Genomic DNA, 47,266 nt, shown 5'->3' with positions numbered 1-47,266 from the left:
TTGACCGATGCGCTGGCGACCGTGCCGGCGGCGCCGCGCCCGGGCACGCAGGCGCTGGCGTTTCGCGTGCTGCGCGGCCTCGGCCTCGCCCCGGGCGCTGCGATGCCAACTCGTACCGAAGGCACCGCCGGCCTGGGTCGATGCACTGCTGCTCAGTGTGCTCGCCCTGTCGCACCAGGATGCGGAGAGCGCCGACACCCCACCCTACGCGCCGCACACGCTGGTGAGCCAGGCGGTGGAGGCGGCCAAGCAGCGCGCACGGGCACAGGCCGGCTTCGTCAACGCGGTGCTGCGGCGCCATCTGCGGGAGCAGGCAACGCAGGCCGCGGCCGCGGCGAAGGATCCTGTCGCCGTGTGGAACCATCCGCGCTGGTGGATCGAGACACTGCAGCGCGACTGGCCAGGGCAGTGGGCCGAGCTGTTGCGTGCCAACGACCGGCGTGCGCCGATGACGTTGCGCGTCAATCAACGGCAGCAGGACAGAGCCAGCTACCTGCTGCGCCTGGAGCAGGCGGGCATCGCTGCCCATGCCGTGACCCGGCCCGGCGCGATCGATGCCCAGGCCATCGAGCTCGCGACGCCCTGCGCGGTGTCCGCACTGCCGGGCTTTGCCGACGGCGCGGTGTCGGTGCAGGACCTCGCGGCCCAGGTGGCGGCCCCTCTGCTGCTGGGCGCCGGCCTGGCGCCTGGCGCCCGGGTGCTTGACGCCTGTGCGGCGCCCGGCGGCAAGGCGGCTCACCTGCTCGAGCTGGCCGAGCTCGACCTGCTGGCCCTGGACGCCGACCCGCAGCGGCTGGTGAAGGTGAGCGAGACGTTGCAGCGCCTCGGCCTGAGGCACGCACCCAGGCCGCAGATGCACGCCACGTTGCCGCCTGGTGGGACGGCCGGCCCTACGATGCCATCCTGCTCGACGCGCCCTGCAGCGCCTCGGGCATCGTGCGACGCCACCCCGATGTGCGCTGGCTGCGCCGCGCCTCGGACCTCGATGCGCTGGCGTCGACCCAGGCTGCGCTGCTCGATGCGTTGTGGCCGCTGTTGCGGCCCGGCGGGCGGCTGCTCTACGCCACCTGCTCGGTCTTCAAGGCCGAAGGCGCGCATCAGATCGACGCTTTTTGCAACGCGCACCCGATGCCATCGCGCAGCCTTCACCCGGCTACCTGCTGCCGGTGGTCGACAATCCCGGACAGGTGAGCGAGGGGCCGCTGCGGCCTTCGACGGACGGTTTCTATTACGCGCTGCTCGAAAAGCGTTCGTCCTGAGCCGCACCGCAACGACCCATCATCCAAACGCCTACCGCCACCGTGTTCACCGCCTCGGTTCGACGCTGGTTTCAGCCTGCCGCAGGACGGTCGGCCGGGTGGCTGCCCGCGGCCTGGCTGGCGCTGGTGATCTGGCTGGCGGTCGGCGCGTCGGCGGCACATGCCGATGGCATCGAACTCAGCGCGCTGGACCTCACGCGCGGCGACGAGGGCCTGTTGCTCGGCTACACCGCCAGTGTCGTGCTGCCCCATGCAGTCGAGGACGCGCTGCAGAAGGGTGTGCCGCTGCATTTCGTGGCCGAGGCCGAGGTGTTCCGTTCGCGCTGGTATTGGCGCGACAAGCGGGTGGCACGGGCCACCCGCACCTGGCGCCTCACCTGGCAGCCGCTCACGCGGCGCTACCGCGTCAATTTCGGCAGCCTGAGCCAGAACTACGACTCGCTGTCCGATGCGCTGTGGGTGGTGCAGCGTGCCACCCGCTGGAAGCTCGCCGAGGCCGGCGACCTGGACGACGGCGACGGCCAGTACATCGAGTTCAGCCTGCGGCTCGACACCTCGCAGCTGCCGCGCCCGCTACAGATCAGCTTCGGCGGCCAGGCCGAATGGGCGCTCGAGGTCGAGCGACGGCTGGTCGTGCCCGCCGCGCGCTGACCCCGGAACGCGCACGGCAGCGGCCATGACCCCGGAACGCCTGCGCCGCCGCTTGGCGCTGCTGCTCACGCGGCACTCGGACCGCCGAATCTCGCGCGGCGTCTGGGTCGTCGCGTTGGCCGCGACCACGGCGGCGGCGCTGGTGCTCACCTTCCTGCTGGCCATCGCCACCAACAACCGGGAGTTCTACGAGCGGTACTACAACGGTCTCCTGTGGGCCAACGTCGTGATCGCGACCGTGCTGGTCGGTGTGATCGTGGTCGGTGCGGTGCGGCTCGCTGCGCGGGTGCTGCGCGGACGCTTCGGTTCGCGGCTGCTGCTGCGGCTCGCGGCGATCTTCGGCGTGGTGGCGGTGGTGCCCGGGGCGCTGGTCTACACGGTGAGCTACCAGTTCGTGTCTCGCAGCATCGAGAGCTGGTTCGACGTGCGCGTCGAGGGTGCGCTGGAGGCCGGCCTGAACCTCGGGCGCGGCACGCTCGACACACTGGTCAATGATCTCGCCGGCAAGACGCGCGTGGCCGCCGAGCGGCTCGGCGAGGCCCCCGAGCGACAGCAGCCGCTGGCCCTGGAGCGCTTGCGGGAGCAACTCACGGCGCAGGACGTGGCGGTGCTCGGCGCGGCCGGCCAGGTGCTGTCGAGCGCCGGCGCCGCCGCGGTGCTGGCGCCCGAGCGACCGGGTCTGGCTCTGCTGCGGCAGGCACGCACGGCGCGCGTGACCACGCAGATCGAGGGGCTCGACGACGACGGCGCTGCCACGCGCATCCCCGGCGTCTCGGTTGCCGACCAGCCTCCGAGCCAGCCGCGCGTACGCGTCATTGCCCTGATCCCGGCCACCGGCTTCTCGCTCAGCCGCGAGGACCGCTACCTGGTGGTGAGCCAGCTGTTGCCGGCCACGCTGGCAGCCAACGCGCTCGCGGTGCAGAGCGCCTACCGCGAGTACCAGCAACGCTCGCTGGCGCGCGAGGGCCTGCGCAAGATGTACATCGGCACGCTGACGCTGACACTGATCCTTGCCGTGTTCGGCGCGATGCTGCTGGCGGTGACCTTCGGCAACCGGCTGGCACGTCCTCTGCTGCTGCTCGCCGACGGCGTGCGCGAGGTGGCCCGCGGAGACCTGAGCCCGAAGCCGGTGTTCGCGTCGGGCGACGAACTCGGCGGCCTGACGCGCTCGTTCGCCGACATGACCCAGCAACTCGCCGACGCCCGCGGCCTGGTCGAGCAGAGCGTGGCCGAGCTCGAGACGGCGCGTGGCAAGCTGCAGGCCATCCTCGACAACATGAGCGCCGGGGTGATCGTGTTCGATCGCGACCGTCGCATCGACAGCGTGAACGCCGGTGCGACCCGCATCCTGCGCGTGCCCTTGTCGGCCCATCTCGGCCGCGGGCTCGCCGAAGTGCCCGGCCTCGAGGGCTTCGACGCGGCGCTGACCCGACGCTTCGACCAGATCGAGAGCGGCTCCGAACTCGGCGACCGAGACCACTGGCAGGATTCCTTCGAACTCACGACAGCCCCCGACCGCGATCCGCTGACCCTGCTGGTGCGCGGCGCGCCGCTGCCGGCCGGCGGCCAGGGCAGTACCGCGCGGCTGGTGGTGTTCGACGACATCACCGAGCTCGTCTCGGCGCAGCGCGCCGAGGCCTGGGGCGAGGTGGCGCGCCGGCTCGCGCACGAGATCAAGAACCCGCTCACGCCGATCCAGCTGTCGGCCGAGCGCATCCAGCACCGGCTCGAAGCCAAGCTGGAGGTACCGGACCAGCAGATGCTGGCCAAGTCTGTGAGCACCATCGTCACCCAGGTGCAGGCGATGAAGCAGCTGGTCAACGAGTTCCGCGATTACGCCCGCCTGCCGGCGGCCCAGCTGGCGCCGCTGGACCTCAACGCGCTGGTGTCCGAGGTGCTGGGCCTGTACGCGGAGGTGCAGGAGTCGGGCCGCCTGCGCGTCGAGCTGGCCGAGGGTCTGCCGCGGATCCAGGGCGACGCCACACAGTTGCGGCAGGTGGTGCACAACCTGGTGCAGAACGCGCTGGACGCGGTGGCCGAGCGGCCCGACGGCCAGGTCCGGCTGCGCACCGAGGGGCACTCAACGAGCGCGGCGAGTGGCGCGCTGTGCGACTGGTCGTCGCCGACAACGGCCCCGGCTTCAGCGAACGCATGCTCAAGCGTGCGTTCGAGCCCTATGTGACCACCAAGACCAAGGGCACAGGGCTCGGGCTTGCCGTGGTCAAGAAGATCGCCGACGAGCATGGCGCGCGCATCCGCCTGGCCAACCTCGCGGGCGACGCGGTGGCCAGGGGCGACGCGCCGTCTGTCGGGGGGCACAAGTTTCGCTATCATTTTCGAAATGGCTGCCCCCCGGGGTCAGCCTTGAGGCCACGCCGACACGGCATGTGCCACGCACCGGGACCCCATGGCGACCATCCTTGTTGTAGACGACGAACTCGGCATCCGCGCACTGCTGTCGGACATCCTGAGCGACGAGGGCCATAGCGTCGAACTGGCCGAGAACGCCGCCGAGGCCCGGGCGTCGAGAGAGCGTGCGCGGCCCGATCTGGTGCTGCTCGACATCTGGATGCCGGACGTCGATGGCGTCACGCTGCTCAAGGAATGGGGCAGCTGCAACCTGCTCACGATGCCGGTGATCATGATGTCGGGCCACGGCACGATCGACACGGCCGTCGAGGCGATCAAGTTCGGCGCGATGGCCTTCCTCGAGAAGCCGATCACGCTGCAGAAGCTGCTGCGGGCCGTCGAGCAGGGCCTGGCCAAGCCGGCCTCGCGGCCGGTGGCCACCGTGACGCCGCTGCGTCCCGGCGAGCGCGGTGACGCGCTCGCCATCGATTCGCAGCACGGCGGGCTGCCCGGCGCCCAGCCGACCGCCCTCGGCCTGCAACCCGAGCAGAGCTTCGAACTCGACCGGCCGCTGCGTGAAGCGCGCGACGCCTTCGAGAAGGCCTACTTCGAGTTCCACCTCGCACGCGAGAACGGCAGCATGACGCGCGTGGCCGAGAAGACCGGGCTGGAGCGCACCCACCTGTACCGCAAGCTCAAGCAGCTCGGCGTGGACCTCAGCCGGGGCAAGAAGGGCGCGGCCGCCTGAACGGCCGGCGGTGCTGCTACACTGCGGCCCCTTGGCTCGGTAGCTCAGTTGGTAGAGCAGCGGATTGAAAATCCGCGTGTCGGTGGTTCGATTCCGCCCCGAGCCACCAAATCCGAAACGGCCCCCTGTGTGGGGCCGTTTGCAATTCCAGGTGCCGGCGAGCCGGCACCTCGAAGCCACCGGTCGACGAGTCCGGCCTGCCCCGGATATCACCCGCCATCGAACCTTCTGCGCGGCGCCTGCTCCAACCGGCCCGGGAGGGAGCGCGCACTACAATGCGCGCTGTCGCTGGTGCAACCAATTCAAGGACGAGACAGTGTTCATTTCCGAAGCTTTTGCCCAGGCCGCTCCGGCCGCCGCCGCCGGTGGGGAGTCGAGCCTGCTCACGATGCTGCCGCTCGTGCTGATGTTCGTGGTGCTGTATTTCGTGATGATCCGCCCGCAGATGAAGCGCCAGAAGGAGCACAAGGCGATGGTCGATGCGCTGGCCAAGGGCGACGAGGTCGTCACCGCCGGTGGCGTGCTCGGCAAGGTGGCGAAGATCGGTGACACCTACCTGCATGTCGAGGTCGCCAGCGGCGTGGAACTGCAGGTGCAGCGTTCCGCCGTGGTGCAGGTGCTGCCCAAGGGCACGCTGAAGTAAGCGCAGGCGATCGTGCCGCCTGTGCGGCGCGAGGCCCGAAGGCCGCGGTCACCGCTGGGTGTCGCGGCCTTTCGTGCAAACAAGGGCGCCGTGTGGCACGGTGCCAGGACGGGGGGTCGCCCCCGAGGATGCTGCAATGAACCGCTACCCATGGTGGAAGTACGCGATCCTGGCGATCGCGCTGCTGGTCGGGCTGGTCTATACCTTGCCCAATTTCTTCGGTGAGGCACCTGCCGTGCAGGTGTCGAGTGGCAAGGCCACGCTGAAGGTCGACGCGACGGTGGTGCCGCGCGTCGAGCAGGCCTTGCAGGCGGCCGGACTGCAGGCCGATTTCGTGCAACTCGATGGTGCGTCGATCAAGGCACGCTTTCGCGACACCGATGCGCAGATCAAGGCCAAGGACGCCATTGCCAAGGCCTTGAACCCTGACCCGGCCGATCCGGGCTACATCGTCGCGCTGAACCTGCTGTCGCGTTCACCGACCTGGCTGCGATCGCTGCATGCGCTGCCGATGTACCTGGGCCTCGACCTGCGCGGCGGGGTGCATTTCCTGATGCAGGTCGACATGAAGGCGGCGCTCACCAAGCGCGCCGATGTGCTGACCGGCGACATCCGCAGCCTGCTGCGCGACAAGAGCATCCGCCACGCCGGCATCGCGCGTGAAGGCAACACGGTCACGATCGCCTTCCGCGACGCGGCGACGCGCACCGCCGCGCGGGCGGTGCTGACCGAGCCGCTGCCCGACCTGCAGTGGTCCGAGGCGGCCCGTGACAGTGAATTCACGCTGACCGGCAGCCTGAAGGCCGAGGCGGCGCGCCGCGTGCAGGATCAGGCCATCAAGCAGAACATCACCACGCTGCACAACCGGATCAACGAACTCGGCGTGGCCGAGCCGGTGATCCAGCAGCAGGGCGCGGACCGCGTGGTGGTGCAGTTGCCGGGCGTGCAGGACACGGCGAAGGCGAAGGACATCATCGGCCGGACCGCGACGCTCGAACTGCGCATGGTGGACGACAGCGCCGAGGCGGCCGCCGCCGCGACCGGCAGCGGGCCGGTGCCGTTCGGGGCCGAGCGCTACGTGGAGCGCGGCGGTGCCGCGCTGATCGTCAAGCGCCAGGTCATCCTCACCGGTGACAGCCTGACCGACGCGCAACCCGGTTTCGACGGCCAGACGCAGGAACCGGCCGTGCACCTGACCGTGGACGCCAAGGGCGCACGCATCATGCGCGACGTCTCGCGCGACAACGTCGGCAAGCGCATGGCGATCCTGCTGTTCGAGAAGGGCAAGGGCGAGGTCGTGACGGCGCCGGTGATTCGCGGTGAACTCGGCTCGCGCTTCCAGATCTCGGGCCGCATGACGACGCAGGAGGCGAGCGATACGGCGCTGCTGCTGCGTGCCGGTTCGCTGGCGGCGCCGATGGAGATCGTCGAGGAGCGGACCATCGGTCCGAGCCTTGGCGCCGAGAACATCGACAAGGGCTTCAACAGCGTGATCTACGGCTTTGCCGCGATTGCCGCGTTCATGTGCGCCTACTACCTGCTGTTCGGCGTGTTCTCGACCATTGCGCTGGCGGTGAACCTGCTGCTGCTGGTGGCGGTGCTGTCGATGCTGCAGGCCACGCTCACATTGCCCGGCATCGCGGCGATCGCGCTGACGCTGGGGATGGCGATCGACGCCAACGTGCTGATCAACGAACGGGTGCGCGAGGAACTGCGCGCCGGCGCTTCGCCGCAGGCCGCGATCCACACCGGCTACGAGCGCGCCTGGGCCACGATCTTCGATTCGAACATCACCACGCTGATTGCGGGCGTTGCGCTGCTGGCCTTCGGCTCAGGTCCTGTCCGCGGCTTCGCGGTTGTGCACTGTCTCGGCATCCTGACCTCGATGTTCTCCGCGGTGCTGTTCTCGCGTGGTCTGGTGAATCTCTGGTACGGGCGGCGCAAGAAGCTCAAGGGCGTGTCGATCGGTCAGGTATGGCGTCCGGACGGCGCTGTGCCGCCGGCGGCCCAGGCCTGAGTAGAAGGAGACGGTTCCATGGAGTTCTTCCGCATCAAGCGCGACATCCCGTTCATGAAACACGCGTTGATCTTCAACGTCGTGTCCTTCGTGACCTTTGCCGCCGCCGTGTTCTTCCTCGTGACGCGCGGTCTGCACCTGTCGATCGAGTTCACCGGCGGCACGGTGCTCGAGGTCGAGTACGCCAAGACGGCCGACGTGCCCAAGGTGCGCAGTGCGGTCGAGGCGCTCGGTTTCGGTGAGGTGCAGGTGCAGAACTTCGGCACCTCGCGCGACGTACTGGTCCGGCTGCCGTTGCGGGGCGACGTCAAGCAGCAGGAGGTGGTGGGCCGTGTGTTCAGCGCGCTGTGCGCGGCCGAAGGCGGTCAGGTCACGCAGTCGCAATCGGTCAGCGACAAGGGCGAGTCGGTCAGCGCGCAGGTCTGCGACGCCGGCGGCGCGCAACCGGTGATGCTCAAGCGCAGCGAGTTCGTCGGGCCGCAGGTCGGCAAGGAACTGGCGACCGACGGTGCGATGGCGCTGGGCTTCGTCGTCATCGGCATCATGATCTATCTTGCGATCCGCTTCGAATGGAAGTTCGCGGTCGCGGCGATCGTCGCCAACCTGCATGACGTGATCATCATCCTGGGCTTCTTCGCCTTCTTCCAGTGGGAATTCTCTCTGTCGGTGCTGGCGGCCGTGCTGGCGGTGCTGGGCTATTCGGTCAACGAGTCGGTGGTCATCTTCGACCGGATTCGCGAGGCCTTCCGCCGCTATCGCAAGATGAACACGCACCAGGTGATCGACCATGCGATCACCTCGACCATGAGCCGCACCATCATCACGCACGGGTCGACGCAGATGATGGTGTTGTCGATGCTGGTGTTCGGCGGTGCGACGCTGCACTACTTCGCAGTCGCACTGACGATCGGCATCTTGTTCGGCATCTACTCTTCGGTGTTCGTCGCCGCGGCCATTGCGATGTGGCTGGGCGTCAAGCGGGAGGATCTGATGAAGGCGGGCAGCGTCAAGGGCGGCGATCCCGACGACCCGAATGCCGGGGCCGTGGTGTAGAGTTGAAACAGTCTGTCTAATCACCGTCCGCCCCTATCCTCCATGGCCACCCCAGCCGCCCCATCCGCCCTGGCCGCTCAAGCGCGGCGGGTGTATATGGAGTCGCTGCTGCTCGCGGTGCCGACCGCGGTGCAAGGGGTGCTCGACGGTGCCCACCGACTGGCGAACGAGAAGGCCGAACCGCAGCTGGCGCACAAGCGCATGAACGCGGCCATCGACCTGACCCGACCCGCACCGCAGTGGCAGCAGGCGCTGATCGACAGCCTCGGTGCCATGCCGCGCATCAGCACCTCGGGCGGCAGGACGTCGCTCGGCGCAGCTGCGGCGTCCAGCATGGGCAGTGGGCGCGACACGCTGCAACTGGTCGACGACGACACCATCGAGGTGGAAATCCTCAGCTCTCGCCTGGCGCTGGCCATGATGGACAAGGCTTCGTGGGAGTTCACGGACCTGCGCGCCCGCATGTCCAGCCTGGAGCGTCGCGAGGAACTCGACAGTGGCGACGCGCTGCGACCGCATGTGGTGGCACGTATCGTGATCGACAGCTGGCGGTCGGCCGGCCTGTCGCTGGAGCACTGGCGGACCGTGCAGAAGGTGATCCACGCGGCCTTCGGCGAGATGGTCGAGGAGTCCTACCACGAGACCAACCGCTGGCTGCTCGGTGAGGGCGTGCGTCCCGAAATCGACCTGCGGCCCCTGATCCGCCGTTCGACCGGCGCACATGTCGCGTCGATCCCGGTGACGACGGGCTTCGGCGACATGGCGGAGGCGCAGGGCGGCCTGCGGCGCGCGAATGTCGTCATTGCCGGCACGACGACGTCGACCCGCGGGGCCGGTGTCGGCGAGGAAACCCGGTTGATGACGCGCATGAGCAATCTGGCTCGTACGGCCGGGCATGCGGAAGCGGTGCTGGGTCGACTCAACAAGCTGGTGGGCCGGCAGGTGCCATCGTTCGCCGACACGGCGGAGATGCAGCCCTCAACTGGTTTCAAGCGGGCGATCGCGGAAGCGCAGAGCGGCATCCAGCGCCAACTGGCCACCACCGGACGCGACGAGCGCGCCGCGATCAGCACCCCGGCGCTGCTGCAGGAGTTGCAGCAGCGCAAGCAGGCACTCAAGGAAGCCGCCAGCACGCCGGTCGAGCGCGCCACCATCGAGATCGTGGCGTTGCTGTTCCAGAGTATCCTGACTGAAGAGAAGATCCCGGCGGTTGTTCGCGTGTGGTTCGCTCGCCTGCAGATGCCGGTGCTGCGCGTGGCGGTCAGCGAGCCCGATTTCTTCGCCACCACCGACCATCCGGCGCGCAAGCTGATCGACCGCATGGGCGCCTGCGTGATGGGCTTCGACATCAGCTCGCGGGCCGCGGGCGATGCGCTCGACAAGGAAATCAAGCGCGTGGTGCAGGTCGTGGAGGCCTACCCCGACACCGGTCGTCGGGTGTTCCAGACCGTCCTGACCGAGTTCGAGCGCTTCCTCGAGCATTATTTCAAGACCGAGAACGAGGCGACGCGCAAGGGCGTGTCGCTCGCGCAGCAGGTCGAGCAGCGCGAGACGATGGCGATCCAGTACACGATCGAGCTGCGCAAGATGCTCAACGAGGTGCCGGTGCAGGAAGGCGTGCGCAACTTCCTGTTCCATGTCTGGGCCGATGTGCTGGCCACGATGGCGCTGAAGACGGGAGCCGCCAGCGATGCCACCAAGATCATGAAGCGCGCTGCCGCCGATCTCATCTGGTCGGCGGGTGCAAAGGTGTCGCGTGAAGAACGCGCCGACGTGATTCGCCGCCTCCCGCCGCTGCTGAAGACGCTGCGCGAAGGCATGGCGGAGGCTGGCCTCGCTCCCGAGAAGCAGGACGAGCACATCCAGGCGCTGAACGACTCGCTGGCGGCGGCCTTCACTGCCAAGGCGGCAGCGATTCCCGCCGAGCGTCTCGAGGAGTTGATGGCGCGACTCGAGGACCTCGAGGAAATGCTGCCCGATGCCGACGAGATGCAGATCGACGAGTCCATCGTGATGGACCTGTCAGGGCATGAAAGCACCGAACTGCAGATCGTGACTGAGGGGGGATCGATGCCGACGCCAGCCATGATCGCCTGGGCGCGCGAACTGCAGGTCGGCGGTTGGTACATGCTCGAGCACCGGGGTCGCATCGAGTCGGTGCAACTGGCCTGGCATGGCATGCGGAAACAACTCAGCCTGTTCGTCTCGCAGCAGGGCCGCGGCACGCTGTTCCAGCAGCACCGGCTGGCGTCCTATCTGCAGGCCGGCCTGCTGGTTCCGGCGCAAGATGAGGCCCTCACGGTGCGCGCGACCCGCAGCGCGCTGGCCAAGCTAGACGCTGACCCGCAGCGCTTGCTGAACTGAATGGACGAGGGGCGCGGCAACCGCGCCGGTTCGTCAGTGGATCAGACGATCCTCGTCATCGACGAACAACTCGTCGAGGATCAGTGCGTCGGGCTCTTCACCCAGGCTCCAGAACACCATCAGAACGATGATCTTCAGGTCTTCGACGGCCAGCGGACCAGCGGGAATCGCCATCGCGCGATCGATCACCATCTCGCGCATCGGTGCGCGCAACACACCGGCCGATTCGAGAAAGCTGACGAAGCCGATCGAGGCCTCGCCCAGGTGTTCCTGCTCCATCGGCGAATAAACGCGCAGCGCATGCGCACTCTGCTCGCCGCTGTGTGACTCGGCGGCCGTCGCCAAACCGTCCAGCCAGCTCAGCGCGTCCTCGATCTCCTCGTTCTCGAAGCCCACCGCAGAGAGCTTGCGAGACAGCTGCCGGTGATCGGGGCACGCGTCGGGCTGCCAGTAGTTTTCGTAGAGATACACGAGCACGTCGAACATGCGACAAGATACCACAGGGGGTGTCAGGCGAAGGGCGCCGCCGGCATTCGCCGGCACGGATGCGGGGCGTTCAGCGTGCAGGGTCTCAGGCCTGTACGAGGCGCTGGAACAACTGGCCTGGCAAACGAACCACGTCGCCACTCAGTTCAAGTGCCAGTAAGCGAGCGCTCAATTCGGCTGGGGGCCACCCGATCCGGGCGCTCAGTGCGTCAAGAGTGACGGGATCGTGGCCGAGGGCGGCCAGTACCGGGTCTTCTACGGACGGGCTTGACGTGGTGGGCGAGGGCCTGTCTGGCGCGTCGAACCACCGCAGTTCCTCAAGGATGTCCGCCGCGCTGTCGACCAGTTTGGCGCCCTGCTTGATCAGCGCGTGACAGCCGCGTGACTGGGGCGCGTGAATCGAGCCCGGAATCGCGAAGACCTCCCGACCGGCTTCGAGCGCCAGCCGTGCGGTGATCAGCGAGCCCGACTGCAACGCGGCCTCGACCACCAGCGTACCTCGGGTCAGGCCGGCGATCAGGCGGTTGCGCAGTGGGAAGTGTGCGGCAATCGGGGGCGTTCCCAGCGCGTACTCGCTCACCATCAGGCCATCGCGGGCAATCCGGTGAGCCAACTTCAGATGCCGCTTCGGATAGACGCGATCGAGCCCGGTGCCGACGACCGCGATCGTCGACCCCTCGCCTGCCAGTGCACCGTCGTGGGCGGCGCCATCGATGCCGAGCGCCAGCCCGGATACAACGGTCAGGCCGGCGTGGCTCAGGGCGGTGGCGAAGGCGCGGGCGTTCTCGGCGCCCTGCGGCGTCGGATTGCGGCTGCCAACCACGGCCACGCTCGGTGCATTCAGCAACGCCAAGCGGCCCACGGCATGGATCAGCAGGGGTGGGTCGGCGGTCTCGAGCAAAGCGCGGGGGTAGGCCGGGTCGCCGAGCGCCACCACGTGGCGCTCCTCCCCTGCGTCAAGCCACTGCCAAGTCGCTTCGATCAGTACGTCGAGCGAGGGGGGCGGCGACCGCAACGCCGCGGCCTTTTCCGCCGTCAGCAGCTCTCTCAGGGCGACGGGCGGAGCGTCAAAGACGGCCTGAGGGGAACCGAAAGCCGCCAGCAGGCGGCGCGCGGTATCCCTCCCGATCGACGGAGTTTCGAGCAAGCGCAGCCACGCTGCGAGATCGTCACGCTCGATCATGGCCGGCGGCGCAATGGCTCAGTGAGCGCCGGGACCCGGAGGGCGAACTCAGGGCTCGGTAAAGCGATCCCCGCGGGTGACCGGGTCGTTGACGTTCAGGATGAGCGCATACGACATGCGGTCGAACACGCGGAACACGAACAACAGTCCGTGGCGTTCATCGGGCAGGCGGATCTTCTGAGCCGGGCCCGCCTGTGTGAGATCGCGCTCCAGCGTCCCAGCCCGCCATAGCGCCAGGACGTGACCACGCTCCACGCCGTCGCGCGCGCCTTTGTTCAGCGAGACGATCTGGTTCTGGCCCGCGTTCAGGGCTTCGCCGTAGACCGACACGATGCGACCGCTGATGGGCGCTGCGGGTGGCCGCGGCACATAAGGCGTGTAATCCTTGGCCTGCGCCGGGGCCAAGCGGTTTGCCACGTTGGCCTCCAGCTTGGCGGACGTGATGCGGAACGTGGCCGGGACGACCTCGCCCTGGCTGTTGGTGCCGCCTTCCTTCTCGTATTCGGCCGTGGCGACGTAGGTGCCTTCGTAACCGAGGATGGCGTTCGTGTCGGGGTCGCGCAGTGCCTTGGGCTGCTGGAAAACGCGCCATTCCCGCACATTGGTCAGGTCGCCCCGCACGTAGGCGGCGTCGCCCTTGCCGAGCAGTACACGCCCTTCCTGGGCCGCGACGATGCGCGGCGCACGATCGAGTTCGTCGCTGTCGAAGATCACCGCATCGTTGAGGAAACCTTCGATGAACTTCAGCGGGACGGAGGCAATCGGGCCGTCCGAGGCCCCAGCATCGCGGACCCTCGGCGACAGCTTCAGCGTACCGTTCGGACCGCCCGCCATGCGCAGGCGGGCGCGGTCGCCATCCCTTTCAAGCAGCAGTTGCTGCCCGGGGTAGATCAGGTGCGGGTTGCGGATCTGGTCGAGATTCATGCCCCACAGCTCGGGCCAGCGCCACTGCCGCTTCAGGAACACGCCGGAGATGTCCCACAACGTGTCGCCGCGCTTGACGGTGTAGGTGTCGGGGGCGTTGGGCGCGAGTTCGGAGAGCGGCACGCCGGCCTGCGCGACTTGCTGGGCAGTACTCCGCTGTTGGGCGGTGATGGGGAAATTGGGCTCCGCCGCGGCGGCGGTCATCGAGACGCCGGCCGTCAGGGCGGACAAGAGAGCAGTGGCAACCACACCGAGGGGTCGGCGTGCAGCGGGGGCAATTCGTGTCATCGAGCTCTCTCCGTGGACGGCCGGCTCCAAGCTCCCCGGCGCCCTGTGGTCTTTGTGAGGCTTGTACCCGACCCTGCCGGTTGGGCGAAAATCCTCACTTCGTTTCGAAGATTCTGCCCATAAACCTTGATGCCGCAATGAAACCGCCGGGCGCGCGGGTGCAGCCATCGGTAGCCCTTCACGCCCGCTCGTTGCTTGTGGCCCACACCGTCCCGAAGCATTTCGTTACTCTGCCATGCCGTTGCTCGACATCCTGCGTTATCCCGATCCCCGCCTTCACACCGTGGCCAAACCGGTAAAGGAAGTCGACGAGCGCGTGCGCCAACTTGTCGACGACATGCTGGAGACCATGTACGACGCCCAGGGCGTCGGACTGGCGGCGACCCAGGTCGACGTGCACGAGCGCGTGATCGTCATCGACGTTTCCGACGATCGCGACGAGCCCCGGGTGCTGATCAACCCCGAGTTGCTGCAGGTCAGCGACGAGATGGTCGTGGGGGACGAGGGCTGCCTGTCGGTGCCGCAGATCTACGACAAGGTCCCTCGCCACGCGAAGGTCACGGTCCGGGCGTTGGGGCGGGACGGGCAGGCCTACCAGTTCGATGCCGAGGAACTGCTGTCGGTGTGCGTTCAGCACGAGATGGATCACCTGATGGGCAAGGTCTTCGTCGAGTACCTGTCCCCGCTCAAGCGCAACCGCATCAAGAGCAAGATGCTCAAAAAAACGCGCGACGAGGCGCGAGACTGAGGCGGACTGCGTGCGCATCGCATTTGCCGGCACGCCCGAGTTCGCGCGTGTTGCGCTGAGACAGTTGCTGGACGCCGGGTTCGACGTTCCGCTGGTGCTGACGCAGCCCGATCGACCGGCGGGGCGCGGGCTCAAGTTGCAGGCCTCGGCCGTCAAGGCGCTGGCCGTGGAGCGCGGCCTGGCCGTGACGCAGCCGCGCAGCCTGCGGCTGGACGGCAAGTACCCGGATGACGCAAGCGCGGCGCGCGAAGCGCTCGAGGCGGCGCAGCTCGATGCGATGGTGGTGGCTGCCTATGGCCTGATCCTGCCGGCCTGGGTGCTGAAGCTGCCGGCGCGTGGGTGCCTGAACATCCATGCCTCCTTGCTGCCGCGCTGGCGCGGGGCAGCACCGATCCACCGGGCGATCGAGGCCGGCGATACGGAGACCGGTATCACCATCATGCAGATGGACGAAGGCCTGGATACCGGTGACATGCTGCTCTCCGAGCGCGAGTCCATCCGATCCGACGACAGCACGGCGACGCTCCACGACCGCCTGGCGGCGCTCGGCGGTCGGCTGATCGTCGAAGCGCTCGAGGCCGCCGCCTGCGGAGGCCTGGTGCGGCGTCCGCAACCGGCGGAGGGCGTGACCTATGCCCACAAGATCGACAAGGCGGAGGCGGCGATCGACTGGTCGCGGCCGGCCGAGGAGATCGAGCGCCGTGTGCGCGCCTTCGATCCCTTTCCCGGGGCCAGTTTCCAGCAGGCCGGCGAGACAGTGAAGCTGTGGCGAGCCGCGGTGGCCCCGCAGCGAGGCGCGCCCGGCACGGTGCTGAGCGCTGCCGAGGGCGTGCTGCGGGTTGCCTGCGGTGACCTGTCGCTGGACCTGCTGCAGCTGCAGCGTCCCGGCGGCCGGCGCGTCGGGGCGCGGGATTTCCTGGCGGTTCGGTCGACACTGCAGGTCGGTGCAACACTGTGATGGTGCGGTGCGGGGATTGAACTCCCCGAGTTGTCCCGCATCTATGCCTGGGCGCCAGCGTGGCGCAGGAGCTGGAAACATGTTCAATCTGATGAAGACCGCCGTGCTGATGGCCGCCATCACGGCGCTGTTCATGGCCATCGGCTCGGTGCTGGGCGGGCAGCAGGGCATGGCGATCGCGCTGGTGGTCGCGCTCGGCATGAACTTCTTCAGCTACTGGTTCAGCGACAAGATGGTGCTGAAGATGTACAACGCGCAGGAGGTCGATGCGTCCTCCGCGCCGCAGTTCTACGGCATGGTGCGAGAGCTCGCCGCGAAGGCGGAGTTGCCGATGCCCAAGGTCTACCTGATCAACGAGGACGCGCCGAACGCGTTCGCGACCGGCCGCAATCCCCAGAACGCTGCGGTGGCGGCCACCACCGGCATCCTGCGTGTGCTGTCCGAGCGTGAACTGCGCGGCGTCATGGCACACGAGCTCGCGCACGTGAAGCATCGCGATATCCTGATCAGCACCATCAGCGCGACGATGGCCGGCGCCATCTCGATGCTGGCCAATTTCGCGATGTTCTTCGGCGGCCGTGGAAGCGACGGTCGGCCAGCCAACCCGATCGCCGGCATCCTGGTGATGCTGCTGGCGCCGCTGGCAGCCAGCCTGATCCAGATGGCGATCAGCCGGGCCCGCGAGTTCGAGGCCGACCGGGGCGGCGCCGAGATCTCCGGCGATCCGCAGGCCCTGGCCAGCGCGCTGCAGAAGATCCAGCGCTATGCCCAGGGGATCCCGCTGGAGGCGGCCGAGCGTCATCCGGAGACGGCGCAGATGATGATCATGAATCCGCTGTCCGGCGGTGGGCTGCGCGGCCTGTTCAGCACCCACCCGGCCACCGAGGAGCGCGTGGCCAAGCTGATGGCCATGGTTCCCCAACGGGTCTGACACCGGCGCGACGTGAGGGGGCCGCTTCCGCAGGGCCCTTTTTGTCGGCGGGCTCAAGTGACGGGCGGCGTGACCGATAAGCCTGCGAAGCCTGTCCGCATCCATCATGTCGCCCCTCCGTATCCTTCCCCTGATCGCCCTGGCGCTGCTCGCCGGTTGCGACCTGCTCGGCACCGAGGCCGCCGAGAAGACGGCGGCTCTGAAAGAAGCCGACGGCAAGGCCATTGGCAGCGCCTGTCGGCATGCCGGGCGGGCCATCGAGGATTGCTACGCGCTCAATGCCAAGGCGCAGCGCGCTGCCGTCTTTGCCGGTTGGCGCGAGATGGACGAGTACATGCGCGAGAACAAGCTCGACGCTGTGGCGCCGCAGATACAGCGGCCGGGCAGCAAGCCGGTCGAATCGGAGGTCGCGAAGACCGATGCAGCGGCGCCGATCCCGGCTGAACCCAAGGCAGACAAGCGCAAGTCACATACGTCCTGAAGCGCCAGCGGCGTTTTGCGTCACGCAAGTGGTGGCCGCTGCAGGGCGGTGAGACCGCCCGACCGGTGGGACAATCGAGCGCATGTCGATGCCCTCCCTGCGCTCCGTGCTGCGTCACCCGGCCTACCGCACCGGACTGGGCGAAATGGCCGGGGTTTCGCTGGGCATCGCCGCCTGGGGATTGGTGACGGGCGTCGCGATGGTCAAGGGCGGTCTGTCGGTACCGCTCGCCCTGTTGATGACCTTCACGGTGTTCGCCGGCAGCGCGCAGCTCGCCACCATCCCGCTGATCGCCCTGAGCGCGCCGGTCTGGGTGATCTGGGCCACGGCCTTCTGCGTCAACCTGCGTTTCGTGATCTTCAGCGCGCAGTGGCGCCCCTATTTCATGCGCTTTCCCTTGAAGCAGCGCCTGATGCTGGGCTACTTCTCGGGTGACCTCAACTATGTGCTGTTCATGCGGCGCTATGCGGTGCCTCCGACGGACGGCGATGTGCCGGAGGGGCAGATCGAGTACTTCTGGGGATCTGTCAGCGCGAACTACCTCGCCTGGCAGATTCCTCGGTGATCGGCATTCTGCTGGCGGACGTGGTGCCTACCCACTGGGGGCTTGGCTTCGCCGGTACGCTGGCCCTGCTCGGCCTGACCTATTCGCTGGTGTCGGACCGTGCCACGCTGCTGGCGGCGGTCGTGGCCGGGGCCGCAGCTGTCGCGGCCTTCGCGCTGCCGTTCAAGCTCTACATCGTCGTGGCGATCGCCGCGGCCGTGTGCATCGGGCTGATGATCGATGGCGGTGACGACGCCGGCCGTCGGCTTCGTGCCTGGCTGGATCGCACCGGCGCGCGCCGTCTCGACGCCCACGCGCGCGACAAGGAGTGCGTCGCTTGAGCACGGGTGAGTTCCTGCTCACGATTGCCGGGCTCACGGTCATCACCGTGGTCACCCGCTCGTTCTTCTTCCTGTCCGACCGCGAGCTGGCGCTGCCCGACTGGGTAAAGCGCGGCCTGCGCTACGCGCCGCTCGCCGCGCTGGCCGCGGTCGTGGTGCCGGAGATCGCCATGAGCCAGGGACAACTGATCGCCGAGCCCTGGCATGACGCCAGGGTCTATGCGGCCGCGGCTGCGACGGCCTACTTCTTCTGGCGCCGCGGCATTCTGGGCACCATCATCACCGGCATGGCCGTGCTGCTGCCCCTGCGCTTGGTGCTGGGCTGGTAGTCCACGGCGGCCGGAACGCGCGCCACTCGCCATTCCCTTCGTTTTCCCCACCATCCGAGGAGTCAGTCTTTGAAGGTTCTGCGGTTCTCCGATCTCATCCAGCAAGGTCGCGTCGCCGGCCAACGTGTCTTCATCCGGGCCGATCTGAACGTGCCGCAGGACGACGCCGGGCGCATCACCGAGGACACCCGCATCCGCGCCTCGATCCCCTGCATCGAGATGGCGCTGGCGGCCGGTGCGGCCGTGATGGTGACCTCGCACCTGGGCCGTCCGACCGAGGGCGAGTTCAAGGCCGAGGACTCCCTGGCGCCGGTCGCGCGCCGTCTGGCCGAGTTGCTGGGCCGCAAGGTGCCGCTGCTGCAGGACTGGACCGGCGGTGTCGAAGTCGCGCCGGGTGAACTGGTGCTGCTCGAGAACTGCCGCGTCAACAAGGGCGAGAAGAAGAACGACGAAACGCTGGCCCGGAAGATGGCCGCGCTCTGCGACATCTTCGTGCACGACGCCTTCGGCACCGCGCACCGCGCCGAGGCCTCGACCTATGGCATTGCGCAGTTCGCCAAGGTGGCCTGTGCCGGCCCGCTGCTGGCGGCCGAGATCGACGCCATCACCAAGGCCCTGAAGAGCCCGAAGCGCCCGCTGGTGGCCATCGTGGCGGGCTCCAAGGTCAGCACCAAGCTGTCGATCCTGAAGTCGCTGGCGGCCAACGTCGACCAGCTGATCGTCGGCGGCGGCATCGCCAACACGTTCATGCTGGCGGTCGGTCTGTCCATCGGCAAGTCGCTGGCCGAGCCCGATCTGGTGGATGAGGCGCGCGCCATCATCGACATGATGAAGCGCGTGGCGCCGCGGTGCCGATCCCGATCGACGTGGTCGTGGCCGACGAGTTCTCTGCCATCGCACGCGCCAACAAGGTGACCGCCACCGAGGTGCGGCCCGATGACCTGATCCTCGACATCGGCCCGCGCACCGCGGCCGAGCTGGCCGGCATCATCGCGCGCGCCGGCACGGTGGTCTGGAACGGGCCGATGGGCGTGTTCGAATACGACCAGTTCGCCGGCGGAACGCGCACGCTGGCTGCGGCCATCGCCCATTCGCCGGCTTTCAGCATCGCCGGCGGCGGCGACACACTGGCGGCGATCGCAAAGTACGGCATCGAGAAGGACATCGGCTACATCTCCACCGGTGGCGGCGCCTTCCTCGAGGTGCTGGAGGGCAAGACCCTGCCGGCCTTCGAGATCCTCGAGCAGCGGGCCGCCGGCTGAGCGGCATGACGACACGGGGCGCTGCGGCGCCCCTCGCTTCATCGGAATCTTCTTCACATGACCATGCACCGCGCCACCAAGATCGTCGCCACCCTCGGCCCCGCCTCGTCCACGCCCGACGTGCTTGAACGCATGATCACCGCCGGCGTCGACGTCGTCCGGCTGAACTTCTCGCACGGCAGCGCGCAGGACCACATCGCACGTGCCGCCCTGGTGCGCGAGGTGGCGCAGCGCGCCGGCAAGGAGGTCGCGATCATGGCCGATCTGCAAGGGCCGAAGATCCGTGTCGGCAAGTTCGCGCAGGGCAAGGTGATGCTGGAGCCTGGCGCGGCGTTCGTACTGGACGCCGCCCGCAGCGAGCCGGGCGACCTGCAGGCGGTCGGCCTGGACTACAAGTCGCTGCCGCGCGACGTGAAGCCGGGCGACACGCTGCTGCTCAACGACGGACTGATCGTGCTGACCGTCGACAAGGTGATCGGCGAGGCGGTGCACACCGTCGTGAAGATCGGCGGCGAGCTGTCCAACAACAAGGGCATCAACAAGCAGGGCGGCGGCCTCACGGCGCCGGCGCTGACCGCGAAGGACATGGAGGACATCAAGACCGCGATGAGCTTCCAGTGCGAGTACCTCGCGGTCAGCTTCCCCAAGAGCGCGACCGACATGGAGATGGCCCGGCAGCTGGCCAACGTGGCCGGTGAGCCGTGGCGTCACAAGCCGGCGCTGATCGCGAAGATCGAGCGCAGCGAGGCCATCCCCGTGCTTGAGCAGATCCTCAAGGCCAGCGACGGCATCATGGTGGCGCGCGGTGACCTCGCGGTCGAGGTCGGCAACGCCGCGGTGCCGGCGTTGCAGAAGAAGATGATCAAGCTCGCCCGGGAGCTCGACAAGGTGGTGATCACCGCGACCCAGATGATGGAGTCGATGATCGTCAACCCGGTGCCGACGCGCGCCGAGGTGAGCGACGTCGCGAATGCCGTGCTCGACGGCACCGATGCGGTGATGCTCAGCGCCGAGACAGCGGCCGGCAAGTACCCGGTCGAGACCATCGAACAGATGGCCGCCATCGCACTGGCAGCCGAACGGGCCGAGGACGTGGCGCTGGACGCCGACTTCACCAACAAGCGCTTCGGCCGCATCGACCAGAGCATCGCGATGGGTGCGCTGTTTACCGCCCACCACCTGGGCTGCAAGGCGATCGTCGCGCTGACGGAATCGGGCTCGACGGCGCTGTGGATGAGCCGCCACAAGATCCACGTGCCGATCTTCGCGCTGACTTCGCAGCAGACCAGCCAGCGCAAGATGACGCTGTATCGCAACGTGCGTCCGCTGCTGATGCCGTCGTACACCGACCGCGACGAGGCCCTCGCGAAGGCGGAGGCGCTGCTGGTGGACGGTGGCGTGCTCAAGCCGGGAGACACCTACGCCATCACGTGCGGCGAGCCGATGGGCTACCCGGGCGGTACCAACATGCTCAAGGTTTGCCGAGTCGCCTGAGCAAGGGGGTCACGGACGGTCTCCGGCGCCGATCGGACGCCTAAAATCAGGGTTTCGCGGGCTCGCCGTCCGGCCTGCCGCTCCTTTCGCTGTCGACTTTCGGAGATCCCCATGCCCCTCGTTTCCATGCGCCAGCTGCTCGATCATGCCGCCGAGCAGGGCTATGGCATCCCGGCCTTCAACGTCAACAACCTCGAACAGGTGCAGGCCGTGATGAGTGCCGCCCACGAAGTCGGCGCGCCGGTGATCCTGCAGGCCAGCGCCGGTGCGCGCAAGTACGCCGGCGAGAACTTCATCAAGCACCTGATCCAGGCGGCGATCGAGACCTGGCCGCACATCCCGCTGGTCATGCACCAGGACCACGGCCAGAGCCCCGACGTGTGCCAGGGCGCCATCGACCTGGGCTTCAGCTCGGTGATGATGGACGGCTCGCTGCAGGCCGACGGCAAGACGATCGCCAGCTACGACTACAACGTCGAGGTGACCCGCAAGGTTGTCGACATGGCGCACAAGCTCGGCGTGACGGTCGAAGGCGAACTCGGTTGCCTCGGCTCGCTCGAGACGATGAAGGGTGACAAGGAAGACGGTCACGGCACCGACGCCACGATGACCGTGGAGCAGTTGCTCACCGACCCTGAAGAGGCGGCCGACTTCGTCAAGCGCACCCAGCTCGACGCGCTGGCCATTGCCATTGGCACCAGCCACGGCGCCTACAAGTTCACGCGCAAGCCCACCGGCGACATCCTGGCGATCAAGCGCATCAAGGAGATCAATGCGCGGATCCCCAACACTCACCTGGTGATGCACGGCAGCTCCAGCGTGCCGCAGGATCTGCTGGCCGAGATCCGAAAGTACGGCGGCGACATGAAGGAAACCTACGGCGTGCCAGTGTCGGAGATCCAGGAAGCATCAAGTTCGGCGTACGCAAGATCAACATCGACACCGACATCCGTCTTGCGATGACTGCGGCGATCCGCAAGTTCTTCGTCGAGAACCCCGGCAAGTTCGATCCGCGCGAGTACCTGAAGCCGGCAACGGCCGCGGCCAAGTCCATCTGCAAGCAGCGCTACGTTGAGTTCGGCTGTGAGGGTCAGGCACCCAAGATCAAGGGCGAGACGCTCTCCGTGGTGGCTGCCAAGTACGCCAAGGGAGAACTCGCCCAGGTCGTTCAGTAAGTCTTCACAGTCTCCTCGTCACCGCGCCCCGCCTCCAATGTCCGCCACCACTCCGCTGCTCGAAAGCCGTCTGCAATCGCTGCCTCTGCTGGCGCGCGGCAAGGTGCGCGACAACTATGCGGTCGGCAGCGACCGCCTGCTGATGGTCGCGAGCGACCGGCTCAGCGCCTTCGACGTGGTGATGGGCGAGCCCATTCCGGGCAAGGGCGAGTTGCTCACGCGCATGGCGCTGTTCTGGTTCGCGCGGCTCGGCCACATCGTGCCCAACCATCTGACCGGGGACGCTCCGGAAAGTGTGGTCAGCGCGGCGGAGCGGTCCCAGGTCACGGGCCGCTCGATGCTCGTCAAGCGCCTGAAGCCGCTGCCGGTGGAAGCCGTGGTGCGCGGCTACCTGGCGGGCTCGGGCTGGAAGGAATACCAGCACAACGGCCAGGTCTGCGGCGTGAAGCTGCCACCCGGCCTGAAGAACGCCAGCAAGCTGCCGTCGCCCATCTTCACCCCGGCCACCAAGGCCGAGATGGGTGAGCACGACGAGAACATCCCGTTCGAGCGCATGGTCGAGATCATCGGTGCCCCGCTGGCCGAGCAGGTGCGGCGCGTGGCGATCGCGCTCTACGAGACGGCGGCGGCCTTCGCCCTCGGCAAGGGCATCATCATCGCCGACACGAAGTTCGAGTTCGGCCTCGACGAAGCCGGCACCCTGACGCTGATGGACGAGGTACTGACGCCCGATTCCTCGCGCTTCTGGCCGGTGGAAGGCTATGCCGAGGGCATCAACCCGCCGAGCTACGACAAACAGTTCGTGCGTGACTGGCTTGAACAGGCCGTGGTCGACGGCCGACCGTGGAACAAGCAGGCGCCGGCCCCGGCGTTGCCGGCCGACGTGGTGGCGCGGACGGCAGCAAAGTACCGCGAAGCCCTCGAACGCCTAACGGCCTGAACGGCACTTGGCTCCGAGCCGGCCCTGCATGAACTCGCGCTTGCTAGCCCAACTAGACGCTGCGATCGCGCAGACGGCGAATCCGGTCGAAGCCGATGTGCTGCGTGCCGAGCGGGTCGGATTGCTGGCGCGCGAAGGCCGCGTCGACGAGGCGCGCAGTGCCTTGACGACGTTGCAACGGCGGCACCAGTCGCGGCCCGATGCGGCCACCGCGGCCGCCCTCTGTCTGGCCGATGCGATGGTCGATTACTTCAGCGACCTGAGCGGTCAGGCGCGCGTCAAGCTGCAGCAGGCGCGGGCACTGAGCCTGTCGGCCAACCGCATGCCGCTGCAGGCCGTGAGTCTGGCCTGGATGGCGCATCTCGATTACGTGCACTCCGACATCGACGGCATCGCCCGCAACGCTTCGCAGGCGCTGCGACTCGCCGCGCCCGACCATCACTCGGCCCGCTCGCGGGCCTGCCTGGTGGTCGCGATGGCCTATCACTACGGTGGCCGCATCGACAGGGCGCAGGGCTGGTACGCGAAGGCGCGCCAGCACGCCAGCGCGGAAGGCGACGCGGCGACCATCAGCGCGCTGATGCACAACATGGCCGCCCTGCGCAGCGACCAGGCTCGCATGGCCGCCGTGTTCGCCGACGACGCGAAGCAGAGCGACGTGGCGCTGCAAGCGCTGACGGCGGCCGAATCCTCCAGTCACTTCGACGATCGCATGGGCGGCACCGCGCTGGCCGTGTTGCGGCCGATCCTGCGCGCCCAGACGCTGGTGACGCAGTCGCGCTATGCCGAGGCACTGGTGCTGTTCGAGGCGCATTTCGGCGATGCGCTGGCCACCGGCCTGGGCCGCCTGGAGTGCAGCCTGCGCGCGGATGTCGCCTGGTGCCGTGCCAAGCTGGCGCAGCCCGCGCACGCGCGCGAGCAGGCCAAGGCGGCGGTGGCCGCGCTTCGGCCGGAGTGCGATCTGGACGACGTGGCATTGACGCACGGGCGGCTGGCGCAGGTCCACGAACTGCTGGGCGAGCCCGAGGCCGCTGAGCGGCACGGCCGCCTGGCCCAGGAGCACTGGCAGCGCCATGTCGCCGAGAAGGCGCGCATCGTCACCGTGCTGGACGCCACCTTCGGCACGTCCGCAAGCCCCGGCTGAGGGCAGCGGCCGCCCGGCGGCGGGGTCAGGTAAAAATCAGAACAGCACCATGCTGAGCTTGCGGCGGTAGCCGTCGACCACCGGGTCGCTGGCCACGGCGGCGGCCTTGCCGGCGATCTCCAGTGTCCCCTTGGCCTCGGCGGGTGAGGCGACCTTCGGCGGAGGCTTGCTCAGCAGCTCGAGGATGGCGACATAGAGCTTGCGCGCACGCTCGTCGGACCAGGCCTTGTCGCGCATCAGGATCTCGAGCAGTTCGTCCATCGCTTCGGTCGGCCGCTGGGCGGCGAGCAGCGTCTGCGCCAGCTCGAAGCGCGCCGCGAAGTCGCGCCTGTCGGCACCGATCGCCGCGGCCAGCGCCTCCGGCGACGGGCCCGCTCGGCTGCCTCGCAGGCGTCGAGCCACAGGCCCAGCGCGCTGGCGCGTGCGTCGACGATCGCCTTCGGCGCCAGCGGCTCGTACACGCGGCGCGCGTCGGCGGTGCGGCCGGCCTCCAGCAGGCGTTTCACGTAGTCAGCGCGGATCGCGTCGTCGCCCGGCGCGATCGCCAGGGCGTCGGACAGCTTGGCGAGCGCGGCATCGTTGTCGCCCTCGGCGGCCAGTTGCTCGGCCTCCAGGGCCTCCTCTTCCGCCGCCAGTGCGTCTTCGCTCGGCACATGCTTGTCGAGGAAACTGCGGATCTGCGCCTCCGGCAGCGCGCCCACGAAGCCGTCGACCGGCTGGCCGCCGACGAACATCACGCAGAACGGGATCGAGCGCACGCCGAAAGCCTGGCTCAACTGGCCTGCGATGTCGGGCTGGTCGTCGCTGTTGAGCTTGGCCAGCGCGAAGCGACCCGCGTAATCCGCTTCCAGCTTCTCCAGCACCGGGCCGAGCGACTTGCACGGTCCGCACCACGGCGCCCAGATGTCGAGCAGCACGGGGGTCTGCATCGACGCTTGGATCAGCTCGGCTTCGAAGTTCTGGAGGGTGATGTCGATCATCTGAGTCAGTTGGGGTCGCCGGCCGCAAAGCCAAGCGCCGCCTACAATTTGGGGTTTTCCGGAACCGGAGCGGCTGTGAACGCAGCGATTCCCCTGATCGGCGTGGTGATGGGCTCCAGCAGCGACTGGGACGTCATGCACCATGCGGCCGATATTCTGACCGAGTTCGGCGTGCCCTTCGAAGCGCAGGTCGTCTCGGCGCACCGCATGCCCGACGAGATGTTCGCGTACGCCGAGGCGGCGCGCGGTCGCGGGTTGCGCGCCATCATCGCCGGCGCCGGCGGTGCGGCCCACCTGCCCGGCATGCTGGCGGCCAAGACGCCAGTGCCGGTGCTCGGCGTGCCGGTGCCCAGCAAGCACCTGCAGGGCGTCGATTCGCTGCATTCGATCGTCCAGATGCCCAAGGGCGTGCCGGTCGCCACCTTCGCGATCGGCGTGGCCGGCGCGGCCAACGCGGCGCTGTTCGCGGTGGCCCTGCTGGCGCACGATGATCCGAGCCTGCGCGAACAGCTCGATGCCTGGCGCGCCCGCCAGACCGAGGCAGCGCGTGCGCAAAGCGCCGCCTTGTCGAAGCACTCACCCTCCTGACGTCTTGGCCGGCCCGCGACGGTCGGTCCCGCTGAAAGCTCCGCCGATGTCGAGCCACCACAAGACCCTTCTGCCCGCGGCCGTCGCCGCCGGTGCCCAGGCCAGCACACTCGGCGTGATGGGCGGCGGCCAACTGGGCCGCATGTTCGTGCACGCCGCGCAGCGCCTGGGTTACTTCACCGCCGTGCTCGACCCGGACGTGGCGAGCCCGGCCGGCCTCGTGTCGCACGTGCATGTGCAGACCGACTACCTCGACGAGCAGGGCCTGGCGCAGATGCTGCAGCGCTGCGCCGCGATCACCACCGAGTTCGAGAACGTGCCGGCCGGCGCGCTCTACACGCTGGGGGCGCACCTGCCGGCGGCGCCGGGCGCCGAGGCGGTGGCGGTGTGCCAGGACCGCGCGCGCGAGAAGCGGCATTTCGAGCAGTGCGGCGTGCCATGTGCGCCGCATGCGCTCATCGAGACGCCCGAGCAGCTGGTCGGGGTCGATGCGGTGTTGTTGCCGGGCATCCTGAAGACCGCTCGCCTGGGCTATGACGGCAAGGGCCAGCGCCGCGTGGCGACCCGCGCCGAGCTCGCACTCGCCTGGGACGAACTCAAGCGCGCGCCCTGCGTGCTCGAGAGGCTGCTGCCGCTGGCCTTCGAGATCAGCGTGATCCTGGCCCGCAATGCCGACGGCGAGCTGGTCTCCTTGCCGGTGCAGCAGAACTTGCACCGCGACGGCATCCTGGCGGTGACGCAAGTCCCGGCGCCGAATGTCCCCGCGGCGCTGTCCGCAGCGGCGCGCGATGCGGCCGGCCGCATCGCCGAAGGTCTGGGCTACGTCGGTGTGTTGTGCGTCGAGTTCTTCGTGCTCCATGACGGCACGCTGGTGGTCAATGAGATGGCGCCGCGGCCGCACAACTCAGGCCACTACAGCATCGATGCCTGCGACGTGTCGCAGTTCGAACTGCAGGTGCGCTGCATGACCGGGCTGCCGCTGGTCGCGCCGCGCCTGCATTCGCCGGCGGTCATGCTCAACCTGCTCGGCGACCTGTGGTTCGATGCCGACGGCCGCGAGCGCACGCCCGACTGGGCCGCCGTGCTGGCGCTGCCGGGCGCGCACCTGCACCTGTACGGCAAGAGCAGCGCCCAGCGCGGTCGCAAGATGGGTCACCTGACGCTGACTGCCGACACGCCCGAGGCGGCGCGCGCGACCGCGCTGCGGGCGGCGGAGCGGCTCGGCCTGCCGGCGTTCTGAAGAACATGCCGCGGCTCGACGGTCATGCCCCCGAGGCGGTCGCCGAAGCCGCCCGGCTGCTCGCGGCCGGACAACTCGTCGCCTTTCCCACCGAAACGGTCTACGGCCTCGGCGCGCGAGCCGACGACGATGCGGCCGTCGCGAAGATCTTCGCCGCCAAGGGCCGGCCGGCCGACCATCCGCTGATCGTGCACGTGGCCGATGCCGCCGGAGCGCAGGCCTTTGCGGCCGAACTGCCGCCGCTGGCGCAGCGGCTGATCGCCGCCTTCTGGCCCGGGCCGCTGACCGTGATCGTGTCGCGCCGCGCCGGCGTGGCTGCTGCCGCTTCTGGTGGGCAGCCCAGCATCGGCCTGCGCTGCCCCGCGCATCCGGTGGCCCAGGCGCTGCTGCGCTCGGCTGCAGCGCTCGGCGTGCCGGGCGTCGCCGGCCCCAGCGCCAACCGCTATGGCCGCGTCAGCCCCACGCGCGCGGCGCACGTCGAGGGCGAGTTCGATGCGGCGCTCGTGGTGCTCGACGGTGGCGATTGCGAGGTCGGCATCGAGTCCACCATCGTCGACTGCACGCGCGACCATCCGGTGCTGCTGCGCCCCGGCGTGCTGCCGCGCGAGCGCATCGAGGCGGCAGCCGGCGAGCGATTGCTCGATGCCGCCGACGCGCTGGCCGGCAGCGCGCCGCGCGCGCCCGGCACGCTGGCCTCGCACTACGCCCCGCGCGCTACGCTGCGCCTGATGCCGGCCACCGCGCTGCGCACGGCGCTCGAGGTGCTGCCGACCGATGCCCTGCCGAAGCGGGGTGGCAGCAGGCTGGCGGTATATTCGCGCAGCGTGTCACCGCCATCGCGCCTCACGGCGCGGCGGATGCCGGACGATCCGGCAGCGGCGGCGCACGAGTTGTTTTCCGTGCTGCGCGAACTCGACGACGAGGGCGTGCAGTTGATCTGGGTCGAAGAGCCGCCCGCCGGTCCCGCCTGGGAGGCGTCCGGGACCGCCTGCAACGCGCGGCCGCGCCCTGAGCGCGCCGACCCTCACCCCCTGGCCTGTGGAGTTGGAGTGAGCATGACTGTTGGGAAAGCTTGCGTACGCGGACTGTCGCGCGCGCTGCGGGTGTCGATGCTGGTCGGCCTGGGCGCCGTGCTGTCCGCGTGCGGCGGGGGTGATCGCGTCAGCAACTTCTCGCCGCAGCGTCTGATCGTGTTCGGGGATTCATCCAGCGTCGTCGCCGGCGGCAACCTGACCGACGTCAATGGCGGCACGGTCACCGCAGCGGCCGGGGCGAAGTTCTCGGTGAATGCCCAGGCCGTGGACTCGACCGGGGCGGCCACCGGCGCGCTCGACTGCAACAGCTACCCGATCTGGGTGCAGGCCCTGGGCTTCCATTACGGCATCGGCTTTGCCGAATGCAATACCTTCACGGAGACGACGCCGCGGGGCAAGATCTACGCGCAGGTCGGTGCGGCAGTGGCCGATCTGTCAGCGCAGGTGGCGCTGGCCCGCGCCGATGCGGGAGGCTTCCGGTCCACCGATCTGGCGACGGTGATGATCGGCCAGCAGGACATCCTCGACGCCTACGCGCAGTACCCGACCAAGACCGGCGCGGAAGTGATCGCGCTCGCCGAGGCCGCGGGCGAAACCCTGGGGCGCAACATCAATGCGCTGGCTCAGGAGGGGGCCCGGGTGCTGGTGACGACACTGCCGTTCCAGGGCAGCACTCCCTTCGGCGTGGCCCAGGACCTCATCAGCGGCGAGCGTTCCACGCTGCTGACCGACATGACCAAGCGCTTCAACGCCGGCATGCGCGCCACGCTGCTCAACGACGGTCGGTTGATCGGTCTCGTGCAGGCCGACGCGCAGATCAACCTGCTGGTCAACAACCCCAGCAACTACGGCTACGTCAGCGTCTCGGCCGCGGCCTGCAGCACGCCGACGGCGATCTCCTGCACCGCACCCACGGCCGGCACGACCACCGTGCCGTCCGTGCCCGGCACGCTGGTGACCGGCGCCACGGTATCCAATTACCTGTGGGCCGACGATCGCCACCTGGGCGCCAACGGCCAGTCCATCATTGGCAGCCTCGCGATCGATCGGGCGGTGAACAACCCGTTCTGATCCGTCCATCCCGAGGCCGGTGGGGCCCGGTCGCCTGCCACGGCCGGGTTTCTCCGCTGGGGCCCGACATCGCCTGCACTTACAGTCTGCCGTCAAATAGAACGGTCGTTCTATTTCTGGCGAACGGGCGCACGGCGTCCGCGGGGAGGCTGTGATGAGAAGCTTGCGAATCCGTGCGGGAGCCTGGCTGCTGCCGCTGCTGCTCGTGGCATGCGGCGGCGGCGGCGACGATGCACCGAGTTATTCGAGCGTGGTCACGTTCGGCGACAGCCTCAGCGATGTCGGCACCTACCGCACCGCCGGCATGGCGGCGCTCGGTGGCGGCAAGTTCACCGTCAACGATGGGGATATCTGGGTGGAGCTGGTCGCCAAGGACCGCGGCCTGACGCCACCCTGCGCGGCGGAGATCGGTCTGGAGTCATCGGGCGCGGTCGCCAGTCTGGCCCAGGCCAGCAGCTTCCAGGACGCCTGCTTCGGTTATGCGCAGGGCGGTGCGCGGGTCACCAACCCGATCGGACCGAACAACAAGGCCTTGCTGCTGCTCGGCAGCCCGGACGGGCAGTACGGGCAGCTCACCGTGCCGGTGGCCACCCAGGTGGCGCGCCACCTCGCCAAGGTCGGAGGGCGCTTCAGCGGCGGCGAACTGGTCTTGGTGCTGGCCGGCGGCAATGACGTGTTCATGAACCTCGCGGCGGTCGGTGCGGCGCAGATCACGCCGACCGATGCCGTGGTCGCGATGGCCACGGCCGGCGGCGAACTGGCGGCTTACGTGCGGTCGCAGCTGGTCGGCAACGGCGCGCGCCACGTGGTGGTCGTCAACCTGCCCGACGTGAGCCAGACGCCGTTCGCGTACTCGCTGGCCGCCCCGACCCAGGGATTGATTGCGCAGATGTCGATCGCCTTCAACGTGTCGCTCGCCAACGGCCTGAACGACGCGTCGGGCGTGCTGCTGGTCGACGCCTACTCACGGGGTCGCGAGCAGGTCGCCAACCCGGGCACCTTCGGCGTCACCAACGTCACGACACCGGCCTGCGATCTGGCGGCGACGGCGCTCAACGGCTTCGTGCTCGGTTCGCTGGGCTGCAGCGAGACGACCTTGATCGCCGGCGACGTGTCGCACTACCAGTTCGCCGACGGCGTGCACCCCACGCCCTACGGCCACCAGCTCCTCGCGAACTACGTGCTCGACCGCATGAGCGCCGTCGGCTGGCGCTGAGCGCCGCCACGGCCGCGCCGGGGTGGCGCTCAGCGCCCGTTGTCCTCGGCCGCCCATTGCACCAGCGCGTCGAGCACCGGCCGCGCCGCGCCGGCGCTGGGATGGTTGACGATGGCGACGAAGGCGTAGCGCCGCCCCGACTGCCCGAGCACGTAGCCGGCCAGGCCCATCGCATCGCGCAGCGAACCGGTCTTCAGGTGGGCGCGGCCGAGCGCGGCGCCCCAGTTGCGGCCCGGCCGGCGCGCCGTGCCGTCGATCCCGGTCAGCGGCAGCGAACTCATCAGCTCGGGCATCACCGGGCTGGCCCACAGCGCCTGCAGCCAGGCGCCCAGGCAACGGGCGCTGCTGCGGGACTGGCGCGACAGGCCCGAGCCGTTGTCGATCGAGAACTCGCCGTCTGTGCAGCCGGCACGGCTGCGCACCTGAGCGCGCACCATCTCGCGCGCGGCATCGGCCGTGTTGCCTGCGGGCGTTTGTGGCGTCGACACCTCCCCCGTCGCGACCGTGGTCGTCGAAGCCGGCAGCGGCAGCGTGCCGGCGGGGATCAGTCCGAGGCTCAGGAACAGCTGCTGCGCCATCACGTTGTTGCTGAACTTGTTGATGTCTCGCACCACCGCCGCCAGCGGCGGTGACGTGGCCTCGAACAGCGGCTGTGCCGCGACGGGCGCGGGGCCGTTGCGCACGCTGCCGGCCAGCTGCCCGCCGACCTCATGCCAGGCTTCGGCGATCAGCCGCACGTTGTAGCTGCCCGGCTCGGCGTAGGCGACAGGCCAGGTCTTCTCGCCGCAGCTCACAGGGTAGAGGCCGGTCAACCGGATGCGTCCCGGGTCGTCGAAGGCCGGCTTCAGGCTGCCGCGCCAGTCGCCGCAGGGGCCGGACACCATGGGCACCGCGCTGTCGATCTGCACGCCGGCCAGGTTGACGTCGGTGCTGACGCGGGCCACGCCGCGCGACGGCTCGGGAACGAAGCGCAGCGTGACCGACTTGTGGTTCAGCAGCAGCGCATCGGGCCGCACGTTGTAGGGCCGGAAACGTTCGCCGTCGAAGTCGGCCGGATCGCCGGCGTCGGCGCCGTTCAACATGAAGGCACTTCCGTCGAGCACGATGTCGCCGAGGATCTCGTGGATGCCGCGTTGCCGCACTTCGCGCAGCAGCAGCCACAGCCGTTCGATCACCAGCGTCGGGTCCCCGCGGCCCTGGAGGATCAGGTCGCCCTGCAGCACGCCGTCCACCACCTGTCCGGTGGTCAGCACCGGCGTGGGCCAGGTCCACGCCGGCCCCAGCAGCTCCAGCGCCACGCCGGTCGTGTAAAGCTTCATCAGCGAGGCCGGGTTGACCGGCTGTTGGGCGCGGTGCGTCAGTCGCGGCAGCCCGCTGGGCGGGCCTGGCGGCCCGAGCTCGATGATGTACGCGACCAGCGCATCGGCGGGCAACTGCGCTCGCTTCAGCGCGGTCTGCACGGCGGCCGGCAGGTCGTCCGGGGGCAGGGCGTTCGGCGCTGCCATCGCCGTGCCGCCGACCAGGGCCGACACCCCCACGACGCAGCGCCACAGGAGATTCGGGCTTCGGATCATGCTGCGATGGTAGCGGGCGGCTTGCCGGCGACGTGGCCGGGCCCGAGGCCGCCGCTACACTGAGGCATGGACTCCCGAGTCGGCCCGCAGCCTGGTCCGCGGACCACCGGAGTCGACGAGGTCAACGCGGCCGCGCCGCGCGTCGGCCCGTCGGTGCCCTCTCCTTTCGATCGTTCCCGCGGAGCCCGCTCATGACGCCGCGCCTGCTGGTGCTCGATACCGCCACCGAAACGATGCACCTCGGCCTGTGCCGGGGCGAGCAGACCTGGGTGCGCGCGCTGCCCGGCGGCGCGCTCGCCTCGGCCAGCCTGCTGCCGGCCCTGATGGCGCTGCTGGCCGATGCCGGACTGGGCCTGCGCGAACTCGACGCCATCGGCTGCGGACGCGGTCCGGGCGCCTTCACTGGCGTGCGCGCGGCCTGCGCGGTGACACAGGGACTGGCCTTCGGCGCGGACCGACCGGTGTTGATGCTCGATACCTTGATGGCGGTGGCCGAAGACGCCCACCATCAGGGCGCCGCCGACGATCTGTGGGTGGCGGTCGACGCCCGCATGGGCGAGGCCTATGCTGCGCGCTACCGCCGCAGCGCAACGGGCTGGACTGTGCTCGAAGCCCCGGCCCTGCATGCGCCGGCCGCGCTGGCCGCACGCATTGCCGGCGAGACGCCGCAGGTGCAGGTCGCCGGCAGCTCGCTGATTGCGCATGCCGAGGCCTGGTCGGGCCTGCGCGGTGCCTGCTGGCCCGACAGCGCCCCGCGGGCGGCGGCCCTGCTGGTACTGGCCCGTGTGGCGTGGGCGCGCGGCGAACAGGTCGACGCTGATGGCGCATTGCCGCTCTACGTGCGCGACCGGGTGGCGCAGACCACTGCCGAGCGGATGGCGCAGCGCGACGTGCAGGCGGCGGGCAGCGGGGTGCCGTCGTGAACGCCGTGCTGCAGCCGCCGCCGCGCAGCCTGAGCATGCTGACGGAGAACGACTTCGACGAGGTGATGGTGATCGAGCAGGCGATCTACGACTTTCCCTGGACGCGCGGCAACTTCCTCGATTCGCTGCGGGCCGGCTACCCGGCCGAGGTGCTGCGCACGCCGCAGGACGGCGTGGTCGGCTACTTCGTCGCGATGTTCGGCGTCGACGAAGTGCACCTGCTCAACCTCAGCGTCGCGCCGGCCCTCCAGCGGCGTGGCCATGCGCGCTACATGCTCGATGCCCTGCGCTCGATCGCCCGGGCGCACCGCGCCTCGCAGCTCTGGCTCGAGGTGCGCATTTCCAACCTGAACGCACGCGGCCTGTACGAGCGCTACGGCTTCCGCAATGTCGGCCTGCGCCGTGGCTACTACCCGGCCCGCGGGCGGGCGCGCGAGGACGCGGTGGTGATGAGCCTGCAGATTCCAGAGGCGGTGCATGGTCTGGGATGAACGACAGGCCGCAATGCTGGCGGAGATGGGCATCCGTGTGTGGCAAGCGCCTGCGGCTGCGGCTTCGCCCGTGATCGATGCGAAGGTCGAGGCAGCGGTCAGCCCGGTCGCCGCCGCCTCGCCCGCCCCGGTGGTACCGCGGGTCGCCGTCGCACGCGGTGCCCGCCCCGAAGATGTCGAGGCGATGGACTGGCCGACCCTGCGTGCCGCCGTCGCCGGTTGCACCGCCTGCGGGCTGTGCCGCGGTCGCACGAACACGGTGTTCGGCGTCGGGCACACGCAGGCGCACTGGATGGTCGTCGGCGAGGCGCCGGGCGAACAGGAAGACCGCCTGGGCGAGCCCTTCGTCGGCAAGGCCGGGCAGTTGCTCGACCACATGCTGCAGGCCCTGGGCCTGACGCGCCGGGCCGAAGGCGAGGGACTGCAGCCGGCGCAGCAGGTCTACATCGCCAACGTGCTGAAGTGCAGGCCGCCGATGAACCGCAATCCGCAGCCCGAGGAAGTGGCGCAGTGCGAGCCCTACCTGGCCCGCCAGGTGGCGCTGCTGCAGCCGCGGCTGATTCTCGCGATGGGCCGCTTCGCGGTGCAATCGCTGCTGCAGACCGGTGAACCGATCGGCCGCCTGCGGGGCCGGATCCACCAGTACCAGGGGGTGCCCGCCATCGTGACCTATCACCCCGCCTACCTGCTGCGCAACCCGGCCGACAAGGCGAAGGCCTGGGACGACCTCTGTCTTGCGCGCGAGGTGATGCGCAACGCGCGCACCTGACGCCGGCACAGGCTGCCGCAGGGTTCGGCCGAATCGACCGGCTGCTCCGGCGCGCCTACCCTCGGCCATGGGCGCCGTTGTGCCAAGGCTCACCGAGGACCCGTGCTCCTGGGACGATCTGCCGAGCGCGGTGCTGCTGCTCGCGCGCGACGGTCGGGCATCGCATGCCAATGCGGCCTTCTGCCGGCTCATGGGCCTGGGCGCCGAGGCCGCACGGGGCGCGGGCTGGCAGCAGCTGCTGACCGACCCGGACCGTGCCACGCTGCTCGGCGCGTTGGCGCAGGGCGAGCACCTGTCGCTGCCGCTGCACCTGTGCAGTCCGGGGGAGCACGACGGGATACAGCGCGAGGTCTGGGTCGATTGCGTCGCGCAATGGCGGCCGTCGCGAGGGTGCTGGGTCTGCGTCCTGCACGACGTCTCGGCAACGCGGCAGGCCGAGCGGGTGGCCAGCGTCCAGGCCGAGCAGCTCCGGTTGCTTGCCGACAGCGTGCCGGCGCTGATCGCCTGCTACGACGCGCGGGAACAGCGCTGCCTGTTCGCGAACCGGCCGTATGCGCTGACCTTCGGGCGGGACGAGCAGTCCATCCTGGGCCTGCCGATCGCCGAGGTGATCGGCGAGGCCGCCCTGCGGCGGATCCGGCCGCAGCTCGACACCGTGCTGATCGAACAGCGTGCCGTGGCCTACGAGCGGCAGCTGGTGCGCGCCGATGGCCGCACGCAGTGGGTCGAGGTGCACCTGTTGCCGCAGCTCGCCACCGATGGTCGGTTGATCGCCTTCTTCGTGCTGATCTCGGACATCTCCCGCCACCGGCTCGCCGAGCAGGCAGTGCGCGAATCGGAGGAACGGCTGGGCAAGTTCATGCAGGCCAGCGCTGAGGGCATCGTCTTCCACAAGGACGGGGTCATCACCGATGCCAACGCCCCGATCGGCATGCTGGTGGGCTACGGGCTCGACGAGCTGATGGGGCGCCGCACGCTCGACTTCGTCGCACCCGACCAGGTGAGCAAGGTGGCCGCGGTGATGAGTTCGGGCCAGGAGACGACCTACGAGAGCGCGCTGATCGACAAGTCGGGCCGGCGCATCCCGGTGGAGTTCATCGTCCGCACCATGATGCGAGGCGACGAACGGCTGCGCATGACCATCGTGCGCGACATCCGCGACCGCCATGCCGCGCAGGCGCACATACATCACCTTGCGCACCACGACGCACTGACCGGGCTGCCGAACCGCCTGGCCTTCATGGCCGAGATCGACCAGCTGATGGCACGGGCCGCCGCGTCGCGCGAGGCGCTGGCGCTGCTGTTCATCGACCTTGACCACTTCAAGCGCGTCAACGATTCGCTCGGCCACCTGGCGGGCGACGAGCTGCTGAAGACCGTGGCCCAACGGATCGGCGCCGTGCTGCGCGCCAGCGATGTGGTGGCGCGCTTCGGCGGTGACGAGTTCATGGTGCTGATCGGCGGCGGGCCGCGCCTGGAGGACGTGGCCGACGTCGCCCGCAAGCTGCTTGCGGCGATCGAGGTGCCGCTGGACGCCGAGGCGGGGCGCTCGATCTCGGTCACGCCGTCGATCGGCATCGCGATGTTCCCCGGCGACGGCATCACGCCGGCCGAGCTGATCAAGCATGCCGACACCGCGATGTACCGCGCCAAGGCGCGCGGGCGGGCCACCTACCAGTTCTTCGATCCGACGCTCGCCAGCAACGCCTACGCGGCGCTGGTGCTGGAGGGCGAGCTCGCGCAGGCGCTGGAGCGTGGCGAGTTCGTGCTGCACTTCCAGCCGCAGGTGCGGGCCGGCGATGGCGTGCTGGTCGGCGCCGAGGCGCTGATCCGCTGGCAGCACCCCGAGCGCGGGCTGCTGTTGCCCGACCAGTTCATCCCGCTGGCCGAGCAGCAGCGCCTGATGCTGCCGATCGGCACCTGGGTGCTGCACGAGGCGGCGCGTGCGGCGCGCCGCTGGCATGACGACGGCCTGTGCGCTGTGCCGGTGGCCGTGAACCTGTCGGCCGTGCAGTTCCAGGCGCCCGACTTTGTCTCGACGGTCGCGCAGGCGCTGGCGGGCGCCGGGCTGCCCGGCCGCCTGCTCGAGCTGGAGCTGACCGAGCGCATGCTGATGGACGAGCTGCCCGAGGTCAGTGGCCGCCTGGCCCAGCTCAAGGCGCTGGGCATCCGCCTGTCGGTCGACGACTTCGGCACCGGCTACTCCTCGCTCGGGCACCTCAAGTCGCTGCCGATCGACAAGATGAAGATCGACCGCTCCTTCGTTGTCGACCTGCCCGAGGCGCGCGGCTCGGTGGCCATCGCGCGGGCCATCATCCAGATGGCCCGCAGCCTCGGCATCACCGTCATCGCCGAAGGCGTCGAGACCGAGGCGCAGCGGGCCTTCCTCGCGCGCGAGCGGTGCGATGAGCTGCAGGGCGAGGCGATCAGCCCGTCGCTGTCGCTGCAGGCCTTCGAAGCCTGGGCCGGACGCGTGGCGAGCGGTTGACCGCGCCGCGGTCCTTGTCAGCGGCCGCGCTCGAGGTAGCGCTTGCGGCGGAAATAGATGACCAGCGTGACCGCCAGCGCGGCCATCAGCACCGTCGTGACCCAGATGCCGGTGCTGCTGTGCACCAGCGGCAGGAAATCGAAGTTCATGCCGAAGAAACCGGTGATCAGGTTCAGCGGCATGAACACGGCCGTCAGCACGGTCAGCGTGCGCATGATCTCGTTGGTGCGGTTGCTCTGCGCCGAGAAATGCATCTGCACCGCGCTCTCGGCCGAGCTCTCCAGCCGTCGAACGTGGCTCAGCACGCGTTCGATGTGCTCGAGCACGTCGCGCGAGCGCACGCGCAGCAGCTCGCGCTCGCGCTGCGCGGCGGGCTCGGTCTCATCGGGCCATTCGTCGAGCGCGTCGATCCATTCGGAGATGGCGCTGCGCTGATCCTCGCAGATGTCTTCCAGCGCATGCAGCGCGTTGCGCGAATCGAGCAGCACCTGCCAGTCGTTGAAATGACTGCGCGGACGGAACAGCTCCTGCTGCAGGTAACCGAGCTGGCGCGTCAGCAACCGTCGAAGCTCGAGGTAGCTGTCGACCATGTGGTTGACCATGCGCAGCATCAGGTCGGCCGGGCTGGCCGGCATGCGCGCGCCGGCCGCGCGGGCGTCGCTGCCCTGGCTGGCCAGAGACAGGCGGTTCGCGAAGAAGTCGCGCACCTGGCAGTCGGTCGGGTGAACGCTGATCAGCACGCGGTCGAAGATTGCGAAGCCGACTGGGCTGGTGTCGATCGCCTCCAGCGCGCGCTTGGCGGTGGCCAGCGTGCCCTGCTGCTCGTCGAGGAACAGGCTGCTGCTGCCGCTGCCCGCCGCGAGGCGGCGGAACACCATCACGTCGTACCACGACGTGTAGTCGAAGTGCGAGGGCAGCTGGTTGTTGAGCAGGTCGGCCACATGCAGATCGACCAGCTGGCCGCCGGTCCAGCGCTGCAGCGCGCCCTGCAGCATCGGGATGCCGACCTCGAACTCCCGCCGAGCGCTGCCGATCCAGAGGTAGCCTGCGGTCGGCAGCGTGTCGGGCAGCTCGCTCAGCTCGGTGAACTGGTCCGTGCCGACGTGGAAGATCCGCATCGCGCCGTCACCGCGCGTTCAGGGCCCGCGCGGCGTCGAGCGCGAAGTAGCTCAGCACCCCGTCGGCACCGGCCCGCTTGAAGGCCAGCAGCGACTCCATCATCACCGCCTCGCCATCGAGCCAGCCGTTGGCGGCGGCGGCCTTCAGCATCGCGTACTCGCCGCTCACCTGGTAGGCGAAGGTGGGCACGCGGAACTCTTCCTTCACACGCCGCACGATGTCGAGATAGGGCATCCCGGGCTTGACCATCACCATGTCGGCGCCTTCGGCGAGGTCCATCGCCACCTCGCGCAGCGCCTCGTCGGTGTTGCCCGGATCCATCTGGTAGACCTTCTTGTTGCTCTTGCCCAGGTTGCCGGCCGAGCCGACGGCGTCGCGGAACGGGCCGTAGAAGGCGCTCGCATACTTGGCGCTGTACGCCATGATGCGGGTGTGGATCAGGCCCCGGGCCTCCAGCGCGTCGCGGATCGCGCCGATGCGGCCATCCATCATGTCGCTCGGCGCGACGATGTCGACGCCGGCCTCGGCTTGCACCAGGGCCTGCTGCGTCAGCACGGCCACCGTCTCGTCGTTGAGGATGTAGCCGGTGGCGTCCAGCAGGCCGTCCTGGCCGTGCGTGGTGAAGGGGTCGAGCGCCACATCGGTCAGCACGCCCAGCTCCGGGAAGCGGCGCTTGAGCTCACGCACGACGGTGGGCACCAGGCCCTCGGGGTTCATCGCTTCGCGGCCGTCCTCGGTCTTCTTCGCCGCGTCGATCACCGGGAACAGCGCCATCACCGGAATGCGTTCGCGCACACAGGCCTCGGCCAGCGGCAGCAACCGGTCCAGACTCAGGCGCTGCACGCCGGGCATCGAGGCCACGTCGTGCACCTGGTTGCTGCGTCGAGCACGAACACCGGCAGGATCAGGTCCGACGCGGTGAGGGCGTGCTCGCGCACCAGCGCACGGGTGAAGTCGTCTCGGCGCAGGCGGCGCGCGCGCGTGGCGGGGAAGCGTTGGGGGTAGGAGCTCACGGGCGTGACCGGGTGGAGGGGCTCAAGGCCGAAGGAAGGGCGTGGCGTCGATCGAGAGCGGCCCGCGCGCAGAGCGCATCTGACAGGAAAACGCCGGCCGGGCGCTGCTAAAATTCTCGTCGAATGATACGTCGCAAGGCGTTCATTCCCTGCTTCACCTCCCTGAGCAGGAGCCTGACCGTGTGACAGCGCCAGGCTTTCAAGCCCCGGCTTTGCCGGGGCTTTTTTATGCTTGGCCGGTGCTCGCGATAATCCCTCGATGCTCTGGATCAAGGCCTTCCACATCGTCTTCGCCGCCAGTTGGTTCGCCGGCCTGTTCTACCTGCCGCGGCTGCTGGTGAACCTGGCCATGGTGCCGGCCGACAGCCACGCCGAGCGCGAGCGCCTGCTGCTGATGGCGCACAAGCTGCACCGGTTCAGTTCGCTGCTGATGATCCCCGCGCTCGGGCTCGGCCTGTGGCTGTGGCTGGGCTATGGCATCGGCCGCGGGCCGGGCAACGGCTGGCTGCACGCGAAGCTCCTGCTGGTGGTCGCGGCCATCGGCTACCACCATGTGTGCAAGCGGCTGCTGCGCGACTTCGAGCAGCACGCCAACCGCCGCAGCCACCGCTGGTTCCGCGTCTTCAACGAGGCTGCGGTGCTGGTGTTCGCCGCGATCGTCGTGCTGGTCGTGGTCAAGCCGTTCTGAGGGCGGCCGGGCGCATGGCCCCGCAGCGCAGCAGTTCGGCCTGGCCCCTGGCGGCGGCCTGCGCCTGCCTGATGGTCTACGCCAGCCTGCACCCGTTCACCGGCTGGGAATGGCCGACCGCGACCGACATTCGCTGGTGGCTGCTGCCGGTGCCCAAGCCGCGTGGCGTGGGGCAGTTCGACCTGGTCAGCAACCTGCTCGCCTACGTGCCGCTCGGGGCGTTGCTGACAGGTGGACTGCTGCGCGGCGGGGGCCGCGCCTGGCTGGCGTTCGCCGTCGCGGTCGGGGTGTCCAGCGGTCTGAGCTATGTGCTCGAGACCCTGCAGCACCTGTTGCCGAGGCGGGTGCCGTCGATCATCGACTGGAGCCTGAACACCGCCGGTGCGGCGCTCGGCGCGGTGCTGATGCTGGTGCTGCACGCGCTCGGGCTGCTCGGCCACTGGCAGCGCTGGCGTGAGCGCTGGCTGCTGCGAGACCGCGGCGCCGGCCTGACGCTGCTGCTGTTGTGGCCGTTCGGCCTGCTGTTCCCGCCGCCGCTGCCCTTCGGACTCGGCCATGTGCTGGACCGCGCGCGCGACCTGCTCGCCGAAGGACTGGAGGACACGGCCTGGGACGGCTGGCTCGGCGCGACCGCGACCGTCAGCGAACCGCTGGCGCCGGGGCTCGAGATGTTGGGCGTGGCAGCCGGCCTGCTGGCGCCCTGCCTGCTTGCCTACGCGCTGACGCGGCCCGGTCCGCGCCGCCTGGTGCTGCCGGCCGGGGCGCTGCTGCTGGGCATCGCGGCCACCACGCTGTCGACGGCGTTGAACTTCGGGCCCGAGCACGCGCTGACCTGGTGGACACCGCCGGTGCTGCCGGCGATCGGTGTGGTGGCCGTCGTCGCCGTGGGGCTGACGTGGCTGCCGGCGCGCGCATCGGCCGCCGTGGCGCTGCTGGTCATCAGTTTCGGCGTGGCGCTGGTCAACATCGCGCCCGGCGACGCCTACTACGCGGCCAGCCTGCAATCGTGGGAGCAGGGCCGTTTCATCCGCTTCCACGGCCTGTCGCAATGGATCGGCTGGCTGTGGCCCTGGGCGACACTCGCTTACCTGCTCGGTCGTGTCGCAGCCCGGGACGAATAGCCTCAAACCTACAATTCCCCGATGAGTTATTACGAGCGTCACATCTTCTTCTGCCTCAACAAGCGCGATGGCGAGGCGGCCTGCGCCGACCACGACGCCGAGGCCGGCTTCGCGCGTTGCAAGTCGCAGGCGAAGGCGGCCGGTCTGATGGGCGCGGGCAAGGTCCGCGTCAACAAGGCCGGTTGCCTGGACCGCTGCGCCGGCGGGCCGGTGGCGGTGGTCTATCCGGAGGGCACCTGGTACACCTATGTCGATGCCCACGACATCGACGAGATCGTCGAATCCCACCTGAAGCACGGCCAGGTCGTCGAGCGCCTGCTGCTGCCGCCCGATGTGGGTCGCTGACGACGTGCCGGCAGCCGGTTGTCCGTTCTCGCGATGAACGTCCAGACGCAGCGACTGACGCTTGGCGGTCCCGCCGGCGACATCGAGTGCGCGCTCGACGCGCCGGCCGGCCCGGCGCGGGCGGTGCTGGTGATCTGCCACCCGCATCCGCTGCATGGCGGCACGATGGACAACAAGGTGGTGCAGACGGTCGCGCGTGCCGGCCTGCAACTCGGCGCGCGCAGCGTGCGCTTCAACTTCCGGGGCGTCGGCGCGTCGGCCGGCAGCTGGGACGAAGGCCGCGGCGAGCTCGACGACGCGCTGGCGGTCATCGCGGCGCAACGTGACCCGGCCTTGCCGCTGTGGCTGGCCGGCTTCTCGTTCGGCGGCTTCGTGGCCGCCAGTGCCGCGGCGCACCTGAGCGGCGACGCGCGGCCGCGGCGGCTGGCGTTGATCGCCCCGTCGACGCAGAAGCAGCAGGTGCCCGCCATTCCCGAGGAACTCCAGGCCGACACGCTGGTGGTTCACGGCGAGACCGATGACGTGGTGCCGTTGTCGGCCACCTTCGACTGGGCGCGCCCGCAGGGCCTGCCGGTCACGGTGATTCCCGGCGTCGGCCATTTCTTTCATGGGCAGCTCGCGCTGCTCAAGTCGCTGGTGGTGCGCGGCTGGTCCTCCTGACCGGCGCGCCACCCGCTCCCGTTTCCCGTTGCAGAGACCCCGATGAAAAGACTGTTCGTTCTTCTGTTCGCCGTCGCCACCGCTCTCACGGGCGTGGCGGCCCAGGCCCAGGCCGTGCAGCCGCCCGAGATCGCGGCGCGCTCCTACCTGCTGTTCGACGTCACCACCAACCAGGTGCTCGCAGCCAAGGACCCGGACAGCCCGATCGAGCCGGCCTCGCTGACCAAGCTGATGAGCGCCTACCTGGTGTTCCAGGCGCTGAAGGACAAGAAGCTGACGCTGACGCAGACGCTGCCGGTGTCGGAGCGCGCCTGGCGCACCGGCATGACCGGTGCCTCGCGCAGCTTCCTGCCGCTCAACAGCCAGGTCACGGTCGATGATCTGCTCAAGGGCGAGATCGTGCAGAGCGGCAACGACGCCACCGTGGTGCTGGCCGAGGGCGTGGGCGGGTCTCTGGAGCAGTTCGTCGCGATGATGAACCGCCAGGCGCAGGCCTTCGGCCTCAAGGCCACCACCTTCAAGAACCCCGAGGGCCTGCCGGCGGCAGGGCACACCAGCACCGCGCGCGACCTGGCGGTGATCGCGACCCGGCTGGTGCAGGACTTCCCCGAGTACCTGCGCTACTCGGTGATGCGCGAGTTCACCTTCAACAAGATCAAGCAGCCCAACCGCAACCTGCTGCTCTACCGCGACCCCACCGTCGACGGCCTGAAGACCGGCTTCACCGACGCCGCAGGTTACTGCATGATCACCACCGCCAAGCGCGACTTCCCGAACGGTCCGCGCCGGCTGATCAGCGTCGTGCTCGGCGCTGCGTCGATGGAGTCGCGCGCCAACGAGAGCCAGAAGCTGCTGAACTGGGGCTATACCGCCTTCGACGCCGTCAAGCTGTTCGACGCCAACCAGGCCGTCGTCAGCCCGCCGATCTGGAAGGCTCCTCCAACACCGCCAAGCTCGGTAGTGCCGCGGCCGTCTACGTCAGCGTGCCCAAGGGTGACGGCGACAAGCTCAAGACCGACATCTCGCGCACCGATCCGCTGGTGGCTCCGCTCGCCAAGGGGCAGGTGGTCGGCAGCATCAAGGTCACCGCCAATGGCGCGCCGGTTGCCGAGCTGCCCTTGACCGTGCTGGAGAACGTCGACAGCGCCGGGCTGCTGGGCCGCGCGTGGGATTCGCTGCGGCTGTGGATCCAGTGATGCCGGTGTCGATTCGTACCGGGTGAAACGCTGCTTGCCCGTTGCCGCCGACGGGCCTACGCTGCGGGCATGAACCCGCTGCCCAGCGCCATCCCCGCGGCGAGCGCCGACTCGCTGTGCTACCTGAACGGCGACTACACCCGCCTGGCGGACGCTCGCGTCAGCGTGCTCGACCGCGGCTTCATGTTCGGCGACGGCGTCTACGAGGTCCTGCCCGTCTACGATCGTCGGCTGTTCCGCTTCGACGAGCACATGGCGCGCCTGGAGCGCAGCCTCGCCAAGGTGCGCATCACCGCGCCGCTGACCCGCGAGGACTGGCTGGCGCGCATGCGCCGGCTGGTCGCGGCCCAGCACGAGCACAGCGGGGCGACCGACCAGCTCGTGTACCTGCAGGTCACGCGCGGCGTGGCGCTGCGCGAGCACACGATACCGACCGACATCGAGCCCACGGTCTTCATGATGTGCAGTCCGGCGAAGCCGCCGACGCCCGAGCAGCGCCATGCCGGCGTGGCCTGCATCAGCGCGCGCGACTTCCGCTGGGAGCGCGGCGACATCAAGAGCATTTCGCTGCTCGGCAACGTGCTGGCGCGGCAGATGTCGGCCGACAAGGGCGCCGTCGAGACCCTCCTGTTTCGCGACGGCTTCCTGACCGAGGCCGCGGCGTCCAACGTGTGGATGGTGAAGGAAGGCGCACTGATCGGCCCGCCGAAGAGCGAACTGCTGCTCGAAGGCGTGCGGGTCGACCTGCTGGCCGAGCTGTGCGAGGAGTGCGGCATCGGCTACTGCCTGCGGCCGGTCAGCGAGGGCGAGGTCTTCTCGGCCGACGAACTGCTGCTGAGTTCGGCGATGAAGGAAGTGCTGGCGGTCACCCGGCTCGATGGCGAACTGGTCGGGCACGGCGCGTTGCGCGGCAAGCCTGGGCCGGTGTACGCCCGGCTCTACGAGGCCTACCAGCGGGCCAAGCCCGCCCAGTCGATCTGAGCCGCGGCGGCCGCGCGGATTTCGCGGGTGCGGGACAATCCGGCCATCGCGGGCGCCGCAGCGGCGTGCCCGCCCGATGCAGCGGCAGCAGACCATGACGGCCATCCCTCCCGAGCAATCATTGATCGAGTACCCGAGTGCCTTTCCGATCAAGGTGATGGGGTCCAACGCCGAGGGCTTCCGCGAGGCGATGGTCGACATCGCGCTGCGCTTCGATCCCGGGTTCGATGCGCAGACCGTCGAGGCCCGGCCCAGCAAGGGCAACAACTATCTCGGCCTGACGCTCACCGTCACGGCCACCAGCCGCGAACAGCTCGACGAGCTCTACCGCACGCTGAGCACGCACCCGATGGTCAAGGTGGTGCTCTGAGCGCCGCGGCGCTGGTCGAGGTCGCCGACCTCGTTCACGATTACGGAACGCAGCGCGCGCTGCACGGCCTGAGCTGCAGCATCGAGCGCGGCAGCGTGACCGCGCTGGTGGGCCCCAACGGCGCCGGCAAGACCACGCTGATGCGCTGCATCGCCGGACTGGAGGCCCCGCTGTCGGGGCGCATCGCCGTTGCCGGCATCGACGTGATCGCGCAGCCCCGCGAGAGCCACCGTCAGCTCGGCTTCCTGGCCGACAGCTTCGGCGTCTCGACGGCGCTGAGCGTGCGCCAGACCCTGAGCTATGCCGCGCTTGCGCACGGCGCGACGCCCGAGGCCGCCGCGGCTGCCGTGCCGCCGGTCGCCAAGCGTCTGGGCCTCACCGACCTGCTCGACCGCCTGTGTGGCGCGCTGTCACGCGGCCAGCGCCAGCGTGTGGCGATCGGGCAGGCGCTGATCCACCGGCCGCAGTTGCTGATCCTCGACGAGCCCGCCTCGGGGCTGGACCCGGAGGCGCGCGCCGGGCTGGCGGCGCTGTTCCGCAGCTTGCGCGAGGAGGGCATGACCTTGCTCGTGTCGTCTCACATCCTGGCCGAACTGGACGAGTACTCGACCCACATGCTGATGCTGCGCGACGGCCGGGTGGTCGAGCACCGGGCGCTGACCGTCGCGGCGCCGGCGGCCGGCGATCGCCCGTTGCGCCGGCTGCGCGCCGGCCTGTTGACGGCGGCTCGGGAGGCGCAGGCCTGGCTCGGCCGCGAGGCCGGCCTGCAGGCCACGCTCGTCGACGCCCACACGCTCGAACTCGCCTTCGGCGGCACCGATGCCGACCAGGCGGCACTGCTGGCGCGCTTGATCGGCGCCGGCTTTGCCGTCAGCAGCTTCGCCGAGCGGCGCGAGAACCTGCAACAGAGCTATCTGCGCAGCGTGGCCGGCGCGGGAGCGGGCACATGATGCGCGCGCTGGCCGCCGGCAATCCGGAGTTCCAGCGCCAGCTCTGGCTGGAGTTCTCGCCCGCGCGGCTGCTCGGCATGCCGGCGGTGTTGGCGCTGGTGTTCGCCGCGGTCGGCCTGGCCGGGCCGTCGGCACTGCCGATGGTGGCGCAGGCCGGCTTCGTGCTGCTGGTGGGCTTCTACGGGGCGCGACTGGCGAGTGCCGCGCTGCTAGACGAGGTCAGCGAAGCCACGTGGGACGCCCAGCGCCTGTCCTCGTTGACGCCCTGGCAGCTGACCTGGGGCAAGCTGTTCGGCGGCACGCTGTTCGCGTGGTACGGCGGCATCATCTGCCTGGCGGTGTGGCTGGTGTCGAACGCCGTGCAGGGCCACGGCCTGTCGTGGTCGCTGCTGGTCGGCATGGTGGCGGCTGGCGTGGGTCTGCAGGCGGTGAGCCTGATCGTCGCGCTGGCGGCCTTGCGGCGCGGCGGACTGGCGGCGCGGCGCGGCGGGGCCTGGTGGATCGTGCTGCTGGTGGTGTTTCCGTGGTTCGGTGCGCTGCCGCGCCAGGTGTCGCCCGGTGAGGTGCTGTGGTGGGGCATGAGCTTCGAGGCCCCGGTGTTCTACGCGGCAACGGCCGTGATGTTCGCGGCCTGGGCTGTGCTCGGCGCCCAGCGGTTGATGGCCGGGGCGCTGCAACTGCCCTTGCGGCCGCAGGCCTGGCTGGGGTTCCAGGCGTGGCTCGCGGTGTTCGCTGCCGGGTTCTGGCCGGAGGGAAATCCGGTGTGGCGCGTGGGCTTCGCGCTGGCCGCCTGCGCCACCACCACCGCCTACCTCAGCCTCTTCATCGAGCCGCCTCGGCTCGACCTGTGGCAGCGCTTCGCCGCCCGCTGGCGCGCCGGCGGGGCGCTGGACGCCGCGACGCTGGAGCGGATGCCGCTGATGCTGGCGTCGCTGGTCCTGGCGCTCGGTGGTGGCCTGGTGGCCAGCGTGCTGGCACCCGATCCGCAGGCCGGGGGCATCGGCCGCGCGCTCGCGCTCGCTGGGTTGCCGCTGACCTGGGCCTTGCTGGCGCTGCGGGACCTTGCGCTCGCCTGCGCGATCCACTGGGGGCCGCGCGCGCGTCGGGCGGAGAGCACGACGCTGGTGGTGCTGGTGGTGCTGAACCTGGTGCTGCCCTGGCTGCTGCACGCGGCAGGGCTGTCCGCGCTGGCCGGCCTGCTGCAGCCGCTGGGTGCCGAAGGCGGCGGATGGCTGGGCGCCGGGATCGCCGCGCTGCAGGCGGCTGCAGCGGTGTTCGTCGCGCGCACCCGCTGGCGGCCGGCGGGGGCTGATGGCGATGCAGCGACGGCGGCTGGGCCGCGTGGACTATGCGACGACCTTCGACGCGATGCGCGCCTTCACCGAGACGCGCACGCCGGGCACGCCCGATGAGCTGTGGCTGTGCGAGCACCCGCCGGTGTTCACCCAGGGACTGGCCGGCAAGGCCGAGCACGTGCTCGACGCGGGAGACATTCCGGTGATCGCCAGCAACCGCGGCGGCCAGGTGACCTACCACGGCCCCGGCCAGGTGGTGGCCTATCCGCTGGTCGATCTTCAGGCGCTGGGCATCTTCGTCAAGGAGTACGTGTTCCGCCTCGAGCAGGCGGTGATCAAGACGCTGGAAGGCTATGGCGTCACCGGTCACCGGGTCACGGGCGCGCCGGGCATCTACGTGAATCTCTGCGACCCCTTCGGCCACGGCGCGCTGCCGGGGCCGCCCGACCCGCGTGACCCCTGGCGTGGCATCGGCAAGATCGCCGCGCTGGGGATCAAGGTGTCGCGCCACTGCAGCTACCACGGTCTGGCGTTGAACGTGGCGATGGACCTGAGCCCCTATGAGCGCATCAATCCCTGCGGCTACGCCGGGCTGCGCACGGTCGATCTTTCTACAATCGGGGTCCCCGTCGATCCGGAACGCGCCGCCGCCGACCTCGGTGACCGGCTCGAGAGCTATCTCAGCCCCTGACACCGCGCGCCCACATCCCATGAACACGCTGCCCTCCACGCCGACCCCGGCCTCCGTCTCACCGTCGCCGGCTGCAGGTGCAGCGGCCTACGACCCGCTCGCCAAGCAGAAGGCGCAAGCCAAGACGGCGCGCATCCCGATCAAGGTGGTG

The 47,266-nt window shown here is 69.4% G+C and carries 38 protein-coding genes, 1 tRNA gene and 9 pseudogenes; 41 read left to right on the top strand and 7 right to left on the bottom strand.

Translation table 11 applies throughout. The annotated features are described in order from the left end of the window. The 10 genes and pseudogenes from rsmB to Y694_RS03830 form a co-directional block, all read left to right on the top strand. Positions 1–1,259 (top strand): annotated as a pseudogene (gene rsmB / locus Y694_RS27025) (16S rRNA (cytosine(967)-C(5))-methyltransferase RsmB); the annotation flags it as partial. Positions 1,260–1,301: 42 nt separating this feature from the next. Next, a complete protein-coding gene (locus Y694_RS03865) occupies positions 1,302–1,910 on the top strand; it encodes a DUF4390 domain-containing protein (protein ID WP_011827874.1) in 609 nt (202 codons plus the stop codon). Positions 1,911–1,935: 25 nt separating this feature from the next. After that, positions 1,936–4,092 carry a histidine kinase dimerization/phospho-acceptor domain-containing protein gene (locus Y694_RS03860; RefSeq protein ID WP_051495551.1) on the top strand — a complete coding sequence of 719 codons (2,157 nt, stop codon included), beginning with the start codon at positions 1,936–1,938 and terminating at the stop codon, positions 4,090–4,092. Next, positions 4,062–4,397 (top strand): ATP-binding protein, encoded by a 336-nt coding sequence (locus Y694_RS25400; protein WP_231497525.1) that lies wholly within the window; start codon positions 4,062–4,064, stop codon positions 4,395–4,397. The genes Y694_RS03860 and Y694_RS25400 overlap by 31 nt, the downstream gene beginning before the upstream one ends. Further along, entirely contained in the window at positions 4,318–5,007 is a 690-nt protein-coding gene (locus Y694_RS03855) for a response regulator (protein WP_011827876.1), read from the top strand. Before Y694_RS25400 ends, Y694_RS03855 begins: the two co-directional genes overlap by 80 nt. Positions 5,008–5,040: 33 nt before the next feature. After that, a tRNA-Phe gene (locus Y694_RS03850) sits at positions 5,041–5,116 on the top strand. Positions 5,117–5,323: 207 nt separating this feature from the next. Further along, positions 5,324–5,650, top strand: coding sequence for a preprotein translocase subunit YajC (gene yajC / locus Y694_RS03845; RefSeq protein WP_011827877.1), 327 nt, complete (start codon positions 5,324–5,326; stop codon positions 5,648–5,650). Between the two features lie 136 nt (positions 5,651–5,786). After that, the gene (gene secD / locus Y694_RS03840) at positions 5,787–7,667 is read left to right on the top strand and encodes a protein translocase subunit SecD (protein ID WP_011827878.1); all 1,881 of its coding nucleotides are present in this window, start codon (positions 5,787–5,789) and stop codon (positions 7,665–7,667) included. 18 nt (positions 7,668–7,685) lie between these two features. After that, the gene (gene secF, locus Y694_RS03835) at positions 7,686–8,720 is read left to right on the top strand and encodes a protein translocase subunit SecF (protein ID WP_011827879.1); all 1,035 of its coding nucleotides are present in this window, start codon (positions 7,686–7,688) and stop codon (positions 8,718–8,720) included. 42 nt (positions 8,721–8,762) lie between these two features. Further along, complete coding sequence (locus tag Y694_RS03830) at positions 8,763–11,084, top strand: DUF1631 family protein (protein ID WP_011827880.1); 2,322 nt, start codon at positions 8,763–8,765, stop codon at positions 11,082–11,084. Between the two features lie 33 nt (positions 11,085–11,117). On the opposite strand, the gene Y694_RS03825 is transcribed toward Y694_RS03830, so the two are convergent. The 3 genes from Y694_RS03825 to Y694_RS03815 form a co-directional block, all read right to left on the bottom strand. Next, positions 11,118–11,570 carry a DUF494 family protein gene (locus Y694_RS03825; RefSeq protein WP_011827881.1) on the bottom strand — a complete coding sequence of 151 codons (453 nt, stop codon included), beginning with the start codon at positions 11,568–11,570 and terminating at the stop codon, positions 11,118–11,120. A gap of 85 nt (positions 11,571–11,655) precedes the next feature. Next, entirely contained in the window at positions 11,656–12,753 is a 1,098-nt protein-coding gene (gene dprA / locus Y694_RS03820; RefSeq protein ID WP_036229998.1) for a DNA-processing protein DprA, read from the bottom strand. A gap of 48 nt (positions 12,754–12,801) precedes the next feature. Further along, complete coding sequence (locus Y694_RS03815) at positions 12,802–13,965, bottom strand: LysM peptidoglycan-binding domain-containing protein (RefSeq protein WP_011827883.1); 1,164 nt, start codon at positions 13,963–13,965, stop codon at positions 12,802–12,804. Between the two features lie 235 nt (positions 13,966–14,200). On the opposite strand from Y694_RS03815, the gene def reads away from it, so the two are divergent. The 11 genes and pseudogenes from def to Y694_RS03760 all read left to right on the top strand — a co-directional run bounded on the left by def (position 14,201) and on the right by Y694_RS03760 (position 24,312). Further along, positions 14,201–14,713, top strand: a complete 513-nt coding sequence (gene def / locus Y694_RS03810; RefSeq protein WP_036229995.1) for a peptide deformylase — start codon at positions 14,201–14,203, stop codon at positions 14,711–14,713. A gap of 10 nt (positions 14,714–14,723) precedes the next feature. After that, positions 14,724–15,671, top strand: coding sequence for a methionyl-tRNA formyltransferase (fmt, locus tag Y694_RS03805; RefSeq protein WP_036229992.1), 948 nt, complete (start codon positions 14,724–14,726; stop codon positions 15,669–15,671). A 79-nt stretch (positions 15,672–15,750) separates the two neighbouring features. Next, a complete protein-coding gene (gene htpX, locus Y694_RS03800; RefSeq protein ID WP_011827886.1) occupies positions 15,751–16,602 on the top strand; it encodes a zinc metalloprotease HtpX in 852 nt (283 codons plus the stop codon). 106 nt (positions 16,603–16,708) lie between these two features. Further along, the gene (locus Y694_RS03795) at positions 16,709–17,083 is read left to right on the top strand and encodes a hypothetical protein (protein WP_011827887.1); all 375 of its coding nucleotides are present in this window, start codon (positions 16,709–16,711) and stop codon (positions 17,081–17,083) included. Between the two features lie 82 nt (positions 17,084–17,165). After that, a pseudogene (locus tag Y694_RS03790) lies at positions 17,166–17,968 on the top strand (AzlC family ABC transporter permease). Next, positions 17,965–18,297, top strand: a complete 333-nt coding sequence (locus Y694_RS03785; RefSeq protein ID WP_011827889.1) for an AzlD domain-containing protein — start codon at positions 17,965–17,967, stop codon at positions 18,295–18,297. Before Y694_RS03790 ends, Y694_RS03785 begins: the two are co-directional and overlap by 4 nt. 69 nt (positions 18,298–18,366) lie before the next feature. Then, positions 18,367–19,559, top strand: a pseudogene (locus tag Y694_RS03780) (phosphoglycerate kinase). 63 nt (positions 19,560–19,622) lie between these two features. After that, complete coding sequence (gene pyk, locus Y694_RS03775; RefSeq protein WP_148210992.1) at positions 19,623–21,053, top strand: pyruvate kinase; 1,431 nt, start codon at positions 19,623–19,625, stop codon at positions 21,051–21,053. Positions 21,054–21,164: 111 nt separating this feature from the next. Further along, positions 21,165–22,228 (top strand): annotated as a pseudogene (fba, locus tag Y694_RS03770) (class II fructose-bisphosphate aldolase). Between the two features lie 37 nt (positions 22,229–22,265). Then, positions 22,266–23,168 carry a phosphoribosylaminoimidazolesuccinocarboxamide synthase gene (locus Y694_RS03765; RefSeq protein ID WP_011827893.1) on the top strand — a complete coding sequence of 301 codons (903 nt, stop codon included), beginning with the start codon at positions 22,266–22,268 and terminating at the stop codon, positions 23,166–23,168. A gap of 40 nt (positions 23,169–23,208) precedes the next feature. Next, on the top strand, positions 23,209–24,312 hold the full coding sequence (locus tag Y694_RS03760) for a hypothetical protein (protein ID WP_152543494.1): 1,104 nt from the start codon (positions 23,209–23,211) through the stop codon (positions 24,310–24,312). A 36-nt stretch (positions 24,313–24,348) separates the two neighbouring features. Here Y694_RS03760 and Y694_RS03755 read toward each other — a convergent pair. Beyond that, positions 24,349–25,292 (bottom strand): annotated as a pseudogene (locus Y694_RS03755) (tetratricopeptide repeat protein). Between the two features lie 108 nt (positions 25,293–25,400). Here Y694_RS03755 and purE point away from each other — a divergent pair. The 5 genes and pseudogenes from purE (at position 25,401) to Y694_RS03730 (ending at position 30,441) form a co-directional block, all read left to right on the top strand. Then, positions 25,401–25,880: a 5-(carboxyamino)imidazole ribonucleotide mutase gene (purE, locus tag Y694_RS03750; protein WP_036230014.1), complete on the top strand. Its 480-nt coding sequence runs from the start codon at positions 25,401–25,403 to the stop codon at positions 25,878–25,880. 46 nt (positions 25,881–25,926) lie between these two features. Continuing rightward, complete coding sequence (locus Y694_RS03745; RefSeq protein WP_036229985.1) at positions 25,927–27,120, top strand: 5-(carboxyamino)imidazole ribonucleotide synthase; 1,194 nt, start codon at positions 25,927–25,929, stop codon at positions 27,118–27,120. A 5-nt stretch (positions 27,121–27,125) separates the two neighbouring features. Then, a pseudogene (locus Y694_RS03740) lies at positions 27,126–28,132 on the top strand (L-threonylcarbamoyladenylate synthase). Between the two features lie 43 nt (positions 28,133–28,175). Beyond that, positions 28,176–29,225, top strand: a complete 1,050-nt coding sequence (locus tag Y694_RS03735) for an SGNH/GDSL hydrolase family protein (protein ID WP_011827899.1) — start codon at positions 28,176–28,178, stop codon at positions 29,223–29,225. Positions 29,226–29,379: 154 nt separating this feature from the next. Then, positions 29,380–30,441 carry an SGNH/GDSL hydrolase family protein gene (locus Y694_RS03730; protein ID WP_036229980.1) on the top strand — a complete coding sequence of 354 codons (1,062 nt, stop codon included), beginning with the start codon at positions 29,380–29,382 and terminating at the stop codon, positions 30,439–30,441. A gap of 29 nt (positions 30,442–30,470) precedes the next feature. On the opposite strand, the gene Y694_RS03725 is transcribed toward Y694_RS03730, so the two are convergent. Continuing rightward, the gene (locus Y694_RS03725) at positions 30,471–32,015 is read right to left on the bottom strand and encodes a D-alanyl-D-alanine carboxypeptidase/D-alanyl-D-alanine-endopeptidase (RefSeq protein ID WP_081771292.1); all 1,545 of its coding nucleotides are present in this window, start codon (positions 32,013–32,015) and stop codon (positions 30,471–30,473) included. 191 nt (positions 32,016–32,206) lie between these two features. Between Y694_RS03725 and tsaB the strand changes: the two genes are divergently transcribed. From tsaB to Y694_RS03705, 4 genes are all read left to right on the top strand, one after another. Beyond that, positions 32,207–32,938, top strand: a complete 732-nt coding sequence (gene tsaB, locus Y694_RS03720; RefSeq protein WP_036229979.1) for a tRNA (adenosine(37)-N6)-threonylcarbamoyltransferase complex dimerization subunit type 1 TsaB — start codon at positions 32,207–32,209, stop codon at positions 32,936–32,938. Beyond that, complete coding sequence (rimI, locus tag Y694_RS03715; protein WP_011827903.1) at positions 32,935–33,429, top strand: ribosomal protein S18-alanine N-acetyltransferase; 495 nt, start codon at positions 32,935–32,937, stop codon at positions 33,427–33,429. The genes tsaB and rimI overlap by 4 nt, the downstream gene beginning before the upstream one ends. Further along, positions 33,416–34,198, top strand: a complete 783-nt coding sequence (locus Y694_RS03710) for a uracil-DNA glycosylase family protein (protein WP_036229976.1) — start codon at positions 33,416–33,418, stop codon at positions 34,196–34,198. The genes rimI and Y694_RS03710 overlap by 14 nt, the downstream gene beginning before the upstream one ends. Positions 34,199–34,265: 67 nt before the next feature. After that, positions 34,266–36,686 carry an EAL domain-containing protein gene (locus Y694_RS03705; RefSeq protein WP_051495549.1) on the top strand — a complete coding sequence of 807 codons (2,421 nt, stop codon included), beginning with the start codon at positions 34,266–34,268 and terminating at the stop codon, positions 36,684–36,686. A gap of 17 nt (positions 36,687–36,703) precedes the next feature. Here the strand turns inward: Y694_RS03705 and Y694_RS03700 are convergent, their stop codons facing one another. Both Y694_RS03700 and hemB read right to left on the bottom strand, forming a co-directional pair. Next, a complete protein-coding gene (locus Y694_RS03700; RefSeq protein WP_036229974.1) occupies positions 36,704–37,804 on the bottom strand; it encodes a magnesium transporter CorA family protein in 1,101 nt (366 codons plus the stop codon). A 7-nt stretch (positions 37,805–37,811) separates the two neighbouring features. Further along, a pseudogene (gene hemB, locus Y694_RS03695) lies at positions 37,812–38,818 on the bottom strand (porphobilinogen synthase). 259 nt (positions 38,819–39,077) lie between these two features. Here hemB and Y694_RS03690 point away from each other — a divergent pair. The 11 genes and pseudogenes from Y694_RS03690 to Y694_RS24060 form a co-directional block, all read left to right on the top strand. After that, positions 39,078–39,506, top strand: coding sequence for a CopD family protein (locus tag Y694_RS03690; RefSeq protein WP_011827908.1), 429 nt, complete (start codon positions 39,078–39,080; stop codon positions 39,504–39,506). Positions 39,507–39,520: 14 nt separating this feature from the next. Then, complete coding sequence (locus tag Y694_RS03685) at positions 39,521–40,627, top strand: VanZ family protein (protein ID WP_011827909.1); 1,107 nt, start codon at positions 39,521–39,523, stop codon at positions 40,625–40,627. 21 nt (positions 40,628–40,648) lie between these two features. Continuing rightward, a complete protein-coding gene (locus tag Y694_RS03680) occupies positions 40,649–40,972 on the top strand; it encodes a ferredoxin (protein WP_011827910.1) in 324 nt (107 codons plus the stop codon). A 33-nt stretch (positions 40,973–41,005) separates the two neighbouring features. Next, a complete protein-coding gene (locus Y694_RS03675) occupies positions 41,006–41,632 on the top strand; it encodes an alpha/beta hydrolase (protein ID WP_036229969.1) in 627 nt (208 codons plus the stop codon). A 42-nt stretch (positions 41,633–41,674) separates the two neighbouring features. Continuing rightward, positions 41,675–42,828: pseudogene (locus Y694_RS03670) on the top strand (D-alanyl-D-alanine carboxypeptidase family protein). Positions 42,829–42,897: 69 nt separating this feature from the next. Continuing rightward, positions 42,898–43,809 (top strand): D-amino acid aminotransferase, encoded by a 912-nt coding sequence (locus tag Y694_RS03665; RefSeq protein ID WP_051495548.1) that lies wholly within the window; start codon positions 42,898–42,900, stop codon positions 43,807–43,809. 94 nt (positions 43,810–43,903) lie between these two features. Next, on the top strand, positions 43,904–44,179 hold the full coding sequence (locus Y694_RS03660; protein ID WP_081771293.1) for a DUF493 family protein: 276 nt from the start codon (positions 43,904–43,906) through the stop codon (positions 44,177–44,179). Next, positions 44,176–45,129, top strand: a complete 954-nt coding sequence (locus Y694_RS03655) for an ABC transporter ATP-binding protein (RefSeq protein WP_310732193.1) — start codon at positions 44,176–44,178, stop codon at positions 45,127–45,129. The genes Y694_RS03660 and Y694_RS03655 overlap by 4 nt, the downstream gene beginning before the upstream one ends. Further along, positions 45,126–46,541: a hypothetical protein gene (locus Y694_RS03650; RefSeq protein ID WP_036229968.1), complete on the top strand. Its 1,416-nt coding sequence runs from the start codon at positions 45,126–45,128 to the stop codon at positions 46,539–46,541. Before Y694_RS03655 ends, Y694_RS03650 begins: the two co-directional genes overlap by 4 nt. Continuing rightward, on the top strand, positions 46,441–47,115 hold the full coding sequence (lipB, locus tag Y694_RS03645; RefSeq protein ID WP_036229964.1) for a lipoyl(octanoyl) transferase LipB: 675 nt from the start codon (positions 46,441–46,443) through the stop codon (positions 47,113–47,115). Before Y694_RS03650 ends, lipB begins: the two co-directional genes overlap by 101 nt. A gap of 19 nt (positions 47,116–47,134) precedes the next feature. Next, positions 47,135–47,266, top strand: a pseudogene (locus tag Y694_RS24060) (lipoyl synthase); the annotation flags it as partial.

The organism is Methylibium sp. T29-B, assembly GCF_000576225.1.
Classification (GTDB): domain Bacteria; phylum Pseudomonadota; class Gammaproteobacteria; order Burkholderiales; family Burkholderiaceae_C; genus Methylibium; species Methylibium petroleiphilum.
This window is presented reverse-complemented; position numbering and strand designations above follow the sequence as displayed.

Bases quoted from the DNA above. Each gene is read 5' to 3' on its own strand.
- Y694_RS03860 (WP_051495551.1), top strand. From the start codon at position 1,936: ATGACCCCGGAACGCCTGCGCCGCCGCTTGGCGCTGCTGCTCACGCGG.
- Y694_RS25400 (WP_231497525.1), top strand. From the start codon at position 4,062: ATGCTCAAGCGTGCGTTCGAGCCCTATGTGACCACCAAGACCAAGGGC.
- Y694_RS03855 (WP_011827876.1), top strand. From the start codon at position 4,318: ATGGCGACCATCCTTGTTGTAGACGACGAACTCGGCATCCGCGCACTG.
- secD (WP_011827878.1), top strand. From the start codon at position 5,787: ATGAACCGCTACCCATGGTGGAAGTACGCGATCCTGGCGATCGCGCTG.
- secF (WP_011827879.1), top strand. From the start codon at position 7,686: ATGGAGTTCTTCCGCATCAAGCGCGACATCCCGTTCATGAAACACGCG.
- Y694_RS03830 (WP_011827880.1), top strand. From the start codon at position 8,763: ATGGCCACCCCAGCCGCCCCATCCGCCCTGGCCGCTCAAGCGCGGCGG.
- Y694_RS03825 (WP_011827881.1), bottom strand. From the start codon at position 11,570: ATGTTCGACGTGCTCGTGTATCTCTACGAAAACTACTGGCAGCCCGAC.
- dprA (WP_036229998.1), bottom strand. From the start codon at position 12,753: ATGATCGAGCGTGACGATCTCGCAGCGTGGCTGCGCTTGCTCGAAACT.
- Y694_RS03815 (WP_011827883.1), bottom strand. From the start codon at position 13,965: ATGACACGAATTGCCCCCGCTGCACGCCGACCCCTCGGTGTGGTTGCC.
- def (WP_036229995.1), top strand. From the start codon at position 14,201: ATGCCGTTGCTCGACATCCTGCGTTATCCCGATCCCCGCCTTCACACC.
- htpX (WP_011827886.1), top strand. From the start codon at position 15,751: ATGTTCAATCTGATGAAGACCGCCGTGCTGATGGCCGCCATCACGGCG.
- Y694_RS03795 (WP_011827887.1), top strand. From the start codon at position 16,709: ATGTCGCCCCTCCGTATCCTTCCCCTGATCGCCCTGGCGCTGCTCGCC.
- pyk (WP_148210992.1), top strand. From the start codon at position 19,623: ATGCACCGCGCCACCAAGATCGTCGCCACCCTCGGCCCCGCCTCGTCC.
- Y694_RS03765 (WP_011827893.1), top strand. From the start codon at position 22,266: ATGTCCGCCACCACTCCGCTGCTCGAAAGCCGTCTGCAATCGCTGCCT.
- purE (WP_036230014.1), top strand. From the start codon at position 25,401: ATGGGCTCCAGCAGCGACTGGGACGTCATGCACCATGCGGCCGATATT.
- Y694_RS03745 (WP_036229985.1), top strand. From the start codon at position 25,927: ATGTCGAGCCACCACAAGACCCTTCTGCCCGCGGCCGTCGCCGCCGGT.
- Y694_RS03735 (WP_011827899.1), top strand. From the start codon at position 28,176: ATGACTGTTGGGAAAGCTTGCGTACGCGGACTGTCGCGCGCGCTGCGG.
- Y694_RS03730 (WP_036229980.1), top strand. From the start codon at position 29,380: ATGAGAAGCTTGCGAATCCGTGCGGGAGCCTGGCTGCTGCCGCTGCTG.
- Y694_RS03725 (WP_081771292.1), bottom strand. From the start codon at position 32,015: ATGATCCGAAGCCCGAATCTCCTGTGGCGCTGCGTCGTGGGGGTGTCG.
- tsaB (WP_036229979.1), top strand. From the start codon at position 32,207: ATGACGCCGCGCCTGCTGGTGCTCGATACCGCCACCGAAACGATGCAC.
- Y694_RS03710 (WP_036229976.1), top strand. From the start codon at position 33,416: ATGGTCTGGGATGAACGACAGGCCGCAATGCTGGCGGAGATGGGCATC.
- Y694_RS03705 (WP_051495549.1), top strand. From the start codon at position 34,266: ATGGGCGCCGTTGTGCCAAGGCTCACCGAGGACCCGTGCTCCTGGGAC.
- Y694_RS03700 (WP_036229974.1), bottom strand. From the start codon at position 37,804: ATGCGGATCTTCCACGTCGGCACGGACCAGTTCACCGAGCTGAGCGAG.
- Y694_RS03690 (WP_011827908.1), top strand. From the start codon at position 39,078: ATGCTCTGGATCAAGGCCTTCCACATCGTCTTCGCCGCCAGTTGGTTC.
- Y694_RS03685 (WP_011827909.1), top strand. From the start codon at position 39,521: ATGGCCCCGCAGCGCAGCAGTTCGGCCTGGCCCCTGGCGGCGGCCTGC.
- Y694_RS03680 (WP_011827910.1), top strand. From the start codon at position 40,649: ATGAGTTATTACGAGCGTCACATCTTCTTCTGCCTCAACAAGCGCGAT.
- Y694_RS03675 (WP_036229969.1), top strand. From the start codon at position 41,006: ATGAACGTCCAGACGCAGCGACTGACGCTTGGCGGTCCCGCCGGCGAC.
- Y694_RS03665 (WP_051495548.1), top strand. From the start codon at position 42,898: ATGAACCCGCTGCCCAGCGCCATCCCCGCGGCGAGCGCCGACTCGCTG.
- Y694_RS03660 (WP_081771293.1), top strand. From the start codon at position 43,904: ATGACGGCCATCCCTCCCGAGCAATCATTGATCGAGTACCCGAGTGCC.
- Y694_RS03650 (WP_036229968.1), top strand. From the start codon at position 45,126: ATGATGCGCGCGCTGGCCGCCGGCAATCCGGAGTTCCAGCGCCAGCTC.
- lipB (WP_036229964.1), top strand. From the start codon at position 46,441: ATGGCGATGCAGCGACGGCGGCTGGGCCGCGTGGACTATGCGACGACC.